54 protein-coding genes and 1 other annotated feature (1 of these 55 only partly in view) are annotated in these 54,624 nt (G+C 64.9%); of the genes, 16 read left to right on the top strand and 38 right to left on the bottom strand.

Annotation, left to right across the window (positions count from 1 at the left end; genetic code table 11):
* Nucleotides 1-371: the 3' portion of a xanthine phosphoribosyltransferase gene (locus tag ACZO3G_RS06235; protein WP_276872369.1), read on the top strand. Its footprint begins 208 nt before the window's first position; the window shows 371 of its 579 coding nt (coding positions 209-579); its start codon lies off the left edge, out of view; the stop codon is at nt 369-371.
* A 348-nt stretch (nt 372-719) separates the two neighbouring features.
* Nucleotides 720-3,281 (top strand): ATP-dependent helicase, encoded by a 2,562-nt coding sequence (locus ACZO3G_RS06230; RefSeq protein ID WP_276872367.1) that lies wholly within the window; start codon nt 720-722, stop codon nt 3,279-3,281.
* A gap of 233 nt (nt 3,282-3,514) precedes the next feature.
* Here ACZO3G_RS06230 and ACZO3G_RS06225 read toward each other — a convergent pair whose 3' ends face one another.
* The 10 genes from ACZO3G_RS06225 to ACZO3G_RS06180 all read right to left on the bottom strand — a co-directional run bounded on the left by ACZO3G_RS06225 (nt 3,515) and on the right by ACZO3G_RS06180 (nt 13,467).
* Nucleotides 3,515-5,236 (bottom strand): ATP-binding protein, encoded by a 1,722-nt coding sequence (locus ACZO3G_RS06225; RefSeq protein ID WP_276872365.1) that lies wholly within the window; start codon nt 5,234-5,236, stop codon nt 3,515-3,517.
* A 26-nt stretch (nt 5,237-5,262) separates the two neighbouring features.
* Nucleotides 5,263-5,940, bottom strand: a complete 678-nt coding sequence (locus tag ACZO3G_RS06220; RefSeq protein WP_101552763.1) for a winged helix-turn-helix domain-containing protein — start codon at nt 5,938-5,940, stop codon at nt 5,263-5,265.
* A gap of 22 nt (nt 5,941-5,962) precedes the next feature.
* Nucleotides 5,963-6,619, bottom strand: a complete 657-nt coding sequence (gene phoU / locus ACZO3G_RS06215) for a phosphate signaling complex protein PhoU (protein ID WP_101552765.1) — start codon at nt 6,617-6,619, stop codon at nt 5,963-5,965.
* Nucleotides 6,620-7,372, bottom strand: coding sequence for a phosphate ABC transporter ATP-binding protein PstB (pstB, locus tag ACZO3G_RS06210; RefSeq protein ID WP_276872363.1), 753 nt, complete (start codon nt 7,370-7,372; stop codon nt 6,620-6,622).
* 8 nt (nt 7,373-7,380) lie between these two features.
* Nucleotides 7,381-8,274 carry a phosphate ABC transporter permease PstA gene (gene pstA / locus ACZO3G_RS06205; protein WP_101552769.1) on the bottom strand — a complete coding sequence of 298 codons (894 nt, stop codon included), beginning with the start codon at nt 8,272-8,274 and terminating at the stop codon, nt 7,381-7,383.
* Nucleotides 8,274-9,143 (bottom strand): phosphate ABC transporter permease subunit PstC, encoded by an 870-nt coding sequence (pstC, locus tag ACZO3G_RS06200; RefSeq protein ID WP_101552771.1) that lies wholly within the window; start codon nt 9,141-9,143, stop codon nt 8,274-8,276. The genes pstA and pstC overlap by 1 nt, the downstream gene beginning before the upstream one ends.
* 165 nt (nt 9,144-9,308) lie before the next feature.
* On the bottom strand, nt 9,309-10,253 hold the full coding sequence (locus tag ACZO3G_RS06195; protein ID WP_276872362.1) for a substrate-binding domain-containing protein: 945 nt from the start codon (nt 10,251-10,253) through the stop codon (nt 9,309-9,311).
* A 476-nt stretch (nt 10,254-10,729) separates the two neighbouring features.
* Nucleotides 10,730-11,275, bottom strand: a complete 546-nt coding sequence (gene rbr, locus ACZO3G_RS06190) for a rubrerythrin (protein ID WP_101552773.1) — start codon at nt 11,273-11,275, stop codon at nt 10,730-10,732.
* Nucleotides 11,276-11,638: 363 nt separating this feature from the next.
* The gene (locus ACZO3G_RS06185; RefSeq protein WP_101552775.1) at nt 11,639-12,478 is read right to left on the bottom strand and encodes an Mrp/NBP35 family ATP-binding protein; all 840 of its coding nucleotides are present in this window, start codon (nt 12,476-12,478) and stop codon (nt 11,639-11,641) included.
* 164 nt (nt 12,479-12,642) lie between these two features.
* Nucleotides 12,643-13,467: a 4Fe-4S binding protein gene (locus ACZO3G_RS06180; RefSeq protein WP_276872361.1), complete on the bottom strand. Its 825-nt coding sequence runs from the start codon at nt 13,465-13,467 to the stop codon at nt 12,643-12,645.
* 110 nt (nt 13,468-13,577) lie between these two features.
* On the opposite strand from ACZO3G_RS06180, the gene dinB reads away from it, so the two are divergent.
* The 3 genes from dinB (at nt 13,578) to ACZO3G_RS06165 (ending at nt 19,076) form a co-directional block, all read left to right on the top strand.
* Nucleotides 13,578-14,807, top strand: a complete 1,230-nt coding sequence (gene dinB / locus ACZO3G_RS06175) for a DNA polymerase IV (protein ID WP_276872359.1) — start codon at nt 13,578-13,580, stop codon at nt 14,805-14,807.
* 191 nt (nt 14,808-14,998) lie between these two features.
* A complete protein-coding gene (locus tag ACZO3G_RS06170; RefSeq protein WP_276872349.1) occupies nt 14,999-16,645 on the top strand; it encodes a WG repeat-containing protein in 1,647 nt (548 codons plus the stop codon).
* A 445-nt stretch (nt 16,646-17,090) separates the two neighbouring features.
* Nucleotides 17,091-19,076: a fructose-1,6-bisphosphatase gene (locus ACZO3G_RS06165; RefSeq protein WP_276872347.1), complete on the top strand. Its 1,986-nt coding sequence runs from the start codon at nt 17,091-17,093 to the stop codon at nt 19,074-19,076.
* A 1,105-nt stretch (nt 19,077-20,181) separates the two neighbouring features.
* On the opposite strand, the gene ACZO3G_RS06160 is transcribed toward ACZO3G_RS06165, so the two are convergent.
* Nucleotides 20,182-20,739, bottom strand: coding sequence for a flavodoxin family protein (locus ACZO3G_RS06160; protein WP_276873900.1), 558 nt, complete (start codon nt 20,737-20,739; stop codon nt 20,182-20,184).
* Nucleotides 20,740-20,758: 19 nt separating this feature from the next.
* Nucleotides 20,759-21,592 (bottom strand): DegV family protein, encoded by an 834-nt coding sequence (locus ACZO3G_RS06155; RefSeq protein ID WP_276873904.1) that lies wholly within the window; start codon nt 21,590-21,592, stop codon nt 20,759-20,761.
* Between the two features lie 310 nt (nt 21,593-21,902).
* Between ACZO3G_RS06155 and ACZO3G_RS06150 the strand changes: the two genes are divergently transcribed.
* Genes ACZO3G_RS06150 through ACZO3G_RS06140 form a run of 3 tightly spaced genes read left to right on the top strand, consistent with a single transcriptional unit; the run spans nt 21,903 to nt 24,460 of the window.
* Complete coding sequence (locus ACZO3G_RS06150; protein ID WP_101552791.1) at nt 21,903-22,139, top strand: FeoA family protein; 237 nt, start codon at nt 21,903-21,905, stop codon at nt 22,137-22,139.
* Complete coding sequence (gene feoB, locus ACZO3G_RS06145) at nt 22,136-24,280, top strand: ferrous iron transport protein B (RefSeq protein WP_276873908.1); 2,145 nt, start codon at nt 22,136-22,138, stop codon at nt 24,278-24,280. Before ACZO3G_RS06150 ends, feoB begins: the two co-directional genes overlap by 4 nt.
* A gap of 15 nt (nt 24,281-24,295) precedes the next feature.
* Nucleotides 24,296-24,460, top strand: a complete 165-nt coding sequence (locus ACZO3G_RS06140; protein WP_101552795.1) for a FeoB-associated Cys-rich membrane protein — start codon at nt 24,296-24,298, stop codon at nt 24,458-24,460.
* A gap of 81 nt (nt 24,461-24,541) precedes the next feature.
* Here ACZO3G_RS06140 and ACZO3G_RS06135 read toward each other — a convergent pair whose 3' ends face one another.
* From ACZO3G_RS06135 to ACZO3G_RS06110, 6 genes are all read right to left on the bottom strand, one after another.
* The gene (locus tag ACZO3G_RS06135; protein WP_276873913.1) at nt 24,542-25,270 is read right to left on the bottom strand and encodes an NAD-dependent protein deacylase; all 729 of its coding nucleotides are present in this window, start codon (nt 25,268-25,270) and stop codon (nt 24,542-24,544) included.
* A gap of 312 nt (nt 25,271-25,582) precedes the next feature.
* Nucleotides 25,583-26,284, bottom strand: a complete 702-nt coding sequence (locus tag ACZO3G_RS06130) for a DNA alkylation repair protein (RefSeq protein ID WP_276873916.1) — start codon at nt 26,282-26,284, stop codon at nt 25,583-25,585.
* Entirely contained in the window at nt 26,281-26,625 is a 345-nt protein-coding gene (locus tag ACZO3G_RS06125; protein ID WP_276873921.1) for an MmcQ/YjbR family DNA-binding protein, read from the bottom strand. The genes ACZO3G_RS06130 and ACZO3G_RS06125 overlap by 4 nt, the downstream gene beginning before the upstream one ends.
* Nucleotides 26,622-27,083: an S-ribosylhomocysteine lyase gene (locus ACZO3G_RS06120; protein ID WP_101552803.1), complete on the bottom strand. Its 462-nt coding sequence runs from the start codon at nt 27,081-27,083 to the stop codon at nt 26,622-26,624. The genes ACZO3G_RS06125 and ACZO3G_RS06120 overlap by 4 nt, the downstream gene beginning before the upstream one ends.
* Nucleotides 27,084-27,085: 2 nt before the next feature.
* Nucleotides 27,086-27,583 (bottom strand): DNA-deoxyinosine glycosylase, encoded by a 498-nt coding sequence (locus ACZO3G_RS06115; RefSeq protein ID WP_276873925.1) that lies wholly within the window; start codon nt 27,581-27,583, stop codon nt 27,086-27,088.
* A gap of 163 nt (nt 27,584-27,746) precedes the next feature.
* Nucleotides 27,747-29,009 carry a competence/damage-inducible protein A gene (locus ACZO3G_RS06110; protein WP_276872177.1) on the bottom strand — a complete coding sequence of 421 codons (1,263 nt, stop codon included), beginning with the start codon at nt 29,007-29,009 and terminating at the stop codon, nt 27,747-27,749.
* A 202-nt stretch (nt 29,010-29,211) separates the two neighbouring features.
* On the opposite strand from ACZO3G_RS06110, the gene ACZO3G_RS06105 reads away from it, so the two are divergent.
* Nucleotides 29,212-30,363 (top strand): DEAD/DEAH box helicase, encoded by a 1,152-nt coding sequence (locus ACZO3G_RS06105; RefSeq protein ID WP_101552807.1) that lies wholly within the window; start codon nt 29,212-29,214, stop codon nt 30,361-30,363.
* Nucleotides 30,364-30,441: 78 nt separating this feature from the next.
* Here the strand turns inward: ACZO3G_RS06105 and ACZO3G_RS06100 are convergent, their stop codons facing one another.
* From ACZO3G_RS06100 to mscL, 3 genes are all read right to left on the bottom strand, one after another.
* On the bottom strand, nt 30,442-31,050 hold the full coding sequence (locus ACZO3G_RS06100; RefSeq protein WP_276872175.1) for an HAD family hydrolase: 609 nt from the start codon (nt 31,048-31,050) through the stop codon (nt 30,442-30,444).
* A gap of 11 nt (nt 31,051-31,061) precedes the next feature.
* Nucleotides 31,062-31,550, bottom strand: coding sequence for a prolyl-tRNA synthetase associated domain-containing protein (locus ACZO3G_RS06095; RefSeq protein ID WP_101552809.1), 489 nt, complete (start codon nt 31,548-31,550; stop codon nt 31,062-31,064).
* Nucleotides 31,551-31,726: 176 nt separating this feature from the next.
* Nucleotides 31,727-31,974 (top strand) — a binding site (T-box leader).
* Nucleotides 31,975-32,091: 117 nt separating this feature from the next.
* Nucleotides 32,092-32,517, bottom strand: coding sequence for a large-conductance mechanosensitive channel protein MscL (gene mscL / locus ACZO3G_RS06090; RefSeq protein WP_101552810.1), 426 nt, complete (start codon nt 32,515-32,517; stop codon nt 32,092-32,094).
* 120 nt (nt 32,518-32,637) lie between these two features.
* On the opposite strand from mscL, the gene ACZO3G_RS06085 reads away from it, so the two are divergent.
* The 3 genes from ACZO3G_RS06085 to ACZO3G_RS06075 all read left to right on the top strand — a co-directional run bounded on the left by ACZO3G_RS06085 (nt 32,638) and on the right by ACZO3G_RS06075 (nt 35,017).
* A complete protein-coding gene (locus ACZO3G_RS06085) occupies nt 32,638-33,384 on the top strand; it encodes a methionine ABC transporter ATP-binding protein (RefSeq protein ID WP_256152796.1) in 747 nt (248 codons plus the stop codon).
* Nucleotides 33,381-34,049 (top strand): methionine ABC transporter permease, encoded by a 669-nt coding sequence (locus ACZO3G_RS06080; protein WP_101552812.1) that lies wholly within the window; start codon nt 33,381-33,383, stop codon nt 34,047-34,049. The genes ACZO3G_RS06085 and ACZO3G_RS06080 overlap by 4 nt, the downstream gene beginning before the upstream one ends.
* A gap of 83 nt (nt 34,050-34,132) precedes the next feature.
* Nucleotides 34,133-35,017, top strand: coding sequence for a MetQ/NlpA family ABC transporter substrate-binding protein (locus tag ACZO3G_RS06075; protein ID WP_276872170.1), 885 nt, complete (start codon nt 34,133-34,135; stop codon nt 35,015-35,017).
* Between the two features lie 56 nt (nt 35,018-35,073).
* On the opposite strand, the gene ACZO3G_RS06070 is transcribed toward ACZO3G_RS06075, so the two are convergent.
* The 6 genes from ACZO3G_RS06070 to spoVAC all read right to left on the bottom strand — a co-directional run bounded on the left by ACZO3G_RS06070 (nt 35,074) and on the right by spoVAC (nt 40,050).
* Nucleotides 35,074-35,538 (bottom strand): cupin domain-containing protein, encoded by a 465-nt coding sequence (locus ACZO3G_RS06070; protein ID WP_276872168.1) that lies wholly within the window; start codon nt 35,536-35,538, stop codon nt 35,074-35,076.
* Between the two features lie 14 nt (nt 35,539-35,552).
* The gene (locus tag ACZO3G_RS06065; protein ID WP_276872166.1) at nt 35,553-36,719 is read right to left on the bottom strand and encodes a DUF6070 family protein; all 1,167 of its coding nucleotides are present in this window, start codon (nt 36,717-36,719) and stop codon (nt 35,553-35,555) included.
* An 83-nt stretch (nt 36,720-36,802) separates the two neighbouring features.
* Complete coding sequence (locus ACZO3G_RS06060) at nt 36,803-38,053, bottom strand: hypothetical protein (protein WP_276872164.1); 1,251 nt, start codon at nt 38,051-38,053, stop codon at nt 36,803-36,805.
* 145 nt (nt 38,054-38,198) lie between these two features.
* Nucleotides 38,199-38,555 carry a stage V sporulation protein AE gene (gene spoVAE, locus ACZO3G_RS06055; protein ID WP_101553288.1) on the bottom strand — a complete coding sequence of 119 codons (357 nt, stop codon included), beginning with the start codon at nt 38,553-38,555 and terminating at the stop codon, nt 38,199-38,201.
* Between the two features lie 11 nt (nt 38,556-38,566).
* The gene (spoVAD, locus tag ACZO3G_RS06050) at nt 38,567-39,595 is read right to left on the bottom strand and encodes a stage V sporulation protein AD (protein ID WP_101552823.1); all 1,029 of its coding nucleotides are present in this window, start codon (nt 39,593-39,595) and stop codon (nt 38,567-38,569) included.
* A gap of 11 nt (nt 39,596-39,606) precedes the next feature.
* Nucleotides 39,607-40,050, bottom strand: coding sequence for a stage V sporulation protein AC (spoVAC, locus tag ACZO3G_RS06045; RefSeq protein ID WP_101552825.1), 444 nt, complete (start codon nt 40,048-40,050; stop codon nt 39,607-39,609).
* 154 nt (nt 40,051-40,204) lie between these two features.
* Between spoVAC and ACZO3G_RS06040 the strand changes: the two genes are divergently transcribed.
* Entirely contained in the window at nt 40,205-41,482 is a 1,278-nt protein-coding gene (locus ACZO3G_RS06040) for an adenylosuccinate synthase (protein ID WP_101552826.1), read from the top strand.
* Nucleotides 41,483-41,734: 252 nt separating this feature from the next.
* Here the strand turns inward: ACZO3G_RS06040 and ACZO3G_RS06035 are convergent, their stop codons facing one another.
* The 6 genes from ACZO3G_RS06035 to ACZO3G_RS06010 all read right to left on the bottom strand — a co-directional run bounded on the left by ACZO3G_RS06035 (nt 41,735) and on the right by ACZO3G_RS06010 (nt 49,852).
* Nucleotides 41,735-44,068 (bottom strand): glycogen/starch/alpha-glucan phosphorylase, encoded by a 2,334-nt coding sequence (locus ACZO3G_RS06035; RefSeq protein ID WP_277138596.1) that lies wholly within the window; start codon nt 44,066-44,068, stop codon nt 41,735-41,737.
* A gap of 13 nt (nt 44,069-44,081) precedes the next feature.
* Nucleotides 44,082-45,557, bottom strand: coding sequence for a 4-alpha-glucanotransferase (gene malQ / locus ACZO3G_RS06030; RefSeq protein WP_276872178.1), 1,476 nt, complete (start codon nt 45,555-45,557; stop codon nt 44,082-44,084).
* Between the two features lie 61 nt (nt 45,558-45,618).
* Nucleotides 45,619-46,623, bottom strand: a complete 1,005-nt coding sequence (locus tag ACZO3G_RS06025; RefSeq protein ID WP_256152789.1) for a LacI family DNA-binding transcriptional regulator — start codon at nt 46,621-46,623, stop codon at nt 45,619-45,621.
* Between the two features lie 42 nt (nt 46,624-46,665).
* Nucleotides 46,666-47,523: a carbohydrate ABC transporter permease gene (locus tag ACZO3G_RS06020; RefSeq protein ID WP_276872158.1), complete on the bottom strand. Its 858-nt coding sequence runs from the start codon at nt 47,521-47,523 to the stop codon at nt 46,666-46,668.
* Nucleotides 47,523-48,368, bottom strand: a complete 846-nt coding sequence (locus ACZO3G_RS06015) for a carbohydrate ABC transporter permease (protein WP_101552836.1) — start codon at nt 48,366-48,368, stop codon at nt 47,523-47,525. The genes ACZO3G_RS06020 and ACZO3G_RS06015 overlap by 1 nt, the downstream gene beginning before the upstream one ends.
* Nucleotides 48,369-48,457: 89 nt before the next feature.
* Nucleotides 48,458-49,852 (bottom strand): ABC transporter substrate-binding protein, encoded by a 1,395-nt coding sequence (locus ACZO3G_RS06010; protein WP_276872157.1) that lies wholly within the window; start codon nt 49,850-49,852, stop codon nt 48,458-48,460.
* A 148-nt stretch (nt 49,853-50,000) separates the two neighbouring features.
* Between ACZO3G_RS06010 and ACZO3G_RS06005 the strand changes: the two genes are divergently transcribed.
* Nucleotides 50,001-50,219, top strand: a complete 219-nt coding sequence (locus ACZO3G_RS06005) for a hypothetical protein (protein ID WP_146021732.1) — start codon at nt 50,001-50,003, stop codon at nt 50,217-50,219.
* A 32-nt stretch (nt 50,220-50,251) separates the two neighbouring features.
* Nucleotides 50,252-50,512 (top strand): sporulation transcriptional regulator SpoIIID, encoded by a 261-nt coding sequence (locus tag ACZO3G_RS06000; protein WP_101552840.1) that lies wholly within the window; start codon nt 50,252-50,254, stop codon nt 50,510-50,512.
* Between the two features lie 63 nt (nt 50,513-50,575).
* On the opposite strand, the gene ACZO3G_RS05995 is transcribed toward ACZO3G_RS06000, so the two are convergent.
* The 3 genes from ACZO3G_RS05995 to ACZO3G_RS05985 are packed head-to-tail and all read right to left on the bottom strand — an operon-like array spanning nt 50,576 to nt 52,125.
* A complete protein-coding gene (locus tag ACZO3G_RS05995) occupies nt 50,576-50,965 on the bottom strand; it encodes a secondary thiamine-phosphate synthase enzyme YjbQ (protein ID WP_276872156.1) in 390 nt (129 codons plus the stop codon).
* Nucleotides 50,955-51,704, bottom strand: coding sequence for a nitroreductase family protein (locus tag ACZO3G_RS05990; protein ID WP_101552844.1), 750 nt, complete (start codon nt 51,702-51,704; stop codon nt 50,955-50,957). Before ACZO3G_RS05990 ends, ACZO3G_RS05995 begins: the two co-directional genes overlap by 11 nt.
* A 4-nt stretch (nt 51,705-51,708) precedes the next feature.
* Nucleotides 51,709-52,125, bottom strand: coding sequence for a secondary thiamine-phosphate synthase enzyme YjbQ (locus ACZO3G_RS05985; protein WP_121586714.1), 417 nt, complete (start codon nt 52,123-52,125; stop codon nt 51,709-51,711).
* Between the two features lie 171 nt (nt 52,126-52,296).
* Between ACZO3G_RS05985 and ACZO3G_RS05980 the strand changes: the two genes are divergently transcribed.
* Nucleotides 52,297-53,679, top strand: coding sequence for an MATE family efflux transporter (locus ACZO3G_RS05980; protein ID WP_242970879.1), 1,383 nt, complete (start codon nt 52,297-52,299; stop codon nt 53,677-53,679).
* An 87-nt stretch (nt 53,680-53,766) separates the two neighbouring features.
* On the opposite strand, the gene ACZO3G_RS05975 is transcribed toward ACZO3G_RS05980, so the two are convergent.
* Both ACZO3G_RS05975 and ACZO3G_RS05970 read right to left on the bottom strand, forming a co-directional pair.
* Nucleotides 53,767-53,895 (bottom strand): hypothetical protein, encoded by a 129-nt coding sequence (locus ACZO3G_RS05975; RefSeq protein ID WP_256153210.1) that lies wholly within the window; start codon nt 53,893-53,895, stop codon nt 53,767-53,769.
* A gap of 49 nt (nt 53,896-53,944) precedes the next feature.
* Nucleotides 53,945-54,076 (bottom strand): hypothetical protein, encoded by a 132-nt coding sequence (locus ACZO3G_RS05970; RefSeq protein ID WP_256153209.1) that lies wholly within the window; start codon nt 54,074-54,076, stop codon nt 53,945-53,947.
* Nucleotides 54,077-54,624 lie beyond the last annotated feature (548 nt).

The following is a 54,624-nucleotide window of genomic DNA, read 5'->3' as shown; positions in this document are numbered from 1 at the left end:
AACAGTTCGGCGTGCCGGTGGTCTTCGCCAAGAAGAGCCAGTCGAAAAACATCGACGGCGAGGTCTACACCACCCGTGTGGAGTCCTTCACCCACGGGCGGGTCTACGACATCATCGTCTCCAAAAAGTTCCTCTCCCCCGAGGACCGCGTCCTGCTCATCGACGACTTCCTCGCCAAGGGCAGCGCGCTCAACGGGCTTTGCCAGCTCGTCGAGGATTCGGGCGCGACGCTTGTGGGCGCGGGCATCGTGATCGAAAAGGGCTTCCAGGAGGGCGGCGAGCTCATCCGGGGACGGGGCGTGCGGGTGGAATCGCTCGCCATCGTCGACGCGATGGACCCGGAAACGGGGTCGGTTACGTTTAGAGACTAGGGGAACTTTTGAAAAAGTTCCCCCGGACCCCTCAAAACTTTTGATGCAGGCGTGGCGCTTTCCACTCCGCGCGCGCGTCCCATGAGACAATGAACTCACCAGACAAAAATTTTCGCCGCCACTTGCCCTGCGGGCAAATGGTGTCCCCATTCGGGCCGTCGCTTCGCGACACCTTTTTCAAAAGGCGGCGGGGTGCCGGGGCGGGGCCCTGACGCGCGCCCCGCAGGGCGCAAGACACTTGATCCTGAAAAGCGATTTTTTGGTTCTTTTTTTCAAGAAAAAAAAGAACAGGGGCCCGCCGCGACGCGCTCGCGGCGGGCTCGCATTTCTTTCGGAGGGGGGCCTATGATGCCAGCGGTCACAGCGCCGGCGTTCACGCTCAACGACGAGCAGCGGATCGCCGCCGAAACCTTTACGGACAACCTGCTGGTGCTCGCGGGCGCGGGCACCGGCAAGACGAACACGCTTGCCTGCCGGGTGGCGAACCTGCTCTCCGGTGGGCTGGCAAAACCGGAGGAGATCCTCTGCCTCACCTTCACCAACCGCGCCTGCCGCGAGATGACCGAGCGGGTGGAGCGGATGGCGGGGGAGGCGGCGCGCGGCGTGACGGTCAAGACGGTCCACGCCTTCTGCGCGTGGCTGCTGCGGGAGACCCCCGGCGTTTTCACCGACGTGGGGCCGGACTTTTCCGTCTGCGACGCCGACGACGCGCGGGAGATCCTCCGGGAGGTCGTCTTCGAGGTGGTGGGGCGCGAGCCGGGCGACCAGGCGCTGCGGGTTTTGCAGGATTTCACCGGGCTGGTCAAGGACTGCTGGCTCGCCCGCCCGCAGGAGGACTGCTCCGCCGCCGCGGCGTGGGCGTTTGTCCACCGGCGGGAGGAGGTCGAGCGGGTGTGCGTCGGCCCCGACCGCCGGTTCGACCCCAAATTCCACCGCTTCCTCGTCAAATACGGCGCGTCGGTCGTGCGCCTCTACAACCTGAAGCTCCTGTCGAACGGCCTGCTCGACTTTTCCGACCTGCTCATCCGCGCCTTTGCGCTGCTCGCCGACCCGCGCGCCTCCGCCCTCTGGCGGGAGCGGTTCCGCTTTGTCCACGTCGACGAGGTGCAGGACGTGAGCCTCGCGGAATACGGGCTTCTCTCCAAGCTCTGCGGGAACGCCCGGGTGCTCCTCTGCGGCGACTTCAACCAGACGATCTACCAGTGGCGCGGCTCCGACCCCGGCGCGCTTATCGCGCGCTTTACCGAGGAATTCCATCCGCGCGTGATTGAATTCACCGTCAACTACCGCAGCAGCCCCGGCCTGCTCGCCGCCGGGAACGCCTTTCTCGCGAACGCCTTCGGGCGGGGGCCGGGCGGCGGGGGGCATGTGGAATTCGGCGGCGACGTGGTCGTCCGCTCCTTCGACACCCCGGCCGACGAAATCCACTGGATCTACGGGCAGATCGCCTCCCTCGGGCTCACCGACTTTTCCCGCGCCGCGATCATCACCCGCACCAACAAGGTCTGTGCCGACGTGTGCGGCATCCTGCGCGCCAGCCGCCTCGACGACAGCCTGCCGCCCGTGCGGTTCATGCTCGCGGACGAGCTGCGGCTGCTCAAGCGCGCCGAGGTGAAGGACGCGCTCGCCTGCGTCTCCGTCGCCGCGAATCCCCGGGACGGGGAGGCGCTTGCCCGCGTGCTCAAGCGGCTGGTCAAGGGGGTCGGCCCCGCGACGGTGGGCGCGGTCGCCGCCAACTACCGCGAGGGCGGAGGGGCCGCGCTCGCCGACTTTTTCGACCCGCGCACCAGAAATACCGGCGACTTCTTTTCCCCGCTGCTCGACGCGCTCGCGGATGGCCGCGTCGTCGTCTACGACGTGGAATCCACCGGCACCGACGTCTATTCCGACGAGATCGTGCAGATGGCCGCCGTGCGCCTCGACCCCGCCGGGAATGTCTCCGAGCGGTTCGAGCGGTTTTTGCGGCCGTCGGGGCCGGTCGGGGACTCCGAAAAGGTCCACGGCTTTACCGACGGCTTCCTCGCGGAGCGCGGGGAGGACCCCGCGAAGGCGCTGGGGGATTTCCTCCGGTTCTGCGAGGGGTGTGTGATCGTCGGGCACAACGTCGCCTTCGACGTTGCGATCACCCGCCGGAACCTCGCGCGCAGCGGCGCGCCGGGAGAGTTCGGCAACGTCTGGTACGACACCCTCGACCTCTCCCGCCGCTACCTCAAAAACCTCGAAAACCACAAGCTCCTGACCGTGGCGGCGGCGCTCGGCGCGGCAAACGACCCCACCCACAACGCGATGGACGACATCCTCGCCACCGCCGACGTGCTCCGCGCGCTTGTAAAGGGATACCTCCTGCCGGGGCAGGAGGCGCGGCGCGCCTTCTACGCGAAATACCTGCCCCGCCTCGCGGGCGCGGCCTCCCTCGTGGAGACCGCCCGCCGGGAGGCGGAGGGGCTCGGCGGGCCCGCCGCCGCGCGGATGCTGCTCGACCGGTTCGGGGTGTGGGAGCTCTATGACGGCGCGCCCGAAAAGCGCGCGAATTTGCAGCTCTTCCTCGACTTCGCGGACGACTTCTGCGATCCCGCCCAGCCGCCTGCGCGGCAGCTCTCCGCCCTGCTCGAGCTCTCCGCCCTCTCGTCGAGCGAGCTCGACCGCATGAGCCGCTCCGCCAACAAGGTCGCGGTCATCACCGCCCACCAGTCCAAGGGGTGCGAGTTCGATTACGTCTTCCTGCCCGTCTTGCAGGAGGGGGTCTTCCCCACCTTCCAGGCGGCCAGGTCGGGCGAGCTGGAGGAGGAGAAGCGGGTCTTCTACGTCTCGATCACCCGCGCGCGGAAAAAGCTCTTCCTCACCTGGTCGCGCTGCGGGATGAACAACTACCCATCCAAGCCCAGCCGCTTCCTCGGGATGCTGGGGTGAAAAAGAGGACGCCAAGGGGGCCGCTTCCCAGCCGGGAAGCGGCCCCCTTTCCGATGTTCCTTTTTCTCCTGTAAAAAGGAACCGAAAAACACGCCTGAAGGATGGGGATTCCGCGCCTGCGGGTGCGGCGCGGGGCCCCGCCCCGCGGCTTTTGAAAAAGCTGGCAAAACCTTTGAGTTTGGAAACTATTCCACGGGCGGCGTTTCGCGGGCGCGCCGGGAGCACTGCCCGAATCAAAGGTTTCGGGTTTCAGGGGGCTTTTCAAAGCCCCCTGAGAAAGGCAGGCGCACGGTGACGGAGGTGCCGGCGCCGGGCGCGGATTCGAGCGAGATCGAGCCGCCGTGGCGCTCGACGATGTGCTTGACGATCGAAAGGCCCAGCCCGGTGCCGCCCGTCTGCTTGGAGCGGGACTTGTCCACGCGGTAAAACCGCTCGAAGATGCGCGCCTGGTGCTCGCGCGGGATGCCGATGCCGGTGTCCGCCACCGTGACGGCGGCCCAGTCCCCCTCGCGGCGGACGCTCAGGTCGACGCGGCCGCCCGGGCGGTTATATTTGACGGCGTTGTCCGCGAGGTTGCAGACGAGCTCGTCGAGCATCTGCCGGCTGCCCCGCACCGTGACGAGATCGCCCGAGACGGCGATCGCCACCTGCTTCTGCTCCGCGGGGAAGCGCAGCGCCTCGGCCGCCCCCTCGCAGAGGGCGCGCAGCTCGACCGGCTCGTCCTCGACGGCGCCCGACTGCTCGATGCGGGAGAGGCGGATGATGTCGTCGGTCAGCGCGATCAGCCTGCGGGCCTCGCTGTAGATCCGCCCGGCGAACCGCTTGACGTCCTCCTCCCCGGAGGCCATGCCGTTCTGGAGCATCTCGGCAAAGCCGGAGATTGAGGTGAGCGGGGTTTTGAGCTCGTGGGAGACGTTGGCGGTGAACTCGCGGCGCACCTGCTCCGCCCGCTGCTGCTCGGTGACGTCGAGCAGCAGGACGATCGTGCCCGCGACCTGCCCGCCGTCCTCCCGCACGGGGCTGGCGAAGGCGTGGCAGGCGCGCCCGTCCCGTTCGAGAACCACGTCGGCGCCTTCACCGCCGGCCGCGCGCTCGATGCACGCGCCCAGCTCGGCGTCGCGGGTGACGACGAGGACGTTTTTCCCCTCGTATTCCCCCGCCGGGCTTCCCAGCAGGGAGAGGGCCGCCGCGTTGACCGAGAGGACCTCCTTCTCCCGGCCGAGCAGGAGCAGCCCCTCCTTCATGTTGGAGGTGATCGTTTTGATCGTGTCGCGCTCGGCGCGCAGCCGCTCCATCTGCTCGCCGATCAGGCGGTTCTTTTCGCGCAGCTTCCGGTAGAAGGGCTCGAGCTCCTCATAGCCGCGCAGGCTGTCGGTGTTTTCGAGGTCCTCCGCCAGCGCCTCCACCGGCCGCACCAGCCGCCGGGTCAGGCGGGAGGCCAGCAGCATGCTCAGCAGCAGGGTGACGAGCACGATGCCCGCCATGAGCGGGATCACCCCCGCGAAGACCGCGCCGATGCTGCGGGTCTGCTTGGAGACGCGCAGGACGCTGCCGTCGGGCAGGGCGGCCGCGTAGTAGCAGGTGTCGAGCCCCATCGTCTCGGAGCGGCGGATGTCCTCGCCGCTGCCCACGCTGAGCGCCTCCCGCACCTCGGGGCGGTCGAGATGGTTCTCCATGCCCGCGCGGTCGTTGTCCGAGTCGAAGAGCACCCCGCCCTCCGGGGTGATGAGGGTGACGCGGAAGCTATCGAACCGGATGTCCAGGCTGGAGAGGTAGTCCAGCCTCTCCTCTCCCGTGTAGGCGACCGACCGGGCGATCAGCTTGTGTTCGTCGCGCAGCTCCTGCTGCACCTGCCGCACGAGCAGTCCGTGGGCCGACCAGAGGGTCAGCGCCGCCGTGAGCAGCGCCATGCCGATCGCCGCGGCGCACAGGCTCCAATATACGTTCCGTTTCATCTTGGTCTCCTTTTGGCGCCGCGCGCCTATTCCCCGATCTTGTAGCCCACGCCCCGCACCGTGCGGATGATCTCCCCGCAGGCGCCCAGCTTGTGGCGGAGCGATTTGATGTGCATGTCGACGGTGCGGCTCTCCCCCTCGTAGTCGAAGCCCCACACCCGTTCCATAATCTTTTCGCGGGTGAGCACGAGGCCCTGGTTTTTGAGCAGGAAGGCGAGCAGCTCGAACTCCTTGTAGGTGAGGGCGACCGGCTCCCCGGCGGCCGTGACGGCGCGCCTGCCCGGGTCGAGGGAGACCTCCCCGTAAAGGAGCGGCGCGGGCTCCTCGCCGGGACCCGCCCGGCGCAGCACCGCGCGCACGCGGGAGAGCAGCTCCATGACCCCGAAGGGCTTGGTGACGTAGTCGTCGGCGCCCGCGTCGAGGCCCTTCACCTTGTCGTATTCGGTGGCGCGCGCGGTCAGCATGATGACGGGGATGTCCGCCGTGCGCACCGATTCCTTCATGCGGCGCAGGATGGCCAGCCCGTCGTCCCCCGGCAGCATGATGTCGAGCAGCACGAGGGAAGGCGCAAACGCGTCGCACGCCTCCCAGAACGCGTCGGCGCGTTCGAAGCCGCGCGCCTCATAGCCGCTGCTCACCAGCGCGTAGAGCACCAGCTCGCGGATGCTCTCGTCGTCCTCCACCAGATAGACCCTCGCGGCCATTCAAGTCCCCTCCGTTTCCGGGTCAGATGACCCGCTCGTTGCCGTGTTCGCCGGTGATCGAAAAGACCACCCACTCGGCGATGTTGGTCGCGTGGTCGCCGATCCGCTCGAAGTATTTGGCGACCATCACAAGGTCGATCGCCTCTTCCCCGTCCGCGCCGTCCTCCCGGATGAGGCGGACGATATCGTCCCGCACCTGGTTGAAGAGGTCGTCGACGATGTCGTCGCAGGCGATGACCGCCCGCGCCCGGTCGAGGTCGCGCGCCACGAACGCGTCGACCGCCCCCGTGACCATGCGGACGGTCGCCCACGCCATCTGCGGGATGTGCTCGAGCGAGCCGGCGCAGCCGTCGTCGATCAGGCGGAGCGCGATCTCGGAGATGTCCTCCGCCTGGTCGCCGATCCGCTCCATGTCGGTGATCATCTTGAGCGCGGTGGAGATCATCCGCAGGTCGGCCGCGACCGGCTGCTGCTGGAGCAGCAGCCGCAGGCAGCGGCGCTCGATCTGCTTTTCCTTCTCGTCCACCCGCGCGCCCTGCCCGATCGCCTGCCGGGCGAGCGCGGGGTCCTTTTCGAGCAGCGCGCGGGAGGCGTCGTCGATTGCCCGCTCGATGAGCGCGCCCATCTCGATCAGCTCGTTGTTGAGCGCGGAAAGCTCCTGGTCAAACCGGTTCCTCATCTATCCGAACCTCCCCGTGATATAGTCCTCGGTGCGCTTGTCCTTCGGCATCGAGAAGAGGTCTTCGGTCGCGCCGAACTCAACCACCTCGCCCAGCAGAAAAAACGCCGTCTCGTCCGAAATGCGGGTGGCCTGCTGCATGTTGTGGGTGACGATGATGATCGTGTAATTCTTTTTCAATTCTAACACAAGGTCCTCGATCTTGGAAGTGGAAATCGGGTCGAGGGCGCTGGTGGGTTCGTCCATCAAGAGCACCTCCGGCTCGACCGCCAGCGCGCGGGCGATGCACAGCCGCTGCTGCTGCCCGCCCGACAGCCCGAGCGCCGGCTTTTTGAGCCGATCCTTCACTTCCTCCCAGATCGCCGCGTCCCGCAGGGATTTCTCCACGATCCCGTCGAGCCGCGCGCGGGAACGGACGCCGTGGGTGCGCGGCCCGTAGGCGATGTTGTCGTAGACGCTCATCGGAAAGGGGTTGGGCTTCTGGAAAACCATCCCCACCCGCCTGCGCAGCAGGTTCACGTCCATGTCCCCGTAGACGTCTTCCCCGTCGAGCAGCACCCGCCCGGTGATGCGGCAGTCCTCCACGAGGTCGTTCATCCGGTTGAGGGATTTGAGCAGGGTCGACTTGCCGCAGCCCGACGGGCCGATGAACGCGGTGATCGCCCGTTCCCCGAGCGAAAGCTCCACGTTTTTGAGCGCCTGGAAGTCGCCGTAAAAGAGGTCGAGGCCCTCGATTTGAAATTTGTCCTTCATCCTGTTCCCTAGCCTTTCGTAAGCCGCCTGGCGACCACCGCCGAGAGGGTGTTGATGAGCAGCACCGTGACCAGCAGCACGACAGCCGTCGCGTATGCCTCGTTGGTGTGGAGCCCCTCGCTCGAGAGCACGTACATGTGGATGGCGAGCGTCCGCCCCGACAGGAAGAGCGCGTCCTTCCCGCCCGGGATCTGCGCGACGGTGCCCGCCGTATAGATGAGCGCCGCCGTCTCGCCGACGATTCTGCCGATGGCGAGGATCACCCCCGCCAGAATCCCCGGCACCGCCGAGGGCAGCACCACCTTGAAGACGGTGCGCAGCCTGCCCGCGCCCAGACCGAAGCTCGCCTCGCGGAAGGAGTCGGGCACCGATTTGAGGGCCTCCTCGGTGGTGCGCATGATGAGCGGGAGGATCATGATCGCCAGCGTGCACGCGCCCGAAAGGAGCGAAAAGCCCCAGTGCAGCGCGGTGACGAAGAAGAGCATCCCGAAGAGCCCGTAGACGATCGAGGGGATGCCGCTGAGCGTTTCGGAGGTGATCCGCACCAGCCCGACGAGCCGGTTGCCGCGGCGGGCGTATTCGACGAGGTAGATCGCCGTGAAGATGCCCAGCGGCGCGGCGATGAGCAGCGAGAGAAGGGTCATCATCACCGTCGTGACGACCGCCGGGAAGAGGGAGACGTTGACCGAATTGTAGGTCAGCTCAAAGAGGGAGGGGGTGATGTGGGGCGCCCCCCTGACGAGGATGTACCCGATGATGAAGAGCAGCGTCGCGGCCGTCAGCAGCGCCGCGAGCCCGACCAGCAGGAAGAGCAGCAGCGAGAGGGGCCGGCGCAGGTAGGACCGGGCCCGCTGGCGGAGGCTCACGCGGTTGACGGCGGGGAGGCCGTGGATGTCGCGCATCAGTCCATCCTCCTTTTGAGCAGCGAAAAGCAGAGATTGATGAGCAGGATAAAGACGAAGAGCACGACGCCGGTGGCGATAAGCGCCTCCCGGTGGAGCCCCGAGGCGTAGCCCATCTCCATGACGATGTTCGCCGTCAGCGTGCGCACCCCCTTGAAGAGGCCCGCCGGCATCCGCGGCTGGTTGCCGGCGACCATGATGACCGCCATCGTCTCGCCGATGGCGCGGCCGACGCCGAGCACCACCCCCGCGAGAATGCCGCTTTTGGCGGCGGGCAGCACCGCGAAAAAGACGGCGCGCTCATGGGTCGCGCCCAGGGCAAGCGCGCCCTCGTAGTAGCTCTGCGGCACGGCGCGCAGCGCCGATTCGGACACGCCGATGACCGTCGGCAGGATCATGATCCCCAGCAGGATCGAGGCGGCCAGGATGCTGCTGCCGTTCACCGCGCCGAGCCTCCGGAAATGCTCCCGGATGAAGGGGACGATGACCACCATCCCGAAAAAGCCGTAGACGATCGAGGGGATGCCCGCCATCAGCTGGACGGCGGGCCCCAGCACCCGGTAGGCGGGGCGGGGGCAGAACCGCGCGAGGAAGACGGCGGCCAGGATGCCGACCGGCACGCCGAGGAGGATCGCGCCGCCCGTCACATAGACGCTTCCGAGGATCATTGGGAAGATGCCGAAGGAGGCGGGCACGTCCTGGGGGGCCCACTTGCGCCCGAGCAGGAATTCCCCCGCGCCGATCTCCCCGATCGCCGGGATGCCGCCCATGAAGAGGAAGAGGCAGATCACGGCCACCGCCGCGATCGACGCGAGCGCGCAGGCCAAAAAGAGGATTTCCATCCCTTTTTCCTTGATTTTACCGGACATCGGCGAAGTCTCCTTTGCTGCCCGCGCGGGGCGGTCTGGCGGAGGGCGGCCGGGCGGGAAACCCGCCCGGTCCCCGGCATGGGAAAGGGGCGGATGCTCATCCGCCCTTTTCCGGAGGAAAGAAATGAAAAGGAAGAAAGCGTTCTATCGGAAGCGGGAACCGGCTCAGCCGGCCACCGCGCTCCACGCGGTCGCCGCGCCGGTGAAGATCTCCTTTACCTGCGCGCTGGTGAGGTCCCCGACCGGGTTGCCGGGGGCGACCACGACCGCGATGCCGTCGTTGGCGATGACGGTCGCGGAGAGGGCCGCGGCCTCCTCGTCCTTGAGCTCGCGGGAGGCCATGCCGATGTCGCAGGTGCCGTCCATCGCGGCGGTCATGCCGGAGGTGGAATCGCTCGTCTGGATCTCGATCACGGCGGCGGGATTTAACGCGGTGTAGGCCTCCTTGAGCTTCTCCATGACCGGGGAGACGGAGGAGGAGCCGGCCACGACGATCTTGCCCTCGGGCTTGCCGCCCGCATAGGCGGCCGCGTCGGCGGCGGCCCTGATGTAGCCGTTGTCCTCAATGATCTGCTGGCCCTCGGCGCTCATGATGAAATCCAGGAAGTCCTTCGCGATGCCGGACGCCTCCCCCCTGACCGCGACGTTGAAGGGGCGCGCGACCTTGTAGACGCCGGAGGCGACGTTCGCGGCGGTCGCTTCGGCGCCGTCGATCTTCACAGCCTTGACGGTGTCGTTGAGGGAGCCCAGCGAGATGTAGCCGATCGCGTAGGGATCGCCGGCGACGGTCGTCATGACCACGTTGGTCTGGTTGGCGATCGTGGCCTCCTCGGTGGTGCAGTCGACCTTGGTGCCGTCCTCACCCTTCTCCTCGATGCCGAAGAGCTCGATGAAGGCGCCGCGCGTGCCGGAGCCGGGCTCGCGGGAGATGACCGAGATCGGGTTGGAGGCGTCAAAGTCGGAGGCGGGCGCCTCGGACGGCGCGGCCTCGGAGGCCGGGGTCCCGGAGGCGGGAGCCGCCGCGTCCGGGGCGGCGGGGGCGGAGGAGCAGCCTGCCAGCGCGGAGAGCATCATCAGGGAAGCAAGCGCTATCGCAAAAATCTTTTTCATTGTTTTCACCTTTCTTTACTGGTTGTTCCGTTCCTGAGGTACGCGATAAGAATACCTTCCCCATGTAAAAACACAAGCCGCGCCGTGTAAAAACTGCGTAAAATTATGTGCAAACCGCCAAAAAACCGGCTTACCGTTTGGCGAACCCGACAGGCTTCATTGTTACGAAACAATTTGGACAGACAATCCCCCGATAAATGTCAAAAAATCTTCAAACGGGTTTCACATCTGCCCGGTATACTGAAGCCACTCCAAAACGAAAGGCGGGATGCCATCGGGACGAGACCCAGCTGTATTTTCCCAATACCGATCCTGATCTTTTCTTTCTTCTCCTCATACAATACTGTCAGCCCGCCGGGCGGCCGGAATACCGGCCCGGCGGGCGGGACAGACCAACGTCCGCCTGCGCCTCGCGCGCAGTTTCAGATAGATAAAAAAGGGGAACGGCCCGCGGGCCGTTCCCCTTTTTTGAGTGCTCAGTAGTTTTCCGCCTTGACCTGGAACCACGCCTGCGGCTTTTCGCAGACGGGGCATTTGGGCGGGGGCGTGGTGCCCTCGTAGATGTGCCCGCAGTTGAGGCAGATCCAGGTGACGCTCTGCGGTTTCTGGAAGACGGTGTTGCCGTCCACGTTGCCCTTGAGGTGCTGGAACCGCTGCATGTGCTCCTGCTCGATCTTCGCCACCAGCTCGAACAGCGTCGCGATCCGGTCGAAGCCCTCCTCGCGCGCCTCCTTCGCAAAGGTCGGGTACATCGTCTCGTACTCGTACTGCTCGCCGTCTGCCGCCGCCTGTAGATTGTCGGTCGTCGGCTGCATGCCGTTATGCAGGATCTTGAACCAGATCTCCGCGTGCTCCTTCTCGTTGTTCGCCGTCTCGAGGAAGAGGTCCCCGATCTGCTGGAAACCGTCCTCCTTCGCCTTCGCCCCGAAGAAGGTGTATTTGTTGCGCGCCTGGCTTTCGCCCGCGAAGGCCGCCAGCAGGTTTGCCTCGGTTTTGGAACCCTTTAAAATTTTCTGCTGCATGGTCAAATCTCCTTTGCCAAAATTCTATCCATAGAATTCCCATGCGCGATCCGTTTCATACGAGACGGACGAAAAATTTGCGGGAGGGGCCTTCTTTCTTTTCTATCGCAAAAGAAAGAAGCAAGGAAAAGGTTCCCAAAGCGGGGCCTGCGGGCCCGGGTCAAGGGCTCCGCCCTCGAAAATGCCCGGCGTTCCTTCCGGAACGCCGGGCATTTTCTCACCCGCCGCCTTTAAAAAGGTGTCGCGAAGCGACGGCCCGAATGGGGACACCATTTGCCCGCAGGGCAAGTGGCGGCGAAACTTTTTATTTGCCCTCACGGGCGGCGCCACGCCGGAATCGAAAGTTCACTGGGGGGAACGCTTTCAGGAGGGTTTCCCCAGCGCCTCCACCGCGTCGGCGGCGGAATCCATCCAGTCGCCCTCGAACAGCTCCACGACGCCCTTGTCGCAGACGGACGCCAGCGCGGGGTCGAGCGGCAGCTTGGCGAGCACGGGCAGCCCGTAGCGGGCCGCGATTTCGTCGACGTGGCTTTCGCCGAAGATGTTGATCCGCCTGCCGCAGTCGGGGCACTCGACATAGCTCATGTTCTCCACGATGCCCAGAATGGGGATGTTCATGAGCCGGGCCATCTTGACCGCCTTCTCGACGACCATCTCGACCAGCTCCTGCGGGGAGGCCACCACGACGATCCCGTCGAGCGGGATCGACTGGAAGACGGTCAGCGGCACGTCCCCCGTTCCGGGCGGCATGTCGACGAAGAGGAAGTCGACGTCGTTCCAGATCACGTCGGTCCAGAACTGCTTGACCACCCCCGCGATCACCGGGCCGCGCCACACGACCGGGTCGCTCTCGTTCTCGAGCAGCAGGTTGATCGAGATCACGTCGACGCCCGTCTTGGTGCGCACCGGCAGGATCGCCTCGCCCATGCCCGACGCCTTTTCATGCAGGCCGAACGCCTTGGGGATCGACGGGCCGGTCACGTCGGCGTCCATGATGCCGGTGTGGTGGCCGCGCCGGTTGAGCAGCACCGCCAGCATCGAGGTGACCAGGGATTTTCCCACGCCGCCCTTGCCGCTGACCACGCCCACCACCTTGCGGACGCTGCTCAGCTCGTGGGGCTTCTCGAGGAAATCCTCCGGCTTCATCTGCCTCTCGGCGCAGTTTTCGCCGCACGACTCACAGTTGTGTGTACATTCGCTCATGCAATCAGAACTCCTTTACAGGGCCCCGTTTGAAAACAGGCCCGAATACCATAGCTAACAGTATATTGCGGGCGGGCGGGTTTGTCAACGTCCTCCACCAAAACGGTAGAATTAAAAATTCCGCGAAAGTGTGCTATAATAGGCGCGGGCGGCGCGCGGCCGGGTCAGATGTGCAGCGCCTTTTGGGGGCACTCCTCCACGCATTGGAAGCAGAGGATGCACTCGGTGCCGTTTTTCCGCCCGCGGGAGTTGTCCACCATATCCACGTCCATCGGGCAGACCTTCCTGCACCGGCCGCAGGACACGCACCTGCTGGTATCATTCTTGACGCGCAGGAGGGAAAAATAACTTGCCGGCTTCAAAAAAACCGTAACCGGACAGAGATATTTGCAGAACGCCCGGTTGTCCCGGAAGCCGAACGCCAGCGCGACGCCAGCCGCGTAGTAGAGGAGATTCCCGGCGAGAAAGCTCCAAAACAGGATCTTGTCCCTGCCGGCGGCGCCCAGCAGGAAGAGGCCGCCCACAAAGACGAGGGAGGCGGCGAACACGATGTACCGGACAAAGCCGAGCTTTTTCCGGGGCCCCCGGGGAACCCGGAAGGGCAAAAGGTCCAGGACCATCGCCGTCCAGCAGGCGTACCCGCACCAGCCCCGCCCGAAGAGGAGCGGCCCGAAGATTTTCGCAACCGCGTAGTGGATGGTCGCCGCCTCGAACACGCCGGAAAAAAGGTAGTACCAGAATCCTTCGATCTGCATGTTTTCCCCGCGCAGGACGCCGAGGTAGAGCAGCATGTAGAGGCCGACGGCGAACTGAACCAGGCGGCGGGCGTATTTGACATGCCGGCCGTAGAAAAACACGCCGAGCGCGAGGCAGGCGCCGATGTAGGTAAAATTGAACAGGTAGAACCGGCTGCCGAGCGTGAGCCAGAGGGTCACCGCGACGGCCTCGAACAGAAGCCACAGCAGCGCCGGGAATCCGTATTTTTTCACGATCGTTTCCTCATTTCAACGGCGCGGTCGCCGTGCCGTCCGTATCAGTTTACCGCAAAACCGCGAAGATTTCCACCATTTTGAACGAACAAGCGCCGGGAGGGGATTTCATGGACCGCGTGATCCTGCACTGCGACTGCAACGCCTTTTACGCCTCGGTGGAGACGCTCCTGCGTCCCGAGCTGGGAAGGGTGCCGATGGCGGTGTGCGGCGACCCGGAAAGCCGTCACGGCATCATCCTCGCCAAAAACGAGCGGGCCAAAAAATTCGGCGTGGCCACCGCCGAGACGATCTGGCAGGCAAAGCGCAAATGCCCCGGCCTCACCCTCGTGCCGCCCCACCGGGGGGAGTACGTCAAATACTCCCGGCTGGTCAACGAGATCTACCAGCGCTACACCGACCAGGTCGAGCCGTTCGGCATCGACGAGTCTTGGCTCGACGTGACGGGCAGCCAGAACCTCTTCGGGACGGGGCCGGAGATCGCCGACGAGATCCGCCGGACCGTGCGGGAGGAGCTGGGGCTCACCGTGTCGGTGGGGGTCAGCTTCAACAAGGCGTTCGCCAAGCTCGGCAGCGACTACAAAAAGCCCGACGCCACCACCGTCATCTCCCGCGAAAACTTCCGCCGGATCGTCTGGCCGCTGCCGGTGGGCGCGCTGCTCTACGTGGGGAAGGCCGCGCAGGAGACGCTCGCGCAGCTCCAGGTGCGCACGATCGGCCAGCTGGCCGCCTGCGACCGCGCGCTCGTCGCGAAGCGGCTGGGCAAGATGGGCGAGATGATCCACGACTACGCCAACGGGCTCGATATGAGCCCCGTGCGCGCGGCGGACGACGCGCGGGAAATCAAATCGGTCGGCAACGGCATGACCTACCGCCGCAACCTCGTGGGGCTGGAGGACATCCGCCTCGCGGTCCTGACCCTCAGCGATTCGGTGTCCGCCCGGATGCGGCGGCACGGGGTCAAATGCCGGACGGTGCAGGTGCTCATCCGCGACCCCGGCTTCAAATCGATCTCCCGCCAGCGCGCGCTGCCCGCGCCCACCCATCTGGGCAAGGAGATCGCCGAGGCGGCGCTTTCGATCATCCGCGACGCGTGGGACCTGCGCGCGCCCATCCGCATGATCACGATCACCGGCGCGAACCTCACCGACGCCGGCGGCGCGGGGGAGCAGCTCTCCCTCTTCGCGCCGCCCGACGACGAGAGCCGGGAGAAGCGGGAGCGGCTCGAGGCCGCGATGGACGGCATCCGCGAGAAGTTCGGGCAGGACGCCATCGGCCCCGCCGGGGTGCTCGGCAACGACATCGGCATCGGCGGGGCGGGCTGGAACAAGGACGAATGACGCCCGTTTCCGTAAGAATGCCGTAAGAATCTTTTGCGGCTTCGTTCATAATTCCGCCATGTTTTGTGGACGCGCGGTGCTATAATGAAATTGGGAAATCGCGGGAGCGGGCAGGAAAACGCCCGGAATTGCGCACTGTTCCTGTGAAACCCGCACGGACGGCGAATTCGCCCTAGAAAGGGGACTGTCATATGAAAAAGACCGCATTGCTGCTGGCGCTGCTGCTGGCCCTCTCCGGCTGCCAGCCCGCCGCGCCCGTCGAGGCGCAGAACGGCGGGAGCGCTTCCTCCGCCGCGGAGGAGTCCGCCCCGGCGTCAGGCCCGGCGGACGAGGACCCCCGGGAGGACCCCGCCCCGCAGGCGGACGCCTCCTACGTCGACGCGCCCGAGCCGGACGAGCCCCCGCAGACGACGGTCGGCGCGATCGAGCTGCCCGCCGAACCGGCCTCCTCTAACGCCGGCTATTCGGTCGACCTGCTCACCCCCGCGCAGTACGACCTCTACTACCCGCTCAACCGGGGCGGCTACCGGCAGTTCCAGACCGCCGACTTCTTCCCGCTGGGGCAGGGCGGCAAATACGCCGTCGCCAACCGGAACGGCAGGCTGCTGACCAACGTGGAATACGAGCTCGGCATCGAGGGCTGGAACTCGATCGACGGCATGGTGCCGCTCAAAAAGGACGGCAAGGCGGGCGCGATCGACGCGGCCGACGGCTCCGTGCTCGTGCCGTTTGAATACGACGACGTGTGGTGCGCCAGCGGCAGCGACGGGAGCGGCCTCTACAGGGTGCAGAAGGGCGACGCCGTCGAGATGATCGACCGCACGGGCGTCACCCGCTTTTCGATGGAGCGCGGGGACGACTTCACGGCGCTCAAAAAACGGTTCGTGCTCTATAAGGACGGGATGCTGCGCTTTTATAACCAGCAGTACTCCCCCATCGCCAACTTCGCCTGCGACGGGATGGAGGTCGTCTCCAGCCCCCGCACCAACGAGGGGGGCCGCGACCTGATCGCCTTTGATTACGAGGGCGCGTGGGGCCTCGCGGACAGCGACGGCAAATTCCTGACCGACCCGGTCTACGACGAGATCGGCTATTTCACCGGCTCCTACGCGGTGGTCACCCAGAACGGCAAGCGCGGCATCATCAACGACCGCGGCAAGGTGGTCGTCAAGCCCGAATGGGACGACATCACCCTCTATAAAAGCAGCGCGAGCGTCTGCAAGGACAACCGCTGGGGCGTCATCACCGACATCGACAGCGGCGAGCCCGCCGTCAAGCCCTCCTATGACTACATCATGGGCTTCGGGGATTACGGCTACGCCTGCTTCGAGCGCAACGGCAAGTTCGGCATCATGGACAAGGAGGGCAACGAGATCGTCCCCGCGCGGTACGACGGCACCCTCTCGACCTCCCGCTCGCTCGACAAGGGCTACTATATCCTCGAAAGCGGCGACGGCCCCTTTAACAGCGGCATCGTCGACGGCCGGGGCCGCGTCATCATCCCGACCGACCACTACGTCCAGCCGGGCGCGGACGGGGAAAAGCTCAACCTCGTCCTGACCCCCTCGGGCAAGTGGGGCTTTGCCAACGACCGCGGGCAGTTCGTCATCGACGCGCAGTTTGAAAACGCCTCCCCCTTCATCAGCGGCAAAAACGTCGCCTTCGTCCAGAAGGACGGCAAAATCTGCCTGGTCAACCGCAAGGGCGAGCTCGTGCTCAAAACCGTCTTCAGCGACCTCATCGGCTACAACCCCGATACCATGGTCTGCGCCATGGAGTATACCGCCGCGGACGGCACCGTCAAGGGCTGCCTCGTCAAGGTGAACCTCCCCGCCTAGTTCCGAAAGCTGAGAAAAAAAGCCGCCCGCGAGGGGCGGCTTTCCTTTTTGGCGCTTTTGAAAAGCGCCGTGAAATTTTTGGTTCCGGCGGGGCGCCGCCCGTGCCCGCCGGTCCCGAAGTCGGTTCCGTGCATCAACCTTTGCCAAAAAATGCATTGAACACGCCGGGGATTTATGGGATAATAGCCGCAGAGCGGTCACTGTCCCGAAACGGGGTATGCCGCGGTGTCACCGGCAGGCCGTGCCAAAAGTCCTTTACACACAAGGCGGGGCCCTGCGCGCGGGCGCGGCTGAATGAATAAAAGCCGTTCGCGCAGGGCGGCGGGCGGCCTGTATCAACGGTTCTTTGCCGCCGCCTGCCCTTCGGGCGGACGGCGTCCCCATCCGGGCGGTCGTTGTGTACGGCAGGCTTTCCTTCAGGAAGGCCGGAAGGAGGAGAAAACAGATGGACAAAGGGAGCGGACGGGTGAGCGACCTGCGGTATTTGCAGCTGCTTGCCCGGCAATACCCGAACACGCGGGCGGCAAGCAGCGAGATCATCAATCTCCAGGCGATTCTCAACCTGCCCAAGGGCACCGAGCATTTCATGTCCGACCTGCACGGGGAGTACGAGGCGTTTTTACATATCCTCAACAGCGCGTCGGGCGCGGTGCGGGAAAAATGCGACATCCTCTTTGAAAACACGATGACGCGGGAGGAGCGCGCGCGGCTGGCCACGCTGATCTACTATCCCGAGGAGAAGCTGCGGGAGATCCACGAGACGGTCGGGGACATCGGGGAGTGGTATAAGCTCACCCTACACCGGCTGATCGAAATCTGCCGGCTCGTCACCTCCAAATACACCCGGTCCAAGGTGCGCAAGGCGCTGCCCGCGGACTACGCCTACATCATCGACGAGCTGCTCAACACCAACTACGAGGTGCACAACAAAAAGGACTACTACGAAAACATCCTCTCTACAATCATCCATCTCGGCCGCGCGGAGGATTTCATCATCGCGGTGTCCGGGGTCATCAAGACGCTGATCGTCGACCACCTGCACATTGTGGGGGACATCTTCGACCGGGGCCCCCGCGCCGACATCATCCTCGATTCCCTCATGGCGCACCATTCGGTGGACATCCAGTGGGGCAACCACGACGTGCTCTGGATGGGCGCGGCCACCGGCAGCCGCACCTGCATCGCGACGGTGCTCAACAACTCGATCACCTACAACAACCTCGAGGTGATCGAGACCGGCTACGGCATCAGCCTGCGCCCGCTGGCGCTCTTCGCCAACGAGGTTTACCGCGACGTGGACGTCTCGCGCTTCCTGCCCAAGGGGCCGGTCGACGCGGCCACCTTCGACGCCAAGGACGCCGCGCTCGCCGCGCGGATGCACAAGGCGATCGCGGTCATCCTCTTCAAGCTCGAGGGGCAGATCATTTTACGCAACCCGGAATTCGGCATGGACGACCGGCTCCTGCTCGACAAGATCGACTACGCGAACCGCACCGTGCGGATCGGGGGGGCCGACTTCCCGCTGCGGGACACCGAGCTTCCCACCGTCGACCGCGCGAACCCCTACGCCCTCTCCCCCGAGGAGGAGCGGGTCATGGCGCAGCTCAAGGCGGCCTTCCTCAGCAGCGAGAAGCTCCAGCGGCACGCGCGCTTCCTCTACACCAAGGGCGGGCTTTACAAATGCTACAACGGCAACCTGCTCTATCACGGCTGCATCCCGATGAACGACGACAGCTCCTTCATGGAATTTTCCATCGGCTGCGAAAAGCTCGCGGGCCGGGCCTTTTTCGACCACGCGGAGGCGCTGGCCCGGCAGGGCTATTACGCCCCCGAGGGCTCGTCCGAAAAACAGTCGGGCAAGGACTTTTTGTGGTTCCTCTGGTGCGGACGCAACTCCCCCCTCTTCGGGCGGGACCACATCGCCACCTTTGAGCGGGCGCTCGTCCCCGACGAGACGACGTGGGTGGAGCGCAAAAACCCCTATTACTCCTACTACAACGACGCGGACGTCTGCATCCGCATCCTGCGGGAGTTCGGCCTGGAGGGCCCCCACTGCCACATCGTGAACGGCCATGTGCCGGTCAAGTCGAAGGACGGGGAGAATCCCATCAAGGCGGGCGGGCGGCTGATCGTCATCGACGGCGGCTTCTGCCGCGCCTACCAGCCGACCACCGGCATCGCGGGCTACACCCTGATCTACAACTCCTGGGGCATCCGCATCGCCTCCCACGAGCCCTTCTCCGGGCGGGAAAACGCCATCCGCAACAACAAGGACATCGTCTCCACCTCGGTGGTGTTCGAGCGGATGGAATCCCGCATCAAGATCGCCGAGACCGACATCGGCGAGGAGCTTCGGCGCAACATCGAGGACCTCAAATGGCTGCTTATCGCCTTTAAAACCGGAGAGATCAAAGAGAGGAATTCCTATTGATTTTGAAAAGGCCGCCCTTTTGGGCGGCCTTTCCTTTTTTTGATTTTCCGCCCTGCGGGCAGAGGCTTTTTTGCGCCCCTCCAGGGCGCTTTGGATTTGCCGCACTGCGTCTGGCAAGCCTTTTACGCGCCCCTCTGGGGCGCTTTCAATGCGCCGCCTTTGGCGGCATAGATTGCCGGGTCACGCCCCGGCGGGCGGTTTTAGATTTGCCGCGCTGCGCCCGGCGGGGCTTTCACGGGAATTGCCGCTTAAAAAGCGGCAAGAAACACGAGCGCGTTCCGCCGCGCGCCACGGGTTCCTTTTCGGACGGACGAAAAGGAACCAAAAGTCCGCCTAAGAACCCTCCACCTTGGGCGGCCTGCCCGGGCTGCGCCCGGAGCGCGCTACGCGCGACGGCCGCTCGCGGGCGCTCCGCCCCGCGACCCCGGCTTGAGTCCGCTGCGCGGATCCGGCCCTGCGGGCCGGAACTCTAAGCGGTATCTCCGGGAGTACCTTGCCATGACCCGCGAACTACCGTCACTCCCCACGGATACACAAGCTGAGGGCTCAATTCGAGTTGCGGGCGCTCCCAACAACGTACACCGGATGGCTCGCCGGGGACGCACGGCGGAAAACAACGCCCGTTCCGGGCGTTCGCGCGCTCTGCGCGCGTGCGCGGCGAAGCCGCGCAGTTTTCCGCTTCCCCGTGGAAGATGCAAGCGAAATAAAAGCGGCCGTGCCTCCCCTATGAAAACCTCCGGTACGGTTCCGGAGACTCGCCGGCAGAGGCATTGCGCCCGCGGCGCGGCGGCTGACGGGATGCTGTAAGCTTGTTCGCTGATCCGTGACAGGGCGCCGCCGACTTTGGCCGTAGGCCAACTGGAGGCGACGCGGGGGTCAAGGGGGCATGGCCCCCTGCGGCTTCTTTCCCCCATTTCTTGTCCGTACAAGAAATGGGGCCGCCCGCCGGGGCGGGACCCGGCAACTACGCCGCTCGACGAGCGGTATGTCTAAGGGGTCGCTGTCGGTCGACTACCGACAAGCTACGCCGCTCGATGAGCGGACAATCTAAAACCGCCGTCGGTCGGCCACCGACAACCTCCGCCGCTCGCCGAGCGGCAAACCCCTACAAATCCATTGCCAAATCGCGCGCGGCCTCCAGCCATTCGCTCTTCGCGGCGTCGCCGATGTCGCCGAGGCCGGACGCCACGAGGATGCCGCGGTCCTCCCAGCCGAGATAGTCGGCCATGACCTCGTAGTTTGCGACGGCGGGCTCGAAGTCGTCCTCTTCCTCGGAGGCGCCGCAGAGGATGAGCGCGCTCTCCTTGTCCGCGAACGCCCGGCGCTTGTCGTCGCCGTGGCAGAGCGGGTAGAACCGGTCGATGACGGCCTTGAGCTGGGCGGGAAATCCAAAGTAATAGATTGGCGCGGCAAAGACGATCATGTCCGCCACATTGAGTTTGGGATAGAGCTTCTGCATGTCGTCCTGCTGGACGCAGGGCATGCCGTCCTTTTTCCAGCAGCGCTCGCACGCCTGGCAGCCCGCGATCTTCATGCCGCTGACCCGCAGGACCTCGGTCTCATGCCCCTTTTCCCGCGCCGCGGCGGCGAACGCCTCCGCGAGGACCTGGCTGTTGCCCTTTGGGCGCGGACTTCCCACCAATACCAGGATGTTCTTTTTCATGCCACATTCCTCCGTCCGGTCAAAATGCGATGATGACGCCGCCTTCGTTCGCATACATTGTACTGATGCCGCGGGTGGGGGCGACGACGATCTCCTTGAAGTTGTAGCGGCGGGCGGCCTCCGCGCGGATGAAATGTGCCTGCCGTTCGTTGTTGCAGTGGGTGATGACGAGGGTGCGGTCGGAGAAATTGCTCCGCCGCTCGCCGATGATGTCGACCAGCCTTGTGAAGGCGCGCACCGAGCCGCGCGCCTTTTCATAGAGCTTGATTTCGCCGGCGTCCCCCATCATGATCGGACGCAGCGACATCGCGGACGCGACATAGCCGGTCAGCCTGCCCATACGGCCCGCCTTGATGAGGGTGTCGAGGTTCTCCACGATGAAATAGGTCTTCATCCCGTGGATGAACGCGGTGACCTCGCGGACGATCTCGTCGAACGCCATCCCCGCCTCGGCGCACTCCTTGATCCGGATGCCGACGGCGATCTCCCCGGCGGACGCGGAGAGGGAATCAAAGACGTGCACACGGTGGCCCGGATGCTCCGATTCGACCATCTCCCTGGCGACCATCGCGCTGTTGTAGGAGCCGCTCAGCTTGGAGGAAAGGGTGACCGCGAAGACCTCCTTCGCCTCGAGAAAGAGCCGCGCCCACACGTCGGGCGCGGGACAGGCGGATTTCGGGATGTGGCGGCTCTGCTTCATGGCCGCGAGAAACCGCGGGATGTCCATCGAATCGTCGTCGACGTAGCTCACGTCGTCGAGCAGGATGGTCAGCGGCGCCGTCCGAGCGTTCAGCGGCCCGGTAAGCGCGGGAACCAGCTCGCAGCAGCTGTCGGCAACCAGTTTGTATTCCATCGTTTCAGGTCCTTTCCATTGCGGCCCCAGCGCCCCCCGCCGCAATCCAAAACGGCCCCGCCGTTTTGCGGCCGCCCCGGCGGCCGGTCCGCCCACGGCGGACGATTGCGGCGCGTGCGCGCCGCGAAATTTACAGTTAGGTTTATCATACCGCAGTTTGCCCGATAAATCAATGCGCGTGGCAGGGAATGTTGTGCAAAAAGCCGCCGCCCGCTCCACTTGACAAAGGATATGGGATGGCGTATCATGTAAGCCGTGGCTAACAATTCGATTTGAAACGTCCTGCAACCGCAGGCAATGAGGGGTACATATGACACTGGATCAACTGGGCGTGGGAAACAGCGGCATCATTTTGAAGGTCGGCGGCGCGGGCGCCCTGCGCAGGCGGCTGCTCGACATGGGCCTCACCCCGAAGACGCGGGTGATGGTGCGCAAGGTCGCGCCGATGGGCGACCCGATCGAACTGCACCTGCGCGGGTACGAGCTGACCCTGCGGCTCGAGGACGCGCGGGAGATCGAACTGGAAGCAGAGGAGGACGCGCAATGATCTTCGCGCTTGCGGGCAACCAGAACTGCGGCAAGACCACCCTCTTCAACCAGCTGACCGGCTCCAACCAGCACGTGGGGAACTTCCCCGGCGTGACGGTGGAGCGCAAGGAGGGGGTCGTCACCCGCGCGGGACGCAGGGCGATTCCCCGCCTGTGGCACCGGATGCGGCAGGAGGAGCGGCACCGCGCGTTCCATGAGGCGGCGCGGGACAACGCGCTGCGCGAGGCGCGGGACGCCATGCGGGAGGCGCACGAGGACCGCCGCCGCCTCGGCGAGATCCGGGTCGTCGACCTGCCGGGCATCTACTCCCTCTCCCCCTATACGAACGAGGAGATCGTCACGCGTGATTTTCTGCTGGATTCCCACCCCGACGGGATCATCAACATCGTCGACGCGACCAACATCGAGCGCAACCTCTATCTGACGCTCCAGCTCATCGAGCTGCACATCCCGATGGTCGTGGCGCTCAATATGATGGACGAGTTCCGCGCGAACGGCGGCACGATCAAGATCAAAAAGCTCTCGGAGGAGCTGGGGGTTCCCGTCGTGCCGATCTCGGCGGTCAAAAACGAGGGCATCGACGAGCTCATCCACGCGGCGGCCGCGACCGCCGCCGCGCGGCAGCTTCCCGCGCGGCTCGACTTCTGCTCGGGCGCGGTGCACCGCTGCATCCACGCGGTCGCCCACCTCGTCGAGGACCACGCCGAACGCATCGGCGTGCCGCCGCGCTTCGCCGCCACCAAGCTGGTGGAGGGGGACGCGCCGATGATGGAGCGGCTGGCGCTCTCGGAAAATGAGAAGGACATGGTCGAGCACAGCGTCACCGAGATGGAACAGGAGCTGGGCACCGACCGGGAGGCGGCACTCGCCGACATGCGTTACTGCTTCATCGACGATTTGGTGCGCACCGCGGTGGTCAAGCCGGGAGAAAGCCGCGAGCACGTGCGCAGCGTGCGGATGGACGCGGTGCTCACCCACAAATATTTTGCCATCCCCATCTTCCTGGTCATCATGCTGCTCATCTTCTGGCTGACCTTCGGGGTGATCGGCAGCTTTTTGAGCGACCTGCTGTCGACGGGCATCGACGCCGTCACCGCCTCCGTCTCGTCGGCGCTCGGCGCCTACGGGCTCAACCCCGTCGTCCACTCGCTGGTCATCGACGGCGTCTTCGCGGGGGTCGGGAGCGTGCTCTCCTTCCTGCCGATCATCGTCGTGCTCTTCTTTTTCCTCTCGATGCTCGAGGACAGCGGCTATATGGCGCGCGTCGCCTTCGTCATGGACAAGCTGCTGCGCAAGATCGGTCTTTCGGGCCGCTCCTTCGTGCCGATGCTCATCGGCTTCGGCTGCTCGGTGCCCGCCATCATGGCGACCCGCACCCTCTCGAGCGAGCGGGACCGCCGCATGACCATCCTGCTCACCCCCTTCATGTCCTGCAGCGCCAAGCTGCCGATCTACGCGATGTTCACCATGGCCTTCTTCCCCAGCCACCGCGCGCTCGTCATGATCTGCCTCTATGCGGGGGGCATGGCCGTCGGGGTGCTCTGCGGGCTGGTGCTCAAAAACACCGCCTTCCACGGCAAGCCGGTGCCCTTCGTCATGGAGCTGCCCAACTACCGCATGCCCAGCCCCAAGAGCGTCTTCCTGCTGCTGTGGGACAAGGCCAAGGACTTTCTGACCCGCGCCTTCACGGTGATCTTCATCGCCACGATCGTCATCTGGTTTTTACAGACCTTCGACACCCGGCTCAACGTGGTCGCCGCGGGCGGCGAGGCGAGCATGCTCGCCTCCTTCGGGCGGTTCCTTTCGCCCATCTTCGCGCCGCTCGGCTTTACCGACTGGCGCGCCTCCACCGCGCTGCTGACCGGCTTTTCCGCCAAGGAGGCGGTCGTCAGCACGCTGGCCGTGCTCACCGGCACCAATACCGCGACCCTCCCCGCCGCGCTCGCCGGCATCTTCACCCCCGCGGCGGCCGTCGCGTTCCTCACCTTTACACTGCTCTACACCCCCTGCGTCGCGGCCGTCGCGGCCGTCAAGCGGGAGCTCGGCGGCGGGCACGCGGCGGCCATGGCGGTCTGCCAGAGCGGGCTCGCGTGGGTGGTGGCGTTCTTCGTCTACCGCGCCGCCCTGCTGTTCGTCTGACGAAAGGAGTTTTCCATGCATCCGATCGATTATCTGGTTCTCGGCCTGCTCGCGCTGCTCGTGGTGCTGGCGGTGCGCTACGCGGTCCGCCACCGGGGCAGGTGCGGGGGCGGCTGCGCCGGCTGCCCCCACGCGGACGGGTGCCGCTCCCCGAGAAAGCGGGACCCCGGGCCGAAATAACGCGCCTTTATAAACCAAGGCTCCCCCACCGCGCCGGGCGCGGTGGGGGAGCCGTTCTTTTGCCCGGACGGCGCGTCCACGCTAACGGGGGGCGCGCACCCGGATCGAGCCGAGCACCCGGCCGATCGGTTCCTGGACCAGCAGGTCGGCCTGGCCGTCCATCGGCGTCGCGGACTTGTTGATGACGGCGATCTTCCCGCCGCAGTAGCGGATGAGCCCCGCCGCCGGATAGACGGCCAGCGAGGTGCCGCCGATGATCAGCAGGTCGCAGGCGGAGATCTCCCGCACCGCGCGTTCGAGGGTGCCGCCGTCGAGGCTCTCCTCGTAGAGCACCACGTCGGGCTTGACCACGCCCCCGCAGACGCACCGGGGCACCCCCTGCGACGCGAGGATGAAGCGCGCGTCGTAAAATCTGCGGCAGTCCATGCAGTAGTTCCGGTGGACCGACCCGTGCAGCTCGAGCACCTCCCTGCTGCCCGCCGCCTGGTGCAGGCCGTCGATGTTCTGGGTGATGACGGCGGAGAGCCTGCCCGCCGCCTCCATCTCGGCGAGCTTGAGGTGCGCGGGGTTCGGCTTGGCGTCGGGCGCAAGCATCTTGGCGCGGTAAAATTCATAGAATTCCTCCGGCCTGCGCGTGAAAAAGGTGTGGCTGATGATCGTTTCGGGCGGGTATTTGTACTGCTGGTTATAGAGCCCGTCCACGCTGCGGAAATCGGGGATGCCGCTTTCGGTCGAGACGCCCGCCCCGCCGAAAAAGACGATTCTGGCGCTCCTGTCGATCAATTCCTGGAGTTTTTCCGTGCCGGTCATTGAAATTCCTCCTTGTAGCATTTTGTCGAAAATCTTCTAACTGTAATATTAATTTTGGTAGAACATGCCTGATTGTCCCAGTGATTTTCCTGTCCGTCCCGCTTGTAAAAAATCTCCTGACATTAACTGTAAAACAACCCTTTAATTGTAAAAATTTTCAAAAAGGGGTTGATTTTTCCTGAAAAATGTGATAGACTAATCTTGTTAAAAAATAATCAAAATTGATCAAACTCGACTTACTTCTCTCTTCCACACACACATAGATCGAAAAAAGCGGGCTGTGTCGCACAGTCCGCTTTTTTCCGCCCTTTTTTAACGGACCGCCTTGCGCAGCGCGCGGATCTCCGCCTTCGTCCGGGCGTCCACCCGGTTGGATTCCACGATCTTCTGCAGCGCCATGCGGCGGGTCTGCGGGTCGAACGCCTCCCCCTCGAGCAGGGGCAGCGTCCGCCCGGGGAACTTGACATAGCAGACGGACAGCGCCCACGCGACCGCCATTTTGACATAGTACCCCTCGTGGCGCACCGCCCGCAGAAGGGACAGGACCTCGCCGATGTACTCCTCGTCGACGTAGTAGTCCATCAGCATGACCACCGCGAAGCGAACCTCGAATTCCGCCCCGCCCGCAAAATAGGGCCGCAGGAAGGCGAGCGTCTCCGCCCGGTGCTTTTTCACCAGCTTGAGCCCGGCGCAGACGCTGTCGTTCACCGCCCAGTTGCCGATCTTGGGGATGAATTCCCGCAGGCGCCCGAACAGCTCGTCCGGCTCCATTTTCGCGCACCCGAGCACGAGCCCCTGGAGCATCGTCTCCTCGTAGGTGTCCGTTTGGGCGGCGGCGAGGTAGCCCCGCCAGTCCCCGCGGGCGAGCTCCCGCGCGAGCTGGCGCAGCGCGGGGATGCGCACGCCGAGCAGGTTTTCCACCTCGGGCACCAGCTTCTGGTGGAAGGCGCGGTAGCCGGGATCGGCCACCGCGCGCAGGCGCTCTTTCAGCGCCGCGTATTCTTCCGTCGTCACCGGGATTTCCTCCTCTCCCTCGGCGCGGTCAGCTCCCAGCTGTGGTCGATCATCCCGCGCAGCGTCTCCTCCTCAAGCCCGCCGTTTACGTCGATGGTGTTCCAGTGGGTCTTGTTCATGTGGTAGCCGGGCGTCACCTGCGGATGGACCTTGCGCCAGAATTCCGCCTGCATCGGCTCGCATTTGAGGTTCATGAGCAGCTTCCCCTCCCGCTCGAAGACCATGGCGAAAATCTTGTGGGTGCCCCGGTGGCGCAGGACCGCCCACTCGTCGCCGAACGGGTAGTCCTCATAGGCGTCCGGCCAGGTGAGGCAGAGGCCGGTCAGTTCCCGGCCGGTCATGCGCGGTACGCCATCCGCTCGGGCGTCCAGCCGTCGAGCACCGCCGCGTAGTCCGCCGCCGCAGCCTTCGCGCCCGCGAGGTCGTGGTCACGGAAATTGCCGCACTCGGCCTCCGCCGCGCCGGGGATCTCCCCCTCGAAGCCCGCAATGAACCGGAAGGTCTCCCGCAGCAGGGAGATGACCTCCTCCTTCGGGATGCTGTCGCGGGTCAGGAAATAAAAGCCCGTGCGGCAGCCCATCGGTCCGACGTAGACGATCCCGTCGGTCCAGCGGCTGTTGCGCACATAGGTGGCGAAGAGGTGCTCGATCGTGTGCAGCGCCCCGTTTTCGAGATAGATCCCCGCGTTGGGGGTGCACATGCGCAGGTCGTAGGTGACCACGTCCCCGTCGATGCGGGAGACGTAGAGGCCCTTTTCCAGTTTGGTGTGGTCGACGCAGAAGCTGGCAATCCGGTTCATATTCAGTCCTCCAGATAATCAAGTACCGCCCGGTAGGCCTCCACGAGCCGCTCAAAGGAACAGGCGCAGTTCGCGGGGCTGGGCGAGGGCAGCGCCAGGGCCGAAAGCCCCGTGCGCGGCCGGATGTGGGTTTGGTAAAGGCCGGCGGCCCGCCTGCCCGTCGTAAAGACGGCGCGGATGTCCGCCGCCGCGAGGATCGGCGTGAGATCGTTGGCGACGGGGTTTTGGATGCTCGCGTCCGACGCGCCCTCGATGTCGCAGGAGGCGAGCACGTCCCACAGCGCGATTCCCCGCCGCAGGGCGAGCGCGCGCTTTTCCGGGACCGTTTGGGGCGCGGGCTCGTCCAGCGCCGCGGCGAGCGCCCGCCAGAAGCGGTTCTGCGGGTGGCCGTAATAGAAGCCCTGCTCCCGCGACTTGGGGGAGGGCATCGTCCCGAGGATGAGCACGCGGGAGCGCGCGTTATAGACGGGCGGGATGGTATGTACGATGTGCGTGGGCATGGCGGACGCCTCCCTTTCCGGGTGATGGGGTGCGGCTGGACTTTGCGGGGCGGCGGCGGGATGCCCGCGCGGAGCGCGGGCCGCGGACGCTTCGCGTCCGTGCGCGGGGGCCTGCGGCCCCCGCGATCCCGCCGCCCGGCCCCGTGTCCGCATGGCGCCCCGTTTATTCCGGACGGCTCTGCGCCGCCCGGAGGATCTGCGCGAGCGCGTGGGAGGAGGCGAGATAGCGGATGAACTCCCGCTCGCCGTAGTCGAAGCCCCTGCCGAGGCGCAGCTCGACGACGTCGTTCAGCCATTCGCTGCTGATTCCGACATAGACGAGCCCGACCGGCTTTTCGTCGGTGCCGCCGTCCGGCCCGGCGACGCCGGTGGTCGAAACGCCGATGTCCGCGCCCGAGAGCCGGCGGACGCCGTCGGCCATCTCCCGCGCGGTCTGCGGGGAGACGGCGCCGTACCGCGCGAGCGTCGAGCCCTGCACGCCGAGCAGGCGCTCCTTGGCCCCGTTCGCGTAGGTGACCGCGCCGCAGCCGAACACCTCCGAGCTGCCCGGCACGTCGGTCAGCCGCTTGGCGATGTAGCCGCCCGTGCAGCTCTCCGCGGCGGCCGCCGTGAGCCCCGCGTCCTTGAGGGCGCGCACCGCGGCGGTCTGGAGGTTGTCGACATCCACGCCGTAGATATACCGCGGATACCGCTCCCTGAGGCTGGCGATGACCGGCTCCATCAGCCGCTCCGCCTCCGCCTCCGTCAGAGCCGAGGCGGTGACGCGCAGCATCACCTCGCCGTCCTTGGCGTAGGGGGCGAGGGTGGGATTTTTCATCGCCTGCATCTCGCCGCGCAGCTGGCTTTCGAGCGTGCTCTCGCCGATTCCGAAGAAGTAGATGCAGTGGGAGCGCAGCACATGGTCGGCGCGCTTCGCCAGATAGGGCAGCACCTGCCGCTCGAACATGGGGGTCATCTCGCGGGGCGGACCGGGCAGCATGATCGCCGTCTTGCCCTTCCCCTCGATGATCGCGCCCGGCGCGGTGCCGTTGCGGTTTTCCAGCACGGTACAGCCGCGCGGCATCATCGCCTGCTTGAGGTTCGATTGGCACATCGGGCGCTTCATGCCGCCGAAATACGCCTCGATGGCGCGCGCCGACGGCTCGTGCATCTCGAGCGGCAGGCCGAACCAGTCGGCGATCGTCTCCTTGCTGAGGTCGTCGTAGGTGGGGCCGAGACCGCCCGTCGTGATGACGATGTCGTTGCGCGCGAACGCCTCGTCGAGCGCCTCGCGCAGGCGTTCGGGGTTGTCGCCGACCGCCGTGTGGCGGTAGACGTTGACCCCCAGCTCCGCCAGCCCCCGGGAGAGCACCTGGGAGTTGGTGTTGACGATGTTGCCGAGCAGGATCTCGGTCCCGATACAGAGGATTTCCGCCGATTCTGACATGCTTGCTATCTCCAATCCAATTGGTTTATACACAGCTATTATATCACAGTCCCCCCGGTATTTGCATCGGCTTTTCGGGAAAGCGCGCCGCAAAACCCCTCTTTTTGGCGCGCGGGCCGGGAAAAAAGGCCGCATCCCCTTTACTCATGCGGGTCCGTTATGATATAATAAAGCGGTTTATGATGAAGGAGCGTTAAAAGGAATGGCACAATACAGTGATTTCAATCTTTCGGAAGAGACGTTGAAAGCGGTGGAGCGGATGGGCTTCACCGAGATGACCGAGATCCAGGAGAAGGCGATCCCGGTCATGATGGAGGGCAGGGAGATCATCGCCAAGGCCCCCACCGGCACGGGCAAGACCTGCGCCTTCGGCATCCCGATCATGGAGAAGATCGACCCCGAAAAGCCCGCGGTGCAGGCGATCGTCCTCTGCCCGACCCGCGAGCTCTCCACCCAGATCGTGGAGGAGCTGCGCCAGCTCGCCTATTTCCGGCCCGACATCAAGGTGGTGGCCGTCTACGGCGGCCAGCCGATCGATAAACAGATCAACGCCCTCAAGCGGGGGGCGCAGATCGTCGTCGCCACGCCGGGGCGGATGCTCGACCACATGCACCGCCGCACGATCAACCTTACGCAGGTGAAGATCGCGGTGCTCGACGAGGCGGACGAGATGCTCGACATGGGCTTCTACCGGGACGTCTGCAAAATCCTCGACCGCCTGCCCAAGGAGCGCCAGATGGTGATGTTCTCCGCCACCATCTCCCGCGAGGTCATGGACATCGGCTGGCTCTACCAGCGGGACAACGTCGAGCTGACCGTCGAGCCGGTGCAGGACAGCCAGCCCAGGATCCGCCAATACATGCTCGAAACGGTGGGCCGCCAGAAGATGGCCGACCTCTGCTATATCCTGAAAGAAAACGACTACCACCGGGTCATGGTCTTCTGCAACACCAAGTACACGACCACCAGCATCAGCAACCTGCTGCGGGAGCGCGGCTTCAACGCCGACTGCCTCAACGGGGACATGCGCCAGTCGGAGCGCAACAAGATCATGGCCGACTTCCGCGCGGGCAAGATCGAAATTCTGGTCGCCACCGACGTGGCCGCGCGCGGCATCGACGTCGAGGACGTCGACGCGGTGGTCAACTACGAGATCCCGCTCGAAAACGAGTACTACACCCACCGCATCGGGCGCACCGGCCGCGCGAAGAAGGAGGGCGCCTCCTACATCTTCTACAGCCAGGACGACCTCAAGCGGCTGCGCAACATCATCCGCTACACCCGCTCGCAGGTGACCGAGCTCGAATTCGACGAGAACGGCGACCTGGTCGAAAAGGGCCTCTTCCAGGCGTAAGAACGATCGAAAGCCTCCCGGCGTTTCCCTTGGAAACGCCGGGAGGCTTTTTCTGTTTTCCGTTCCCGGGCGGTCCCGCTAGATCTCCACGCCCGCCTCGCGCAGCGCGCGCCGCAGCGCGTCGACGTCGCCGCCGTAGACGAACCCCGCCATGCCGGCGTCCTTCGCCGCGGCGATGTTGGCGGGCATGTCGTCGATAAAGAAGCACTCCGCCGCCGAAAGCCCGTACCGGGTGAGCAGCGTTTCGTAGATCGCGGGGTCCGGCTTCACCTGCCGCACGAAGGCGGAGACCACCTCCCCGTCGAAGCAGTCACGGCAGGGGATCGCCTCCCGGTAGGCGGTGAACCGCGTGCCCGCGTTGGAGAGCAGGTAGACGCGGTAGCCCCTGCCCTTGAGCTCCCGCGCGAGCGCGTTCACCCCGGGGATGGGCGGGAAGTGCAGGTGCCACTCCCGGAAGAGGCGCGCCGTCCCCGGCCACAGCCGTTCGGGCAGGTCCCGGAGCACGCGGGCGATCGCCTCGTCCTCCTCCATCGCGCCCGCGTCGAGCGCGGGCCACTCCGCCCCGCCGAAGAGCCGCGCGCCCACCGCGCGGCAGTCCTCCTCATCGGAAAAGAACTCCCGCAGGAAGGAGTCCGGGTTCCAGCGCATCAGGACGTTTCCCATGTCAAAGACGATGTTTCTGATCATATCCTTCTCCTTTACAGCGTCACCCAGCGGATCTCGTTTCCGTTTCCTTCCACCACCCGCAGGATGTCCGCGAGGGACAGCCACACGGTCGCCGTGTTGTCGTTCGGGTGCACGCCGAGACACGGGAACCGTTCGAGCCCCCGGTCGAAGACGACCTCCACCGCCGCGTCCGCGTCGTTGAGGACCCCGAGCGGCGTGACCTCCCCCTGTTTGAGGCCGAGGTATTTTTCCAGCCGCTCGGCCGACGCGAAGCTCAGCTTGGAACTTTCCAGCTGTGCGGCAAGCGCGCGCAGGTCGGCGCGCGCCTCCCCCGGTACCACCACGAGAAAGTGCCGCCTGCCCTTCGCGTCCCGCAGGAAGAGGTTTTTGCAGACCTCCCCCTTCGCCGTGAGGCCGAGCGCATCCATCTCGCCGATCGTAAAGACCGCCGGGTGCTCGGTGACCTCATAGGAGACGCCCAGCTCCTCCAGCCGGGCGAACACCTTTTCACGTTCCGTCATGTCGTTTCCCCCTTTCAGGCTACCCTATTTATAGCACGGCGCGCCCCCGTCTGGCAAGCCGCCCGCGGGGAAATCCCGCCGTGCGGGGATTTGCGGCGGGAAAATTTTTCCGACCCCTTGACGAACGTCGAAAGAATGGGTATAATAGCATCTACAAAATGTTTTTATAAAAATTGTGAAAGACGCTGAAAAGAAGAGTAGGCCGCGAAAGCTACCACAGAGAGCCCCGTCAGGTGAAAGGGGGCGTGGCGGAAGCGGCTGAAGATGGTCTTGGAGTCTCGCGGGCGAAAGCTTTTAGTTCGCGACGGGTTCACCCGTTACAGTGACAGGCGGTCGGTATCGAGCCGGACGCCGGTGAGGCCCCCGCCGCAAGGCGGCGGCGAATCAAGGTGGTACCGCGAAAGCACGCGCTTTCGCCCTTGGACGGGATGTCCATGCGGCGGAGGCTTTTTTTATTGCTATGCAATAAAAAAAGCCCGTCCGGACCGTTCCCGCCGGGACGCCAAACCGCCCGCGGGCCGGGGCCGGCGGGCGGCGGAGATCATTTTTCCTCCCGCGCCTTGAGCAGGTCGCGGATCTCGGTCAGCAGGACCACATCCGCCGGCGGCGCGGGCGGGGCCTTGGGCGCCTCCTCCTTTTTGCGGCGGAATTTGCCGAGCAGCCGGATCATCACAAAGACGGTGAAGGAAATGATTAGAAAGTTGATGATCTGGTTTAAGAAGCTGCCGTAGCGGATGGCCACCTCGGGGATCTCCCCGGAAGCGGGCGCCAGCACGATGCGCAGGTCGGAGAAGTTCACGCCGCCGATCAGCCAGCCCACGAACGGCATGATGACCTCCTGCACCAGCGAGTTGACGATCGCGGTGAAGGCGGTGCCGACGACGATGCCGACAGCCATGTCCGCGACGTTGCCGCGCGCGATAAACGCTTTGAAATCCTTCCAGAATCCCTGTTTTTCCTCTTTCATAAAAGCACTTCCTTTTTCGGTTCCATATTGGGCGTTCCCCCGCAGAAAAGTGTAATCGGAATTTCCGCGGATGTCAACCAGTTTCGCCGGGCGGCGCGTTACAGTACAGGAGGGTTCTTTGTGATCCAGATCAGCCATCTCACCAAAATCTTCAACGACAAATCGGGCGAGGTCGTCGCGCTGCACGACGTCAACCTCGAAATCGGCCGGGGGGACATCTTCGGCATCATCGGCATGAGCGGCGCGGGCAAATCCACCCTGCTGCGCTGCCTCTCGACCCTCGAAAAGCCCACCTCGGGCGCGATCACCCTCGACGGGGTCGACCTGGCCACCCTCACGGGCAAGCAGCTCATCGACACCCGCCGCAAGATGGGGGTCGTCTTCCAGGGCTACAACCTGCTCATGCAGCGCACCGTGCGCCAGAACGTGGCCTTCCCGCTCGCGCTCGAGCGCGCCGACAGGGCCGGGGTGAACGCCCGCGTCGACGAGCTGCTCGAGCTGGTGGGCCTCTCGGAAAAGGCGGAAAGCTACCCCTCCCAGCTCTCGGGCGGGCAGAAGCAGCGGGTGGCGATCGCCCGCGCGCTGGCCACCAGCCCCGAGGTGCTGCTCTGCGACGAGCCGACCTCCGCGCTCGACTCCCTGACCACCAAGAACATCCTCGAGCTGCTGCACAACATCAACCGGAAGCTCAACGTCACGATCGTCATCATCACCCACGAGATCGCGGTGGTCAAGGCGATCTGCAACAAGGTCGCGGTCATCGACACCGCCGAGTTCGTCGAGTGGGGCGACACCGCCGAGATCTTCAAGAACCCCAGGAGCGACATGACCAGGCTCCTGCTGGGATACGAGGTGATGAAGAAATGATCGAGCTGCTGCAAAAATACGGCCCCCTGCTGTGGGAAAACACCTATATCACCCTGCTGATGGTGGCGGCGGCCACCCTCTTCGCCTACGTCTTCGGCCTGCCGATGGGGGTGCTCCTCAAGGTCACCGACCGCGGCGGCATCATGGAAAACCGCGCCTTCAACTCCGCGTTCGGCTGGATCGTCAACATCCTGCGCTCGCTCCCCTTCGTCATCCTCATGGTCGCCCTCATCCCCCTCACCCGCCTGATCGTCGGCAAGGCGATCGGCCCGGCGGCGGCCTGCGTGCCCCTCATCATCGCGGCGGCGCCCTTCGTGGCGCGGCTCGTGGAAAGCTCGCTCTCCGAGATCGACAACGGCGTCATCGAGGCCGCCAAGTGCATGGGCGCCACCAACTGGCAGATCATCACCCGCGTCATGATCCCCGAGGCGGTTCCCTCCCTCATCCGGGGGCTCTCGATCACCACCATCACGCTGATCGGCTACTCCGCCATGGCGGGCGCGGTCGGCGGCGGCGGGCTCGGCGACGTGGCGCTCCGCTACGGCTACCACCGCTATCAGGCGGACGTCATGATGATCACGATCGTCCTGCTCGTCATCATCGTCTGCATCATCCAGATCGTCTTCGACCACCTGGCCAGCCGGGTGGACAAGCGCAACCGTTAACTTTTGCGTGATCAACCGGGATGCGGCCGCTCCCGGTATGATATAAATCCCATTTTTTTGCTGATTGAAAAGGAGAAATGAATATGAAAAAGCTCGCGAAACTGCTGGCGCTCCTGCTGGCGCTGACGCTCGCCTTCTCGCTCGCCGCGTGCGGCGGCGAACCCGCCCCCGCCGGGACCCCCTCGTCCGAAGCCCCCGCCGAGGCCGCTCCCTCTGAGGACGCCGCCGAGCCCGCCGCCGAACTGGCCGTCCTCAAGGTCGGCGCTTCCCCGGCGCCCCACGCCGAGATCCTCGAGCAGGTGAAGCCGGCCCTCGCCGAGCAGGGCATCGACCTGCAGATCGTCGAGTTCACCGACTACGTCATGCCCAACAAGGCGCTCGACGCGGGCGACATCGACGCGAACTACTTCCAGCACTTCCCCTACCTCGAAAACTTCGACGCCGAAAACGGCACCGACCTCGTCTCCGCCGCGGCGATCCACTTTGAGCCGCTCGGCGTCTACCCCGGCAAGACCGCGTCCCTCGACGCGCTGGCCGACGGCGCGACGGTCGCCGTCCCGAACGACCCCACCAACGAGGCGCGCGCGCTGCTGCTGCTCGAGAAGCTCGGCTACATCAAGCTGACCGAGGGCGCCGGCCTTGAGGCCACCCCGCTCGACATCACCGAGAACACCAAGAACCTCAAGTTCCAGGAGCTCGAGGCCGCCCAGCTCCCGAACGTGCTGCCCGATGTCGACCTCGCGGTCATCAACGGCAACTACGCGGTGGGCGCCGGCATCGCCGACTCGGTGCTGACCACCGAGGACAAGGATTCCGAGGCCGCGCAGGAGTTCGCGAACATCATCGCCGTGCGCAACGGCGACGAAAGCCGCGACGACATCAAAAAGCTGGTCGCCGCCCTTGAGAGCGACGAGGTCGCCGCCTTCATCACCGAGAAGTACAGCGGCACCGTCATCCCCGTGTTCTGAGAATTCCCACAGAAAAGCCGCCCGGCGGGAAATCCCGCCGGGCGGCTCTTTTTTTGTCACGGCCCGTTCGGATCGGAGGACCAGTCGGTAAGCTCCTCCCCGCCACGGAACCAGCGGCGGGACCCGTCCGCCTTGACAAGGCGGACCCCCTCGTCGGGGTAGTCGCAGACGTCCGAATCCTCCACCGTGCCGACGTCGAGAATTTCAAGCTCCTCCGTCCCGGAGTTGAAGAACGCGTGGGCCAGCCCCATCCCCGCGGGCTTCGCAAAAAAGTCTCCCGCCTCGACCGGGACCGTCTCCCCGCCGAGCCGCAGCGTTCCGCTGCCGCGCAGCAGGAGGAAGAATTCCTCCTGCCGGGAATGGCTGTGGTACTTGGTGCTCCACCGGCCCGGCGGTACCCGGTCGACGTTGACGTAGAGCCTCCGGCCGCCCCCGGCCGCGCCGAGCAGCAGCGTGCGCAGCTCCCCCGCGCTGCGCAAGACGAATTCTTCCCCAATATGGTTTACGTTTTGTAGCTGCATTTCTGTTCCCTTCCTCACTCCTCAGGCGCCGGGTGGTGCCGGTTGGAGAGATACTCCCAGCCGCCGTCCGCGCGGTCGCGGACGGTCAACTCGCAGCGCTCCCCCGTCTCGTAAAAGCCCATGCCGACAAAGTCGACCAAGAGCGTAAAGCTCCCGTCCGGGTTGTCGGTTTTGGAAACCACCTCCGGCACGCGGAAGTCGGTGCCGCCCCAGAAGCCCTGCCACGCGTACACCTGCCGCTGCGGGTCGTAGGCGGAGAGAAGGTGGAGCTGCTCCGCCGTCACGGGGAAATGGGCGGTCAGCGTTCCGTCCACCTCCTCCGCCGGCACCGCGTAGGGGTACTCGGTCCCCGGCGTGTAGGGCTCGGGATAGGCGTCCATGATCGTCCTGCCCGTCCGCGCCATCAAAAGGCCCTCGAAGGTCCACTCCCAGTGGATCGACGACAGGTCGGTCTCATCCCAGTCGGCGGAGGTCACCCCGAACCGGGTGTGGCACACCGGCAGGACGTATTTCCGGGCGAGCGCGCGGTTCTCCTCCCCGAGCGGCAGCACCCGGAAGCCCATCTGCGCATCGGGGTATTCCTCGAGCCTGTAGACGAGGTGCCCGCCCGGCTGGAGCTCGAACTGGTCGAGCGCCCGCGCGGGCTCGGAGGTGATCGGGGCGTCCGTCCCCATGCCGTATTCCCAGTAGGAGGACGTGAGGGTCACGGCCCCGCCCTCGCTGCGGAAGGTTTCCGCATTCAGCATGGAGCCGATGAGCCGATAGATGGTGAGCGTCCCGTCCCGCCCGGCTTCGGCGGCCTCGCAGAAGGAGACGGCCAGTTCCCCGTTTTCCATGTCAAAATCCTCGTATACCACCGGCACGCCGAGCGCCGCCGCCGCGTCCACCATCCCGCGGTACTGCCCGCCGGTCGGCTCGGCGTAGCCGTTGGGCGACTCCACCTGCGCCGCGATCGGCCGGATCACGTCCCGTACCGCCCCGATCTCCGCCAAAAGCGCTTCCGCCGGTCCGTCGGACGGTTCCGCGGGTTCCCCGCGCTCGGCGGGCTCCTCCGAAGCCGCCTCGCCGGATCCCGCGCCGGGCGCCGGCTCCGTCTCCCGCGCCTCCCGGCCCGCGCAGCCCGCAAGCAGCGCCGCGCAGGCGAGCAGCCCGCACAGCAGCGCCATAAATTCCCGTTTCATCAGGCGTCCCCCCTCTGTCTCTGATTCTACCACAACGGCGGCCGCATTGCCACCTCCCCGCCTGTCCCGCGGCGTCCGGGCGGTCAGGCGTCCTTCCCGAGCAGGGAAACGAAATAGAGCCTCTCGTTGCGGAGATTGCCGTCGTAGGGCTCCCGCTTCACGCGGACCCGGTATACGGGCAGCAGCCCGCGGCAGGCCTCCCTCGCCTCCTCCTCGGTCAGCTCGACGAGTTTTTCCCCATCGTTATAGACATAGTCCGCCGCCCCCATCGTGTCCCAGTGCAGGAAAACGACGTCGGCCTCGTAGAACCCCTCTCCGGCCTCATACGCCGTCACCACCGGGGTCGCCCCCGTCTTGACGAGGCCGCCCTCCAGCGTCGCCACGCCGAAATAGGGATGGAAGGGGTATCTCCCCGTGTCGCCCAGGTTTTCAAAATCGATCTCGCAATCCCAGCCGAAGAGGAGCTTGGCGGTCTGCGTGATGCGCTCCTTGGAAAAGCGGGTGGAGCCGCCCGGGATCATCTCGAGAAACGGCGCGAATGCAAACGGGTAGATGTCCGGCGCGTTGGACACCGCCGCCCGGTAGACCACCTCGTCCGTCAGCCCGGGGATTCCCTTCTCCGGGTCCCGCTGTTCCCGCAGCACGATCTCCAAATAATTTTCGAGCCGCCCGGCCGTCTCGTCGATCCCCAGAAAGCCCCGGTCCCCCTCGGTCCAGTAATAGCTTTTGAGGCTCTGGGCCAGCCCGGCCGGGTCCAACGCGTCGTTGGTCTCCCGGACGAGGGCGAAGTCCTCCCGCGTATAGGTCACGGGCAGGCCCCGCGCGTTCAAAACGGTCTCCTCCGTCCCGGGGTAACGGAACGCGTAGGGCGCGCCCGTCAGCCGTTGGACCTGCGCGGCCAGCTCCGCCACACGCCGCCGGCAGAGCTCCGCCTCGTAGCCGGCGGCCGCCGCGGATTCGCCGGGTTCTCGCTGCGGGTCGTACGCCGCGGCGTAGACCTCCACTGCCCCGGGCAGGTAGGCTTCAAACCCATACTGCGCCTCCATCAGCGCCCCGGCCCGGTCGTCCGGCAGCAGCTCCCGCAGGGTTCGGTAGGCGTGGACCATCTCGCCGCGCCACGCGTCCGCCAGCCGGAGCCGCGCCGCGAGGAGTTCCGGTCCGTTATCCCCGTCCGCCCGGGGGACCGGGATCGCCGCGTCGATCGGGTTGTCCGCGGGAATCTCCCACGGGTCCGCCGCCACGCCTTCCCCGGCGGCCGGGACGGTTTCAGCCGGGGCGGGCGCGCAGCAGGCGAGCGCCAGCAGGCAGGCGATCAGGATTCCGATCCGCTTCATGTTCGTCCCTCCCATCCATCCGCGTGAATCCTCCGCCTCTATTCTATCTCCCTTCGGCAAAGAGCGCAACCCGTTTTCCGGCGCCGCGCGGGTCCGGGACAAAAGCCGCAAAAAGGCGCGCCGCAAAATTTGCGGCGCGCCTTTGTCAGCCCTTGTCCTTGGGCTTGAAGATCAGTGCGACGATGAGCGAGAAGAAGAGCGCGGCGGTGATGCCCGCGGCGGCCGAGGTGAGGCCGCCGGTCAGCACGCCGAGCAGCCCGTCGGCCTGGATGGCCTTTTTGACGCCCTTGGCGAGCAGGCTTCCGAAGCCGAGCAGCGGCACCGAGGCGCCCGCGCCCGCGAACTCGATCAGCTTGGGATAGAGTCCGATTCCGCCGAGCACCACGCCCGCGACCACATATCCGGTGAGGATGCGCGCGGGGGTCAGCTTGGTGTAATCGATGAAGATCTGGCCGATGGCGCAGAGGACGCCGCCCACCAGAAACGCCTTGAGCAGGGTCATAAACAGTTCCATTACACGCGCCCTCCCGTCTTTTTGGAGGAGAGGTAGACGAGGTGCGCGATCGACGCGATGCTCTCCCCCTGCTGCACGACGGTGGGGCTCATGAGCGCGCCCGTCGCGACGAACAGGATCTCGTTCAGGGTTCCCCTGCGGATGAGCGGCAGGATGTGTCCGCACATGACCGAAGCGCTGCATCCGCAGCCGCTCGCGCCCGCGTGCACGTCCTGCTTTTCGAGGTCGTAGAGCATCAGGCCGCAGTCGGTGTGGTGGTGCTCGAGGTCGTAGCCGTCCTTGAGCGTCAGCTCGCGCAGCAGGTCGGTGCCCACCTTGCCGAGGTCCCCCGTGATGATCAGGTCGTAGTTGGAGGGGTTGGTCCCCGTGTCCTCAAAGAAGTGCTTGAGGGTCATGGCGGCGGCGGGAGCCATGGCCGCGCCCATGTTGTTCGCGTCGGTGATGCCGAGGTCCTCGATCGTGCCGATCGTCACGGCCCGGACGAACGGCCCGACCTCGCCCTTTTCCAGGACGGCGGCGCCGGCGGCGGTCGCCGTCCACTGGGCGGTGGGGGTGCGCTGGCCGCCGTATTCGAGCGGCAGGCGGAACTGCCGTTCCGCCGAGCAGAAGTGGGACGAGGTGCAGGCGACCGCCCGCGTGACCGCGCCCGCCTCGAGGAAGACGGAGGAGACGGCGAGGCTTTCGGCCATCGTCGAGCAGGCGCCGAACAATCCGATGAAGGGCATGCCCAGCGCGCGGATGCCGTAGGTGGAGCCGACGCACTGATTGAGCAGGTCGCCCGCGAAGATGCAGTCGATGTCCGCCGAGGAGAGCTGCGCTTTTTCAAGCGCCTTGTTGATCGCCGTCTCCTGCATGCGGCTCTCCGCCTTTTCCCACGTTTTCTCCCCGAAATAGCTGTCCTCGTTGATCACGTCGAACGCCTGCGCGAGCGGGCCCTCGGACTCCTTCTTGGAGCCGACGGCCGCCGACTCCCGCACGCCCGGCGGATCGTCGAAGACCACCGTGTATTTTCCCTTGCGTTTAGCCATGTGACACCCTCCTAATATAACCTGAACAGGTAGATGATCAGGCCGTAGACGACGCTTGCCGCGGTGCCGTAGACGATGACCGGGCCCGCGATGATGAACATCTTGGCGCCCAGCCCCAGCACGAGGCCCTCGCTTTTGAATTCGAGCGCCGGCGAGGCGACCGCGTTCGCAAAGCCGGTGATCGGCACGAGGGTGCCCGCGCCGGCATATTTGGCGATGTTGTCATATACGCCGAAGCCGGAGAGCAGCACCGCCAAAAACACCAGCGTCACCGACGCGGCGGTCGAGGCGACCTCCTGCTCCAGCCCCGCGTATTGGTAGAGCTCGATGCAGACCTGCCCCAGCGTGCAGATCAGCCCGCCGATTAAAAACGCCAGGAGGCAGTTTTTGGGAAAGGGCGAGCCGGGGGAAGCCTTTTTCGCCATCCTGCCGTATTCTTCGGGCGTCATTTTCATGAAAAAATCCCTCATTTCACAAAGAATCTCGCAGTTAGCTTTTGCACCAAACAAAATTTTATGCGGCAATTGCATTTCCGCGCGAAATTTGCTATACTAACCAGTGGTCTAACAGAATCCTTTTTCTGGAAAATATTAGGATGGGGGCTTTTCGATGCCAGCTAGAGTGGTTGTCGGCGTCCAGTGGGGCGACGAGGGCAAGGGAAAAATCATCGATATTCTCGCCTCGCGCGCCGATGTCGTGGTGCGCTCGCAGGGGGGCAACAACGCCGGGCACACGGTGGAGAACGGCGGCGAGGTCTATAAATTGCAGCTCATCCCCTCGGGCATCCTCTATCCGGATACCCTCTGCCTGCTGGGCAGCGGCGTGGTCATCAACCCCAAGGGCATCCTCGGGGAGATCGACGGGCTGGAGGCGCGCGGCGTCTCCTGCAAAAACCTGCGCATCGACCCGCGCGCCCACGTCATCATGCCCTGGCACCTGCTGCTCGACGGGCTGAGCGAAAAAATGCGCGGCAGCGCGATGATCGGCACCACCAACAAGGGCATCGGCCCCTGCTATATGGACAAGGCGGAGCGTTCGGGAATCCGCATCTACGACCTCGTGCACCCGGAGGTGTTCGCGGAAAAGGCGCGGCTCGCGGGCGAAATCAAAAACCGCCTGCTCACCGACTTCTACCGCGCCGAACCGCTCGACCTCGACGCGGTCATCGAGGAGTATACCGCTTACGGCGACCGCCTGCGGCAGTATGTCGCGGACGTGTCGGTGCTCGCCTACAACGCGGTCCGGGAAAACAAGGAGGTGCTCTTCGAGGGCGCGCAGGGCACCCTGCTCGACATCGATTTCGGCACCTACCCCTTTGTCACCAGCTCCCACCCCGTCTCGGGGGGCGTCTGCGTCGGCAGCGGCGTCGGCCCCACCCTCATCGACGAGGTCGTCGGCGCGGCCAAGGCGTACACCACCCGCGTGGGCGCGGGTCCCTTCCCCACCGAGCTGCTCGACGCGACCGGCGACGAGCTGCGCAACCGCGGCCACGAGTTCGGCACCGTCACCGGACGGCCCCGCCGCTGCGGCTGGTTCGACGCGGTCATCATGCGCCATTCGGTCCGCGTCAACGGCCTGACCGCGCTCGCCATCAACAAGATCGACACCCTCTCGGGCATGGGGCCGCTCAAGGTCTGCACCGCCTACAGGAAGGCGGACGGCACCGTCATCCGCGACTTCCCGCCCACGATCGACGAGCTCGCCGAGTGCCTGCCCGTCTACGAGGAGCTCGAGGGCTTCGACGGCGACCTCTCCGGCTGCCGCTCCTTCGACGAGCTGCCCGCCTCCTGCAAGCGCTACATCGCCGAGCTCGAGCGTCTGTGCGAATGCCCCATCAAAATGGTGGGCGTCGGCCCCGCCCGCTCGCAGAACCTCGAGAGGGCGTAAAAAAAGAAAGGCCGCCCGCATGGGCGGCTTTTCCTTTTCCCGCTTTCTTGAAAGAAAGCGGACAAAGAACTTTTGGTTCAGGCCCTCCGCGGATTCTTCCCGCGGCCGCGTCCCGTGGCCCCGCCTCACGGGAGGCGCCTTCGCCGATGGGCGGCGTTTTGCCTGCGTCAAACGTTTTGCGCCGCTTTTTCAAAAGCGGCAAAAAAGAAAGCCGCCCTTGCGGGCGGCCTTTTCTTTTCCGTCTCCCCGAACTCAAACGCCCCAAATCTCCCGCGCGTATTCGCGGATGGTGCGGTCGGAGGAGAATTTGCCGGCGTTGGCGGTGTTGAGGAGGCATTTGCGGGCGAAGGAAGCGCGGTCGCGGTAGGCGCGGTTGACGCGCAGCTTGGCGTCGCAGTAGCTCTCGAAGTCGAGCAGCAGGTAATACTGGTCGGGGCGGTGCCAGCTCGCGCCGGTCATGAGCGAGTCGTAGAGCTCGCGGAACATGCCGGTGCCGCCGTCCGAGAAGGTACCGTCCACGAGGGTGTCCACCACCCGCCTGACGCGGGGGTTGTCGCGGCAGAGCGCCTTCGGGTCGTAGGTGGACGCGGCGGAAGCGATCTCATCGACGGTCGCGCCGAAGATGAAGTTGTTTTCCGCGCCCGCCTGTTCGACGATCTCGATGTTCGCGCCGTCGAGGGTGCCGAGGGTGACGGCGCCGTTCAGCATGAACTTCATGTTGCTGGTGCCGCTCGCCTCGGTGCCGGCGGTGGAGATCTGCTCGGAGACGTCGGCGGCGGGGATGAGCTTTTCGGCGTAGGAGACGTCGTAGTTCTGCACAAAGACCACCTGCATGCGGCCCTTCATGTCCGGGTCGCCGTTCACCCGCTTCGCGATCTCGTTCAGATACTTGATGATCCCCTTGGCGCGGTAGTAGCCGGGCGCGGCCTTCGCGCCGAAGAGGAAGACGGTCGGATAGAAATCGGTGAGCCGCCCGTCCTTGAGGGCGAAGTAGATGTCCAGGATGGAGAACGCGTTGAGGAGCTGGCGCTTATACTCGTGCAGCCGCTTGACCTGGATGTCGAAGAGGAAATCCGGGTTCAGCTCCACCCCCTCGCGCGCCTTCACATATGCGGCGAGCTGGCATTTTTTCTCCCGCTTGATTGCGAGGAACCGCTCGCGGGCGCGCTCGTCGTCCGCATAGGGCGCGAGCTTTTTGAGCTCGTCGAGCTCGGTGACCCAGCCGTCCCCGATCCGCTCGGTGATGAATCCGGACAGCTCGGGGTTGCAGAGCGCGAGCCAGCGGCGCTGGGTGATGCCGTTCGTCTTGTTGTTGAACCGCTCGGGCCAGACGGCGTACCACTCCCGAAGCGCCGTCTCCTTCAGAATCTCGGTGTGGATGCGCGCGACGCCGTTGGTCGAATGGGCGGCGAAGATCGCCATGCGGGCCATGTGGATCCGGCCGTCGTCGACGAGGTAGTAGGGGATCTGGTCCGCGCCGTTGATCCCCTTGTTGTGGAGGGCCTGCTTGAGGCCGTTTTGCAGCATGACGACATAGGGGTAGACCTCGGGGATGACCGAGAGGAAGAGCCCCACGTCCCATTTTTCGAGCGCCTCGGCCATGATCGTGTGGTTGGTGTAGGCGAAGACCCGCTGCGCGATGGAGAACGCCTCGTCGTAGCAGAGGCCGTGCTCCTCCATCAGCAGGCGGAGCAGCTCGGGGATCGATACGGTGGGGTGGGTGTCGTTGAGCTGGACGGCGTATTCGTCCGCGAAGGCGGAGAAATCCTCCCCGTGCCGCCCGAGATACTCCCGCAGGATGCTCTGGAGCGACGCGGAGGAGAAGAAATACTGCTGCTTCAAGCGCAGGCGCTTGCCCGCGTCGGTGTCGTCGTTGGGGTAGAGGACGTAGGAGATCTCCTCGGCGCGGTTCTTTTCGGCGACCGCGCGGTCGTACTCCTGGCGGTTGAAGAGGTCGAAATCGAAGGCGGAGAGAGGTTCCGACTGCCAGAGGCGCAGGGTGTTGATCGTCTTTCCGCCGTAGCCGATCACCGGCATGTCGTAGGGCACGGCGCGCACCGTCTGGTCGGCGAAGCGCACCTCGACCGCGTCCTCCTCCCGGCGCACGCTCCACGGGTCGCCGAAGCGCAGCCAGTCGTCGGCGCGCTCCCGCTGGAAGCCGTCCTCGAAATACTGGCGGAAGAGCCCGTAGCGGTAGCGGATGCCGTAGCCGTCGAGCGGGATGCCGTGGGTCGCGGCGGAGTCGAGGAAGCAGGCCGCGAGTCTGCCCAGTCCGCCGTTGCCGAGCGCGTCGTCCTCGATCTGCTCGAAGTCGGCCACGCTCCTGCCGTGCGCCTTCAGCCAGCGGTCCGCTTCTTCGAGCAGGCCGAGGTTCATGAGGTTGCTGTTCACCAGCCGCCCCATCAGAAACTCGGCCGAAAAATAGCAGGCGCGCTTTTTGCCCGCGGGCTTTTTCCAGCCGTCGCGCAGGAAATCCATCGCGGCCTGCGACACCGCCGTGTAAAGCTGCTTCGCGTCCGCCCCGTCCGGCGTCACGCCGAAGTCGAGCCGCAGAAGCTCGCCGATCTTTTCTTCAAAACGGTCCATACGGTTCCTCCTGTTATCGCCCGTAGAGCTCGGCGAGCTCCCGGAGTTTGCGCGCGGTCCCGGACGTGAGCTGCCCCTCGGCGAGCCGCCAGCGCCAGTTTTCCCCGATCGTCGAGGGGGTGTTCATGCGGGCCTCGTTGCCGAGCCCGAGCAGGTCCTGCATCTGGAAGACGGCGGTGTCCGCGCTGCTTGCGTAGCCCGCGCGGATGAGCGCCCACGGGATCTCCCGGCTGGTGCGCACGCCCAGGTAGGCGCGCGCGAACCGCAGCACCCCGCGCGGCTGGTGGGCGAAAAAGCCCGCCAGCGTCTCGTTGTCGTGGGTGCCGCCGTAGACGACGACGTTTTTGTCGTAATGGCAGGGGAGGTATTCGTTGTCCGGGCCGGAATCGAACCCGAACTGCATGAGCTTCATGCCGGGATAGCCGCTCCGTTTGAGCATGCGGCCGACCTCGGGGATGACGATGCCCAGGTCCTCGGCGATGACCCGCTTGCCCCCCATGACGCTGGAGATCGCCGCGATAAGCCCCTCGCCCGGTCCGTCGACCCACACGCCGTTTTTGGCGGTGTCGTCCCCGGCGGGGATCGAATAGTAGTGGGCGATGCCCACGAAGTGGTCGATGCGCACGACGTCGTAGAGCTCGGAGGAGAACTTCATCCGCAGCTTCCACCAGGCGTAGTCCTCCCGCGCCATCCGCTCCCAGTCGTAGAGCGGGTTGCCCCACAGCTGGCCGTCGGAGGAAAACATGTCGGGCGGCACTCCCGCCACCCTGCTGGGGCGGCGCTGCCCGTCGAGCTGGAACTGCTCGGGATGCGCCCACACGTCGGCGCTGTCGAGCGCGACATAGATGGGAATGTCCCCGATGATCTCGACGCCGAGCCCGTTGGCGTAGGATTTGAGCGCCCGCCACTGCTCGAAGAACTTGAACTGGCAGAACTTCCAGAAGTCGATTTCCTCCGCGAGCTCCCGCGCGCAGCGCGCGAGGGCCTCCGGCTCCCGCATGCGGATGTCCTCCGGCCACCGGAGCCACTCGTGCCCGCCGAAGTGCATCTTGACCGCCATATAGAGGCTGTAGTCCTCCAGCCAGACGGCGTTTTCCGCGCAGAACTCCCGGTAGGCGGGGGTATCCGCGTGGCGGCTGCGCCGGAAGGCGGCGTGCAGCACGGTGAAGCGGTGCCTGTAGATCCTGGCGTAGTCGACCGCGGCGGGGTCGTCCCCCCAGCCGCAGGCGGAGATCTCCGCCCCGGTCAGCAGCCCCTCCCGCTCGAGCAGGTCGAGGTCGATGAAATAGGGGTTGCCCGCGAAGGCAGAAAAGCTCTGGTAGGGGCTGTCGCCATAGCTGGTCGGCCCGAGCGGCAGCACCTGCCAGTAGCGCTGGCCGGCGTCGCGCAGAAAGTCGACGAACGCGTAGGCCGCGCGGCCGAAGGTGCCGATCCCGTATGGGGAGGGCAGGCTCGTCACCGGCAGCAGGACGCCCGCGCCGCGGCGCATGGGCTTTTGTTTTCGGATGTTCAATCGTTCCGCCTCCGTTTGGTGGATTGCTTTCGCCCGGTCAGAGCGTCCGGACGCTCTCCCCCTCGATGAGCTCGAAGGGGGCGGTCTCGTGGACGGCGTCGCCGCCGTTCTCGATGCTGTTGATGAGGATCTCCACGCCGCGCACCGCCAGCCGCTCCTGCGACTGCTTGACGGTGGCGAGCTTGGGATTGTAGTATTCCGCCAGCTCCACGCCGTCGAACCCGACGACCGAAAGGTCGCGCGGGACCTCTAGCCCCCGGTCGCGGAGGGCGCGGACGGCGCCCACGGCCATCACGTCGCTCATCGCGAAGACGGCGGTGAGCCCGGGCGCCCGGTCGAGCAGCCGGCCCATCGCGCGGTAGGCGCTCGCGTAGGCGAAGCGCGCCTTCTCGTACTGCTTTTCCGGCTCGAAGGAGACCCCGCGCGCCGCGAAGCTGCGCAGGCACCCCTCGAGGCGGAGCTGGCTCGTATAGGAGCGCCCGACGTCTCCGCCGATCACGCCGATCCTCGTGTGTCCGCGGTCGATCAGGTAATCGACCGCGCGGCCCGCCGCGGCCGCGTCGTCGGTCGACACGCTCGACAGGTTCGGAAAGCCGAGCGCCCCGCCCGGGTTGGTGACGAGCACGCTGGGGACGCGGATGCGGCTGAAGTTCTCGCGGAAATAGGAGAGGTTCCCGCCGAGGAAAAGGAGCCCCAGGGGCTTCTGCTCCCGGCAGAGGAGCAGCGCGTGGCGCACCTCGTCCGAATCCTCGTCGAGGTAGTAGACCACGTCGGTGTAGCCCGCGGATTTGATGAGGTCCTGCATCCGCTCGACGATAGGGGCGAAGAGCATGTTGGAGGTGCCCTTCACGACGATCGCGATGCTCTTGGTGGCCGTCTGCTTGAGGTGCTTGGCGTTGTTGTTGGGAATAAAGCCATGCGCGTCGATGACCGCCTGGATGCGCGCCTTGGTTTCGGCGCTGACGTCGGGGTGGTCGTTGAGCGCGCGGGAGACGGTGCTCACCGCGTACCCCGATTCCCTGGCAATGTCCTTGATCGTCACGTCGCCGGCCTCCCTTCACACGTCGTTTCGCTGATTCCTATTCTACCCCTTTACCGCGCCCGCGACAACGCCCTTGATGATATATTTTTGGCAGATGAGATAGAAGATGATGATCGGGATGATCGACAGCACGAGCACCGCCATCAGCGCGCCCATGTCGCGGGAGCCGTAGCCGCCCTGCAGATACTGGACCGCGATGGGGATGGTGCGGTACTTGTTGCCGATGACGAGGTAGGGCAGCAGGTAGTCGTTCCAGATCCACATGGCGTTGAGGATCGCGACGGTGATCGCGGTGGGCCGGAGGATGGGGAAGACCACGAGGAAGAAGGTCTGGAGGGGGTTGCAGCCGTCGATCATCGCGGCCTCCTCGATTTCGAGCGGGATCGATTTGACGAAGCCGCTGAACATGAAGACCGAAAGCCCCGCGCCGAAGCCGAGGTAGATGACGATGATGCCCACGGGGTTATCGAGGTGGAGCATGTTGGCGACCTTGGACATCGGGAACATGACCATCTGGAAGGGGACGATCATGCTGAAGACGAAGAGGTAATAGAGCGCACCGGAAAACTTCCCCTTCGAGCGGATGATGTACCAGGCGGTCATCGCGGTGAAGAGGATGATCGCCCCCACCGAAAAGACGGTAATGAAGAGGGAGTAGCCGAACGCCGAGAGGAAGCCCGCCTTCTCGATGCCGCTCAGGTAGTTTTTGAATCCCACAAAGGTGGCGGGGCCGTCGGCGGTCTCGGTGAGGGTCGGGAGCTTGAAGGGCGCGTCGGAGATGAAGAACTGCCCCTTGAAGGAGTTCATCAGCACGACCAGGATGGGCGCAAGCACCAGCAGCGCGAGGATGAGCAGCAGGATGAAGATGGCCGCGTTTGCGAACCTGCGTTTGACTGCCATCAGTTCTCGACCTCCTTCCGGCGGGTGAGCATGAGCTGGGTAAAGGCGATCACGCCGACGACGATGAAGAAGACGGTCGCCTTGGCCTGGCCGACCCCCTCGAAGCCGACGCGCCCGTAGAAGGTATTATAGATGTCGAGCGCGAGCATCTGGGTCTCCTTGGCCGGCGCACCGCCGGTGAGGGCGAAGTTCTGGTCAAAGAGCTTGAAGGAGTTTGTGAGGGTGAGGAAGGTGCAGATGGTGATCGAGGGCATCACGTTGGGGATCGTGACGTGGATGAGCGACTGCCAGCCCGACGCGCCGTCGATGGCCGCCGCCTCGGTGAGCTCGCCCGAAATGTTCTGGATGCCCGCGATGTAGATGACCATCATATAGCCCACAAGCTGCCAGTTCATCAGCACGACCAGCCCCCAGAAGCCGTATTTGGCCGAGAAGGTGATGTCCACCCCGAAGCGGAGCAGAAAGCCGTTGATGATGATCTGCCAGATATAGCCGAGCACGATGCCGCCGATGAGGTTGGGCATGAAAAAGACGGTGCGGAAGAGGTTGGTGCCCTTCATCGCGCGGGTGAGCAGCATGGCGAGCGCGAAGGAGAGCAGGTTGATGGTGATCACCGAAACGACGGTGAATTTTACGGTGAACCACAGGGCGTTGAGGAAGTCTCTGCTGCCGGTAAACGCCTTGACGTAGTTGGCAAGCCCCACCCACTGGGTGTTGGTCACCGTTGTAAACTCGGTAAACGAGAGGTAGACGCCCATCACGAACGGGATGAGAAACGAGATGGCGAACGCGATGAACGTCGGCAGCGCGAAGAAGGCGAAATACTTTCTCAGCGTTTTTGACATGACATCCCCTCCTGTCGGATAACAAATGCCGTCCCGCACCGCGGGGTGCGGGACGGCGGGAAGATCAGCGGATGGGACAGCGCCCGCTGTTACAGGTTGCTTTCAGCCTTCCACTCGTCGACGACCAGCGTCTTGACGTCGTCCCACGTCTTGGTGCCCTGCGCATACTGGAGCAGCGCGGCGCCGAAGTCGTCTTTGAAGGTCTGGCTCGGGAAGACGAGGAACGCGCTCCACGGCACGGAGGAGACGCCCTCCTTGCTCATCCAGGCGCTGACTTCCCTGGCGAGCGGGTCGGTCGGGCGCTCATCCTCGGCAAAGGTGTCGAACGGGGCGATGAAGCCGAGCTTGTTGGTGACGAAATCCTTGCCCGTGTCGGAGGAATAGAGCCAGTAGATGAAGTCGGCGGCCAGCTTCTGCTTTTCGGCGGGAGCCTGGCTGTTGATCGCAAAGAAGTTTTCGGTGCCGACGCAGATTCCCTGGGACTCCTCGCCGTCCACGCCGATGTAGATCGGCATAAACTTGATGTCCTCCTCCTTGACGGTGTTGCCCTCGACCTCGGCGATCTGGCTCCACGCCCAGTTGCCGTTCTGGACCATCGCGCACTGTCCGAGCGCGAATTCCGCCATCGAGTCGGCAACCTGCTTGCTGCCGAGCAGCTTGGGATCGACGGTCGAGTTGTTCAGATAGAGGTCGAAGATGTTCTTGTAGTTGTCGCTGTACTGGAAGGTGATCTCCTTGGTGGCGTCGGTCGAGAGGTCGACGTTGTTGGCCTCGAACTCATAGTGGACCGGCAGGTTGGCCAGGTGGGTCTGCCAGCGCCAGTCCTCGCCGGGCTTGAGGGAGGTGGAGGCGAAGACGCCCTTGATGCCGAGCTGGTCCTTCTTGGCGGTCATGTCCTCGACGACCTCCTTGAGCTTCTGGAAGCTGCGGATCTCATCCATCGACTTGGCCTTCGCGCCGTCGAGGGCGAAATACTTCTCCATGATCGCGTTGTTGTAGATGATGCCGTAGCCCTCGACCACGTAGGGGATGCCGACGACCTTGTCGCCGTCGGTGATGGCCAGGCCCTTATCGGTCAGGTGCTGGTAGAGCTCGGTGCCCGAGAGGTCGGCGCAGTAGTCCTTCCAGTTGGCGTAGCCCTTGGGGCCGTTGATCTGGAAGAGGACGGGGGCGTCCGCCTTGGCGATCTCGGATTTGAGGGTCTGCTCGTAGGTGCCCGACGCGGCGGTCACGACGTGCAGCTTGACGCCCGTCTCCGCCTCGTAGGCCGCGGCGATCTCGTCATAGACCGGGGCGATCTCGGGCTTGAAGTTGAGGTAGTAGAGCTCGCCGCCCGCGGCAGGCTGGGTGGCCTGGTCGCCCGAGGTCGTGCCGCTGGGGTCGGCCGCGGGGGTGCTCGGCGTGCCGGTGCCGCCGGTGGAGCCGCAGGCCGCCAGCGTGGCGAGCATCGCAATCGCAAGGATCAGTGCCAATAATTTTTTCATTCTGGTTTCCTCCTGTTATCGGTTGTGTGTACGGATCAAACCATAGGCTGCAAATGTTTGCCGAAACGTTTCCGGTAACGCTACCGGAAACGTTTCCAGTTGACGCTTTCAATATATCCTCTCTGGAAAAAAAGTGCAAGAGCATTTGATGAAAAATAGCAGGATACCTAAACATATCCGGCCCCTTTTAGGTGACGTGCACAATTTCCCCGCCGGCCGCGCGCGTCAGCGCGGCGCCTGTGGATTATTTTACGCCATGCCGAAGGAATTATTGATCGAAAAGCAAATTTTCATGCAGCCTGCCCCGGAAAAACGCGGCTTTTTCGCCGCACGCCCGCGTTCTTTTACAAAATACAGCCGCATATAGATTAGTAGACAGAACGCAGGGGAGGTTTCGCTTTGAAAGGTTTGCCGGAGGAGCGCGCGATCACGTTCGCCCACTATATCATTGACAACAATACCACCGTACGGGCTACCGCCAAGGAATTTCATATATCGAAATCGACGGTACATAAGGACGTAACCGACCGGCTCAAAAAGATCAACCCGCTGGTATACGCGCAGGTCAAGGAGGTGCTCGACCGCAACAAGTCGGAGCGCCACATCCGCGGCGGCATCGCCACCCGGGAGAAATACGCGCGCCTCAAAACCCACGCCTGATCAAACGCAAACGAAAGGCCCGCCGCGGATGCAGCTGCATCCGCGGCGGGCCGTGTTCTTTTTTCAGAGCAGTTTCACGTAGAACCGCCGGGTGCGCGGGCCGTCGAACTCGCAGAAGTAGACCGCCTGCCACACGCCGAGCACCGGCCGCCCGTTTTCGACCGGGAGCAGCACCCCCGGGCCCACCGCGCTCGCCCTGAGATGGGCGGCGGAGTTGCCCTCCGCGTGGCGAAACTCCGGCCGGTCGGGGTAGGCCCGCTCAAGCCCGAGCAGCATGTCGGACACGACGTCGGGATCGCTGTTCTCGTTGACGGTGATCCCCGCGGTCGTGTGCGGGCAGTAGACGAGGCAGGCCCCGTCGGTGACGCCGCAGGCCTCGACCGCCTCGCACACCCGCCCGGTCACGTTGTTAAAGCCCTGCCGCCCCGTCTGGAGCGTGTATTCACAGAGCATCCGTCCCCGCCTCCCCTCCGCGCAGGTACGCGCCGCCGCTGCCCGGCTTCCAGCTTCCGCCGCCCGCGCCGATCTCGAAATGCAGCTTCGCGATGCCGAGGTCGACCGCCTGGGAGGCGTAGTCGGGGACCGACGCGCTGACCGCGCCGTCCCGCCAGACAAAGCGGACCGGCTGCCGGTTGAGGGCGGAGGGCGCGCGCCGGACGGCGCGCATCCCCGCCGCGAACCAGTCGGGCGGCGTCTCCCCGCCCGCGTCGTAGAGCGCCTCCAGCGGCTTGGTCGAGCGGTGGACCATCCGGTAGATGAACCGCTCCTTCCCGCCAAGCTCCGCGGACACATGCCCGACCGTAATCACGCAGACGAGCTCCTCGTCGGGGAGCAGGCGGCAGGGGCAGGCCGCCCGGTCAAAGGTGCCGCCCACCCAGCAGGTGCCGAGCCCGAGCCTGGTGGCCTCCAGGACGAGCTTCTCCCCCCAGTAGCCCACCTTCTCCCGCAGGCAGAGGTCCGCGCGCCTGCCCGCCATCGCGAAATAGCTGTTCACGCCCGAGAACATGCCGTAGCTGCGGCGAAAGCCCCGGAACGCCTCCGCGCCCTCCCGGACAAGCTCGACGCGCAGCCCGGCGCGCCGGTTGTATTCCCCCACCAGCGTGAGCAGCGCGCCCGAGGTAAAGGGCTCCAGCGGCGTCTCCAGATAGCTGCGGCGGGAAATCCGCCGCTCGACGGCCTCCAGGTCGGTCATATCCTCACTCCCCGATGATCTTGATCAGCACCCGCTTGTCGCGTTTGCCGTCGAATTCAAAATAGAAGATCTGTTCCCACGTCCCGAAATCGAGCCTGCCGTCCGTCACGGCCACGACCGTTTCCCGGCCCATGACCGTCCGCTTGAGGTGCGCGTCGGCGTTGTCCTCGCAGCCGTTGTGGCGGTACTGGGCGTAGGGCTTTTCGGGCGCGAGCTTTTCCAGCCACACCTCATAGTCGTGGTGCAGCCCGCTTTCATCGTCGTTGACGAAGACGCTTGCCGTGATGTTCATCGCGTTTGCGAGCAGCAGGCCCTCTTTGATCCCGCTCTCCCGCAGCGCCTCCTCAACCTGCGGCGTGATGTTGACGAGCCCGCGCCGGGCGGGCAGGCGGAAATGCAGCTCCTTGCGGTAGGATTTCATCGGCAGCGCCCCCTTTGCATTTATTATAACACGCGTCCCCGGCCGGTACAACGTCGCATCCGGTCATCTTTTGTTCACAATCCCGGCCACAGTGAGGACACAGTTTGTTCATATTCTTGCGCTATGATGGTCTTTTAAATATGAACGACAGAGGGGGAGTGGGAGTCCGCCATGAAGCAGGATATGGACTACCGATTTGCCAATGAAAACATTCCAAAACTGATCTTATCGCTTTCCGCGCCGGCGATCGCGGCGCAGGTGATCAACGCACTTTACAACGTGGTCGACCGGATGTACATCGGGCGGATGCCCGGGAACGGCACGGTCGCGCTGACCGGCGTGGGGCTGGCGTTCCCGATCATCATGGTCATTTCGGCGTTCGCGGCGCTGGTCGGGTACGGCGGCGCGCCGCTCGCCTCGATCAAGATGGGCGAGGGCAGGCGCGACAAGGCGGAGGAGCTGATGGGCAACTGCTTTACCATGCTCGTGGGCGTCGCGGTCCTGCTGACCGTGGTGCTGATGATCTTCAAGACGCCGCTCCTGAACCTCTTCGGCGCGAGCCCCGACACGCTGCCCTACGCGGACAGCTACCTGGAGATCTACCTGATCGGCACGATCAGCGTGCAGATCGCGCTGGGGATGAACCAGTTCGTCTCGGCGCAGGGCTTTGCCAAGACCGCCATGCTCACCGTCTGCATCGGCGCGGCGCTCAACATCGTCCTCGACCCCATCTTCATCTTCGCGCTGGATATGGGCGTGCGGGGCGCGGCGCTCGCCACCATCCTCTCCCAGACGGTCTCCGCGGTGTGGGTGCTCCTGTTCATCTCCTCCAAGCGCTCCAACCTGCGTTTGCGGGCGCGCAACTTCCGCGTGAGCCCCAAGGTCGCGGGACCGGTGCTGGCGCTCGGGCTTTCCCCCTTCATCATGCAGAGCACCGAAAGCCTTGTGCAGGTCACCTTCAATTCCTCGCTCCAGAATTACGGCGGCGACGCCTACGTCGGCGCGATGGTCATCATGAGCAGCGTCATGCAGTTCTTTATGATGCCCATCATGGGCCTCGCGCAGGGCTCCCAGCCGATCATCAGCTTTAACTACGGCGCGGGGAACCACGGGCGCGTCAAGCAGGCGATCAAGTACATGACCGCCTTCTGCGTGACCTTCGGGATGCTGCTGTGGATCATTATGGTCTTTTTCCCGCAGCTGCCCATCCGCATCTTTACCGGCGACCCCGCCGTCATCGCCCTCACCTCCCGGCTGATGCGCATCTTCTTCCTCGGCATGGTGGTCTTCGGCTTCCAGATGTCCTTCCAGCAGGTGTTCATCGCGCTCGGCCAGGCGAAGGTCTCCATCTTCATCGCCATGCTGCGCAAGCTGATTCTGCTGATTCCGCTCGTGCTGATCCTGCCGCATTTCATCACCCCGCAGACGACCGGCGTCATCATCGCCGAGCCGATCGCCGACATCACCGCCGCACTCACCTGCTGCGCGCTCTTCGCCTGGAAGTGCCGCCGGCTGCTGAACGGCGCCCCGGAAACTCCTCCGCAGGAGCAGTAAACGCCATCAAAACGGCCCGCCGGTTTCGCATCCGCGAAGCCGGCGGGCTTTGTCATTGCGCCTGAGCGGTGGGAAACGCCGGGGCGCTCACGCGGCCCAGCCGTCCTCGAGGTCCCGAAGCGCCTCCTGTTCGGTGTCGGCCGAGAATTGGAACCTTCCGAGCCGGTCGTACACTTCCACGTGCCCCTGCACCCACCTGATCTGATAATCCGCCATTGCCGACACTCCTTTCCGTGTTGTGCGCGGTCCTGTTCCCGTGTTTCGTTCAGTCCTCCCGGACGGCCTGGAGGTAGCGCTTTTCGGTGCGGTAACCCTCCCGGGCGGCCTTCCGGCACTGTCCCATCATATAGCGGTAAAACCCGTAGCTTCCCGCCAGCCAGACGATTGTTCCCAGCATCTTTTTCCCTCCTTCCATCCTTATTATAATAGGGTGAGTGTACAATATAACGGACAGTTTGAGGGGTTTTCACTCTACATGCGGCAGAGATTTCCGGGTTACCGCCCGCTGGCGGTTTTGGATTTGCCGCGCTTCGGTTTTCGATTTGCCGCGCTGCACCCGGCGGGGCTTTAGATGCGCTCCTCGCCTGCGGCGAGCGCCGCAGAGCGGCGACGCGCATTCAAAGAGGGCCCCAGGCCCCTTTGGATTCCCCGTAGGGAGTCGCCATGCGACCCGGCCCTGCGGGCCGGAACCCTAAGCGGAGCCGCCTTCGGCGGCAAGAATCACGAGCGCGTTTTGCCGCGCGGCGGTTTTCGATTTTCCGCCCAGCGGTCGGAGGGCCTTTTACGCGCCCCTCTGGGGCGCTTTAGGGGAGCCGCCTTCGGCGGCATAGATCGCCGGGTCCCGCCCCGGCAGGCGGACCGACTTCTTGCGCGCCCAAGAAGTCGGCGGAAGAAGGGCGCTCAAGGGGACTTCCGCCTTGGGCGGCCTGCCCGGGCTGCGCCCGG

Source organism: Anaerotruncus sp., assembly GCF_057433415.1.
This window is presented reverse-complemented; position numbering and strand designations above follow the sequence as displayed.

Excerpts from the sequence above, each read along its gene's own strand:
- ACZO3G_RS06230 (WP_276872367.1), top strand. The coding sequence starts at position 720 with ATGCCAGCGGTCACAGCGCCGGCGTTCACGCTCAACGACGAGCAGCGG.
- ACZO3G_RS06225 (WP_276872365.1), bottom strand. The coding sequence starts at position 5,236 with ATGAAACGGAACGTATATTGGAGCCTGTGCGCCGCGGCGATCGGCATG.
- ACZO3G_RS06220 (WP_101552763.1), bottom strand. The coding sequence starts at position 5,940 with ATGGCCGCGAGGGTCTATCTGGTGGAGGACGACGAGAGCATCCGCGAG.
- phoU (WP_101552765.1), bottom strand. The coding sequence starts at position 6,619 with ATGAGGAACCGGTTTGACCAGGAGCTTTCCGCGCTCAACAACGAGCTG.
- pstB (WP_276872363.1), bottom strand. The coding sequence starts at position 7,372 with ATGAAGGACAAATTTCAAATCGAGGGCCTCGACCTCTTTTACGGCGAC.
- pstA (WP_101552769.1), bottom strand. The coding sequence starts at position 8,274 with ATGCGCGACATCCACGGCCTCCCCGCCGTCAACCGCGTGAGCCTCCGC.
- pstC (WP_101552771.1), bottom strand. The coding sequence starts at position 9,143 with ATGTCCGGTAAAATCAAGGAAAAAGGGATGGAAATCCTCTTTTTGGCC.
- ACZO3G_RS06195 (WP_276872362.1), bottom strand. The coding sequence starts at position 10,253 with ATGAAAAAGATTTTTGCGATAGCGCTTGCTTCCCTGATGATGCTCTCC.
- rbr (WP_101552773.1), bottom strand. The coding sequence starts at position 11,275 with ATGCAGCAGAAAATTTTAAAGGGTTCCAAAACCGAGGCAAACCTGCTG.
- ACZO3G_RS06185 (WP_101552775.1), bottom strand. The coding sequence starts at position 12,478 with ATGAGCGAATGTACACACAACTGTGAGTCGTGCGGCGAAAACTGCGCC.
- dinB (WP_276872359.1), top strand. The coding sequence starts at position 13,578 with ATGGACCGCGTGATCCTGCACTGCGACTGCAACGCCTTTTACGCCTCG.
- ACZO3G_RS06170 (WP_276872349.1), top strand. The coding sequence starts at position 14,999 with ATGAAAAAGACCGCATTGCTGCTGGCGCTGCTGCTGGCCCTCTCCGGC.
- ACZO3G_RS06165 (WP_276872347.1), top strand. The coding sequence starts at position 17,091 with ATGGACAAAGGGAGCGGACGGGTGAGCGACCTGCGGTATTTGCAGCTG.
- ACZO3G_RS06160 (WP_276873900.1), bottom strand. The coding sequence starts at position 20,739 with ATGAAAAAGAACATCCTGGTATTGGTGGGAAGTCCGCGCCCAAAGGGC.
- ACZO3G_RS06155 (WP_276873904.1), bottom strand. The coding sequence starts at position 21,592 with ATGGAATACAAACTGGTTGCCGACAGCTGCTGCGAGCTGGTTCCCGCG.
- ACZO3G_RS06150 (WP_101552791.1), top strand. The coding sequence starts at position 21,903 with ATGACACTGGATCAACTGGGCGTGGGAAACAGCGGCATCATTTTGAAG.
- feoB (WP_276873908.1), top strand. The coding sequence starts at position 22,136 with ATGATCTTCGCGCTTGCGGGCAACCAGAACTGCGGCAAGACCACCCTC.
- ACZO3G_RS06140 (WP_101552795.1), top strand. The coding sequence starts at position 24,296 with ATGCATCCGATCGATTATCTGGTTCTCGGCCTGCTCGCGCTGCTCGTG.
- ACZO3G_RS06135 (WP_276873913.1), bottom strand. The coding sequence starts at position 25,270 with ATGACCGGCACGGAAAAACTCCAGGAATTGATCGACAGGAGCGCCAGA.
- ACZO3G_RS06125 (WP_276873921.1), bottom strand. The coding sequence starts at position 26,625 with ATGACCGGCCGGGAACTGACCGGCCTCTGCCTCACCTGGCCGGACGCC.
- ACZO3G_RS06120 (WP_101552803.1), bottom strand. The coding sequence starts at position 27,083 with ATGAACCGGATTGCCAGCTTCTGCGTCGACCACACCAAACTGGAAAAG.
- ACZO3G_RS06115 (WP_276873925.1), bottom strand. The coding sequence starts at position 27,583 with ATGCCCACGCACATCGTACATACCATCCCGCCCGTCTATAACGCGCGC.
- ACZO3G_RS06110 (WP_276872177.1), bottom strand. The coding sequence starts at position 29,009 with ATGTCAGAATCGGCGGAAATCCTCTGTATCGGGACCGAGATCCTGCTC.
- ACZO3G_RS06105 (WP_101552807.1), top strand. The coding sequence starts at position 29,212 with ATGGCACAATACAGTGATTTCAATCTTTCGGAAGAGACGTTGAAAGCG.
- ACZO3G_RS06100 (WP_276872175.1), bottom strand. The coding sequence starts at position 31,050 with ATGATCAGAAACATCGTCTTTGACATGGGAAACGTCCTGATGCGCTGG.
- ACZO3G_RS06095 (WP_101552809.1), bottom strand. The coding sequence starts at position 31,550 with ATGACGGAACGTGAAAAGGTGTTCGCCCGGCTGGAGGAGCTGGGCGTC.
- mscL (WP_101552810.1), bottom strand. The coding sequence starts at position 32,517 with ATGAAAGAGGAAAAACAGGGATTCTGGAAGGATTTCAAAGCGTTTATC.
- ACZO3G_RS06080 (WP_101552812.1), top strand. The coding sequence starts at position 33,381 with ATGATCGAGCTGCTGCAAAAATACGGCCCCCTGCTGTGGGAAAACACC.
- ACZO3G_RS06075 (WP_276872170.1), top strand. The coding sequence starts at position 34,133 with ATGAAAAAGCTCGCGAAACTGCTGGCGCTCCTGCTGGCGCTGACGCTC.
- ACZO3G_RS06070 (WP_276872168.1), bottom strand. The coding sequence starts at position 35,538 with ATGCAGCTACAAAACGTAAACCATATTGGGGAAGAATTCGTCTTGCGC.
- ACZO3G_RS06065 (WP_276872166.1), bottom strand. The coding sequence starts at position 36,719 with ATGAAACGGGAATTTATGGCGCTGCTGTGCGGGCTGCTCGCCTGCGCG.
- ACZO3G_RS06060 (WP_276872164.1), bottom strand. The coding sequence starts at position 38,053 with ATGAAGCGGATCGGAATCCTGATCGCCTGCCTGCTGGCGCTCGCCTGC.
- spoVAE (WP_101553288.1), bottom strand. The coding sequence starts at position 38,555 with ATGACCCTGCTCAAGGCGTTTCTGGTGGGCGGCGTCCTCTGCGCCATC.
- spoVAD (WP_101552823.1), bottom strand. The coding sequence starts at position 39,595 with ATGGCTAAACGCAAGGGAAAATACACGGTGGTCTTCGACGATCCGCCG.
- spoVAC (WP_101552825.1), bottom strand. The coding sequence starts at position 40,050 with ATGAAAATGACGCCCGAAGAATACGGCAGGATGGCGAAAAAGGCTTCC.
- ACZO3G_RS06040 (WP_101552826.1), top strand. The coding sequence starts at position 40,205 with ATGCCAGCTAGAGTGGTTGTCGGCGTCCAGTGGGGCGACGAGGGCAAG.
- ACZO3G_RS06035 (WP_277138596.1), bottom strand. The coding sequence starts at position 44,068 with ATGGACCGTTTTGAAGAAAAGATCGGCGAGCTTCTGCGGCTCGACTTC.
- malQ (WP_276872178.1), bottom strand. The coding sequence starts at position 45,557 with ATGCGCCGCGGCGCGGGCGTCCTGCTGCCGGTGACGAGCCTGCCCTCC.
- ACZO3G_RS06020 (WP_276872158.1), bottom strand. The coding sequence starts at position 47,523 with ATGGCAGTCAAACGCAGGTTCGCAAACGCGGCCATCTTCATCCTGCTG.
- ACZO3G_RS06015 (WP_101552836.1), bottom strand. The coding sequence starts at position 48,368 with ATGTCAAAAACGCTGAGAAAGTATTTCGCCTTCTTCGCGCTGCCGACG.
- ACZO3G_RS06010 (WP_276872157.1), bottom strand. The coding sequence starts at position 49,852 with ATGAAAAAATTATTGGCACTGATCCTTGCGATTGCGATGCTCGCCACG.
- ACZO3G_RS06005 (WP_146021732.1), top strand. The coding sequence starts at position 50,001 with ATGAAAAATAGCAGGATACCTAAACATATCCGGCCCCTTTTAGGTGAC.
- ACZO3G_RS05995 (WP_276872156.1), bottom strand. The coding sequence starts at position 50,965 with ATGCTCTGTGAATACACGCTCCAGACGGGGCGGCAGGGCTTTAACAAC.
- ACZO3G_RS05990 (WP_101552844.1), bottom strand. The coding sequence starts at position 51,704 with ATGACCGACCTGGAGGCCGTCGAGCGGCGGATTTCCCGCCGCAGCTAT.
- ACZO3G_RS05985 (WP_121586714.1), bottom strand. The coding sequence starts at position 52,125 with ATGAAATCCTACCGCAAGGAGCTGCATTTCCGCCTGCCCGCCCGGCGC.
- ACZO3G_RS05980 (WP_242970879.1), top strand. The coding sequence starts at position 52,297 with ATGAAGCAGGATATGGACTACCGATTTGCCAATGAAAACATTCCAAAA.
- ACZO3G_RS05975 (WP_256153210.1), bottom strand. The coding sequence starts at position 53,895 with ATGGCGGATTATCAGATCAGGTGGGTGCAGGGGCACGTGGAAGTGTAC.
- ACZO3G_RS05970 (WP_256153209.1), bottom strand. The coding sequence starts at position 54,076 with ATGCTGGGAACAATCGTCTGGCTGGCGGGAAGCTACGGGTTTTACCGC.